Annotated in this window: 57 protein-coding genes (1 of these 57 cut by a window edge); 52 read left to right on the top strand and 5 right to left on the bottom strand. The window is 40.9% G+C overall.

What is annotated here, in order from left to right; translation table 11 throughout:
• Window positions 1-845 precede the first annotated feature (845 nt).
• From FNK51_RS12855 to FNK51_RS12720, 28 genes are all read left to right on the top strand, one after another.
• The gene (locus FNK51_RS12855) at window positions 846-2,951 is read left to right on the top strand and encodes a sigma 54-interacting transcriptional regulator (RefSeq protein ID WP_286178690.1); all 2,106 of its coding nucleotides are present in this window, start codon (window positions 846-848) and stop codon (window positions 2,949-2,951) included.
• 303 nt (window positions 2,952-3,254) lie between these two features.
• Window positions 3,255-4,628 carry a putrescine aminotransferase gene (locus tag FNK51_RS12850; protein ID WP_098370785.1) on the top strand — a complete coding sequence of 458 codons (1,374 nt, stop codon included), beginning with the start codon at window positions 3,255-3,257 and terminating at the stop codon, window positions 4,626-4,628.
• A 221-nt stretch (window positions 4,629-4,849) separates the two neighbouring features.
• On the top strand, window positions 4,850-5,047 hold the full coding sequence (locus FNK51_RS12845; RefSeq protein WP_048681698.1) for a DUF2768 domain-containing protein: 198 nt from the start codon (window positions 4,850-4,852) through the stop codon (window positions 5,045-5,047).
• Window positions 5,048-5,060: 13 nt separating this feature from the next.
• Window positions 5,061-5,786, top strand: a complete 726-nt coding sequence (locus FNK51_RS12840) for a hypothetical protein (protein WP_377397449.1) — start codon at window positions 5,061-5,063, stop codon at window positions 5,784-5,786.
• Window positions 5,787-6,018: 232 nt separating this feature from the next.
• A complete protein-coding gene (spoIVA, locus tag FNK51_RS12835) occupies window positions 6,019-7,497 on the top strand; it encodes a stage IV sporulation protein A (protein WP_098370783.1) in 1,479 nt (492 codons plus the stop codon).
• 505 nt (window positions 7,498-8,002) lie between these two features.
• Entirely contained in the window at window positions 8,003-8,275 is a 273-nt protein-coding gene (locus FNK51_RS12830) for an HU family DNA-binding protein (RefSeq protein ID WP_034308023.1), read from the top strand.
• A gap of 305 nt (window positions 8,276-8,580) precedes the next feature.
• Window positions 8,581-9,147, top strand: coding sequence for a GTP cyclohydrolase I FolE (folE, locus tag FNK51_RS12825; protein WP_076365641.1), 567 nt, complete (start codon window positions 8,581-8,583; stop codon window positions 9,145-9,147).
• A 20-nt stretch (window positions 9,148-9,167) separates the two neighbouring features.
• A complete protein-coding gene (gene mtrB, locus FNK51_RS12820) occupies window positions 9,168-9,416 on the top strand; it encodes a trp RNA-binding attenuation protein MtrB (protein ID WP_076365643.1) in 249 nt (82 codons plus the stop codon).
• 248 nt (window positions 9,417-9,664) lie between these two features.
• Window positions 9,665-10,489, top strand: coding sequence for a heptaprenyl diphosphate synthase component 1 (locus FNK51_RS12815; RefSeq protein WP_141993570.1), 825 nt, complete (start codon window positions 9,665-9,667; stop codon window positions 10,487-10,489).
• Window positions 10,490-10,492: 3 nt separating this feature from the next.
• The gene (locus FNK51_RS12810; RefSeq protein ID WP_098370781.1) at window positions 10,493-11,203 is read left to right on the top strand and encodes a demethylmenaquinone methyltransferase; all 711 of its coding nucleotides are present in this window, start codon (window positions 10,493-10,495) and stop codon (window positions 11,201-11,203) included.
• A 34-nt stretch (window positions 11,204-11,237) separates the two neighbouring features.
• Window positions 11,238-12,200 carry a heptaprenyl diphosphate synthase component II gene (gene hepT, locus FNK51_RS12805; protein WP_141993569.1) on the top strand — a complete coding sequence of 321 codons (963 nt, stop codon included), beginning with the start codon at window positions 11,238-11,240 and terminating at the stop codon, window positions 12,198-12,200.
• 96 nt (window positions 12,201-12,296) lie between these two features.
• Window positions 12,297-12,743: a nucleoside-diphosphate kinase gene (ndk, locus tag FNK51_RS12800; protein WP_076365651.1), complete on the top strand. Its 447-nt coding sequence runs from the start codon at window positions 12,297-12,299 to the stop codon at window positions 12,741-12,743.
• A 174-nt stretch (window positions 12,744-12,917) separates the two neighbouring features.
• Window positions 12,918-13,691: a CheR family methyltransferase gene (locus FNK51_RS12795; RefSeq protein WP_141993568.1), complete on the top strand. Its 774-nt coding sequence runs from the start codon at window positions 12,918-12,920 to the stop codon at window positions 13,689-13,691.
• 255 nt (window positions 13,692-13,946) lie between these two features.
• The gene (gene aroC / locus FNK51_RS12790; protein WP_098370778.1) at window positions 13,947-15,119 is read left to right on the top strand and encodes a chorismate synthase; all 1,173 of its coding nucleotides are present in this window, start codon (window positions 13,947-13,949) and stop codon (window positions 15,117-15,119) included.
• A gap of 3 nt (window positions 15,120-15,122) precedes the next feature.
• Entirely contained in the window at window positions 15,123-16,202 is a 1,080-nt protein-coding gene (gene aroB / locus FNK51_RS12785) for a 3-dehydroquinate synthase (protein WP_141993567.1), read from the top strand.
• Between the two features lie 24 nt (window positions 16,203-16,226).
• Entirely contained in the window at window positions 16,227-16,595 is a 369-nt protein-coding gene (gene aroH, locus FNK51_RS12780; protein WP_076365659.1) for a chorismate mutase, read from the top strand.
• An 83-nt stretch (window positions 16,596-16,678) separates the two neighbouring features.
• On the top strand, window positions 16,679-17,791 hold the full coding sequence (gene hisC, locus FNK51_RS12775; RefSeq protein ID WP_098370776.1) for a histidinol-phosphate transaminase: 1,113 nt from the start codon (window positions 16,679-16,681) through the stop codon (window positions 17,789-17,791).
• A 47-nt stretch (window positions 17,792-17,838) separates the two neighbouring features.
• Window positions 17,839-18,942, top strand: coding sequence for a prephenate dehydrogenase (locus FNK51_RS12770; protein ID WP_141993566.1), 1,104 nt, complete (start codon window positions 17,839-17,841; stop codon window positions 18,940-18,942).
• Between the two features lie 23 nt (window positions 18,943-18,965).
• Window positions 18,966-20,252, top strand: a complete 1,287-nt coding sequence (aroA, locus tag FNK51_RS12765; RefSeq protein WP_141993565.1) for a 3-phosphoshikimate 1-carboxyvinyltransferase — start codon at window positions 18,966-18,968, stop codon at window positions 20,250-20,252.
• A 367-nt stretch (window positions 20,253-20,619) separates the two neighbouring features.
• Window positions 20,620-21,891, top strand: a complete 1,272-nt coding sequence (locus FNK51_RS12760) for a tetratricopeptide repeat protein (RefSeq protein WP_141993564.1) — start codon at window positions 20,620-20,622, stop codon at window positions 21,889-21,891.
• Between the two features lie 41 nt (window positions 21,892-21,932).
• Window positions 21,933-22,484, top strand: a complete 552-nt coding sequence (locus FNK51_RS12755) for a ReoY family proteolytic degradation factor (RefSeq protein ID WP_063233222.1) — start codon at window positions 21,933-21,935, stop codon at window positions 22,482-22,484.
• 160 nt (window positions 22,485-22,644) lie between these two features.
• A complete protein-coding gene (locus tag FNK51_RS12750; RefSeq protein WP_141993563.1) occupies window positions 22,645-23,106 on the top strand; it encodes a YpiF family protein in 462 nt (153 codons plus the stop codon).
• A gap of 160 nt (window positions 23,107-23,266) precedes the next feature.
• Window positions 23,267-23,773 (top strand): QcrA and Rieske domain-containing protein, encoded by a 507-nt coding sequence (locus FNK51_RS12745; RefSeq protein WP_098370771.1) that lies wholly within the window; start codon window positions 23,267-23,269, stop codon window positions 23,771-23,773.
• A 3-nt stretch (window positions 23,774-23,776) separates the two neighbouring features.
• Window positions 23,777-24,451 (top strand): menaquinol-cytochrome c reductase cytochrome b subunit, encoded by a 675-nt coding sequence (gene qcrB, locus FNK51_RS12740; protein WP_034307974.1) that lies wholly within the window; start codon window positions 23,777-23,779, stop codon window positions 24,449-24,451.
• Window positions 24,452-24,507: 56 nt separating this feature from the next.
• On the top strand, window positions 24,508-25,275 hold the full coding sequence (locus tag FNK51_RS12735; RefSeq protein WP_034307972.1) for a menaquinol-cytochrome c reductase cytochrome b/c subunit: 768 nt from the start codon (window positions 24,508-24,510) through the stop codon (window positions 25,273-25,275).
• A gap of 177 nt (window positions 25,276-25,452) precedes the next feature.
• The gene (gene lhaT, locus FNK51_RS12730; protein ID WP_141993562.1) at window positions 25,453-26,049 is read left to right on the top strand and encodes a lipoprotein heptaprenylglyceryl N-acetyltransferase LhaT; all 597 of its coding nucleotides are present in this window, start codon (window positions 25,453-25,455) and stop codon (window positions 26,047-26,049) included.
• A gap of 118 nt (window positions 26,050-26,167) precedes the next feature.
• A complete protein-coding gene (gene ypjB / locus FNK51_RS12725; protein ID WP_098370768.1) occupies window positions 26,168-26,953 on the top strand; it encodes a sporulation protein YpjB in 786 nt (261 codons plus the stop codon).
• An 85-nt stretch (window positions 26,954-27,038) separates the two neighbouring features.
• Window positions 27,039-27,713, top strand: coding sequence for a zinc metallopeptidase (locus FNK51_RS12720; RefSeq protein WP_141993561.1), 675 nt, complete (start codon window positions 27,039-27,041; stop codon window positions 27,711-27,713).
• A gap of 137 nt (window positions 27,714-27,850) precedes the next feature.
• On the opposite strand, the gene FNK51_RS12715 is transcribed toward FNK51_RS12720, so the two are convergent.
• A complete protein-coding gene (locus FNK51_RS12715; RefSeq protein ID WP_098370766.1) occupies window positions 27,851-28,723 on the bottom strand; it encodes a YitT family protein in 873 nt (290 codons plus the stop codon).
• 167 nt (window positions 28,724-28,890) lie between these two features.
• On the opposite strand from FNK51_RS12715, the gene FNK51_RS12710 reads away from it, so the two are divergent.
• From FNK51_RS12710 to FNK51_RS12610, 21 genes are all read left to right on the top strand, one after another.
• The gene (locus FNK51_RS12710; protein ID WP_141993560.1) at window positions 28,891-29,250 is read left to right on the top strand and encodes a nucleotide pyrophosphohydrolase; all 360 of its coding nucleotides are present in this window, start codon (window positions 28,891-28,893) and stop codon (window positions 29,248-29,250) included.
• Window positions 29,243-30,043: a 4-hydroxy-tetrahydrodipicolinate reductase gene (gene dapB / locus FNK51_RS12705; RefSeq protein WP_098370765.1), complete on the top strand. Its 801-nt coding sequence runs from the start codon at window positions 29,243-29,245 to the stop codon at window positions 30,041-30,043. The genes FNK51_RS12710 and dapB overlap by 8 nt, the downstream gene beginning before the upstream one ends.
• Before the next feature lie 18 nt (window positions 30,044-30,061).
• Window positions 30,062-30,487, top strand: coding sequence for a methylglyoxal synthase (locus FNK51_RS12700; RefSeq protein WP_141993559.1), 426 nt, complete (start codon window positions 30,062-30,064; stop codon window positions 30,485-30,487).
• Entirely contained in the window at window positions 30,471-31,184 is a 714-nt protein-coding gene (gene bshB1 / locus FNK51_RS12695; RefSeq protein ID WP_141993558.1) for a bacillithiol biosynthesis deacetylase BshB1, read from the top strand. Before FNK51_RS12700 ends, bshB1 begins: the two co-directional genes overlap by 17 nt.
• Window positions 31,185-31,188: 4 nt before the next feature.
• Window positions 31,189-32,328 (top strand): N-acetyl-alpha-D-glucosaminyl L-malate synthase BshA, encoded by a 1,140-nt coding sequence (bshA, locus tag FNK51_RS12690; RefSeq protein WP_141993557.1) that lies wholly within the window; start codon window positions 31,189-31,191, stop codon window positions 32,326-32,328.
• A gap of 13 nt (window positions 32,329-32,341) precedes the next feature.
• Window positions 32,342-33,523, top strand: coding sequence for a CCA tRNA nucleotidyltransferase (locus tag FNK51_RS12685; RefSeq protein ID WP_141993556.1), 1,182 nt, complete (start codon window positions 32,342-32,344; stop codon window positions 33,521-33,523).
• Entirely contained in the window at window positions 33,508-34,488 is a 981-nt protein-coding gene (locus FNK51_RS12680; RefSeq protein WP_098370760.1) for a biotin--[acetyl-CoA-carboxylase] ligase, read from the top strand. The genes FNK51_RS12685 and FNK51_RS12680 overlap by 16 nt, the downstream gene beginning before the upstream one ends.
• A gap of 331 nt (window positions 34,489-34,819) precedes the next feature.
• Window positions 34,820-35,656, top strand: a complete 837-nt coding sequence (panB, locus tag FNK51_RS12675; RefSeq protein WP_098370759.1) for a 3-methyl-2-oxobutanoate hydroxymethyltransferase — start codon at window positions 34,820-34,822, stop codon at window positions 35,654-35,656.
• Window positions 35,653-36,501, top strand: a complete 849-nt coding sequence (gene panC, locus FNK51_RS12670; protein WP_098370758.1) for a pantoate--beta-alanine ligase — start codon at window positions 35,653-35,655, stop codon at window positions 36,499-36,501. Before panB ends, panC begins: the two co-directional genes overlap by 4 nt.
• 25 nt (window positions 36,502-36,526) lie before the next feature.
• Window positions 36,527-36,910, top strand: a complete 384-nt coding sequence (panD, locus tag FNK51_RS12665) for an aspartate 1-decarboxylase (protein ID WP_098370757.1) — start codon at window positions 36,527-36,529, stop codon at window positions 36,908-36,910.
• A gap of 160 nt (window positions 36,911-37,070) precedes the next feature.
• Window positions 37,071-39,851, top strand: a complete 2,781-nt coding sequence (gene dinG / locus FNK51_RS12660) for an ATP-dependent DNA helicase DinG (RefSeq protein ID WP_141993555.1) — start codon at window positions 37,071-37,073, stop codon at window positions 39,849-39,851.
• 155 nt (window positions 39,852-40,006) lie between these two features.
• Window positions 40,007-40,177 carry a YpmA family protein gene (locus FNK51_RS12655; RefSeq protein ID WP_065310840.1) on the top strand — a complete coding sequence of 57 codons (171 nt, stop codon included), beginning with the start codon at window positions 40,007-40,009 and terminating at the stop codon, window positions 40,175-40,177.
• Between the two features lie 18 nt (window positions 40,178-40,195).
• Window positions 40,196-40,672, top strand: a complete 477-nt coding sequence (locus FNK51_RS12650; RefSeq protein ID WP_141993554.1) for a cell wall elongation regulator TseB-like domain-containing protein — start codon at window positions 40,196-40,198, stop codon at window positions 40,670-40,672.
• A 19-nt stretch (window positions 40,673-40,691) separates the two neighbouring features.
• The gene (locus tag FNK51_RS12645; RefSeq protein WP_141993553.1) at window positions 40,692-41,876 is read left to right on the top strand and encodes a pyridoxal phosphate-dependent aminotransferase; all 1,185 of its coding nucleotides are present in this window, start codon (window positions 40,692-40,694) and stop codon (window positions 41,874-41,876) included.
• A gap of 236 nt (window positions 41,877-42,112) precedes the next feature.
• Complete coding sequence (locus FNK51_RS12640) at window positions 42,113-42,790, top strand: GntR family transcriptional regulator (RefSeq protein ID WP_098370753.1); 678 nt, start codon at window positions 42,113-42,115, stop codon at window positions 42,788-42,790.
• A 109-nt stretch (window positions 42,791-42,899) separates the two neighbouring features.
• Window positions 42,900-43,817, top strand: a complete 918-nt coding sequence (gene hpaI / locus FNK51_RS12635) for a 2,4-dihydroxyhept-2-ene-1,7-dioic acid aldolase (RefSeq protein WP_098370752.1) — start codon at window positions 42,900-42,902, stop codon at window positions 43,815-43,817.
• 79 nt (window positions 43,818-43,896) lie between these two features.
• On the top strand, window positions 43,897-45,411 hold the full coding sequence (gene hpaE / locus FNK51_RS12630) for a 5-carboxymethyl-2-hydroxymuconate semialdehyde dehydrogenase (protein WP_141993552.1): 1,515 nt from the start codon (window positions 43,897-43,899) through the stop codon (window positions 45,409-45,411).
• 31 nt (window positions 45,412-45,442) lie between these two features.
• Window positions 45,443-46,426: a 3,4-dihydroxyphenylacetate 2,3-dioxygenase gene (hpaD, locus tag FNK51_RS12625; RefSeq protein WP_141993551.1), complete on the top strand. Its 984-nt coding sequence runs from the start codon at window positions 45,443-45,445 to the stop codon at window positions 46,424-46,426.
• Between the two features lie 209 nt (window positions 46,427-46,635).
• Complete coding sequence (locus tag FNK51_RS12620; RefSeq protein ID WP_141993550.1) at window positions 46,636-47,517, top strand: FAD synthetase family protein; 882 nt, start codon at window positions 46,636-46,638, stop codon at window positions 47,515-47,517.
• Between the two features lie 247 nt (window positions 47,518-47,764).
• Window positions 47,765-48,103, top strand: a complete 339-nt coding sequence (locus FNK51_RS12615; protein WP_052137282.1) for a DUF485 domain-containing protein — start codon at window positions 47,765-47,767, stop codon at window positions 48,101-48,103.
• A 3-nt stretch (window positions 48,104-48,106) separates the two neighbouring features.
• Window positions 48,107-49,672: a solute symporter family protein gene (locus FNK51_RS12610; protein WP_098370748.1), complete on the top strand. Its 1,566-nt coding sequence runs from the start codon at window positions 48,107-48,109 to the stop codon at window positions 49,670-49,672.
• Between the two features lie 186 nt (window positions 49,673-49,858).
• Here FNK51_RS12610 and FNK51_RS12605 read toward each other — a convergent pair whose 3' ends face one another.
• The gene (locus FNK51_RS12605; protein ID WP_181762249.1) at window positions 49,859-50,728 is read right to left on the bottom strand and encodes a LysR family transcriptional regulator; all 870 of its coding nucleotides are present in this window, start codon (window positions 50,726-50,728) and stop codon (window positions 49,859-49,861) included.
• A gap of 165 nt (window positions 50,729-50,893) precedes the next feature.
• Between FNK51_RS12605 and hpaB the strand changes: the two genes are divergently transcribed.
• On the top strand, window positions 50,894-52,366 hold the full coding sequence (gene hpaB / locus FNK51_RS12600) for a 4-hydroxyphenylacetate 3-monooxygenase, oxygenase component (protein ID WP_098370747.1): 1,473 nt from the start codon (window positions 50,894-50,896) through the stop codon (window positions 52,364-52,366).
• 81 nt (window positions 52,367-52,447) lie between these two features.
• Here hpaB and FNK51_RS12595 read toward each other — a convergent pair whose 3' ends face one another.
• The 3 genes from FNK51_RS12595 to FNK51_RS12585 are packed head-to-tail and all read right to left on the bottom strand — an operon-like array spanning window position 52,448 to window position 54,422.
• Entirely contained in the window at window positions 52,448-52,831 is a 384-nt protein-coding gene (locus FNK51_RS12595; RefSeq protein WP_141993549.1) for a 5-carboxymethyl-2-hydroxymuconate Delta-isomerase, read from the bottom strand.
• Window positions 52,832-52,848: 17 nt separating this feature from the next.
• Entirely contained in the window at window positions 52,849-53,637 is a 789-nt protein-coding gene (locus FNK51_RS12590) for a fumarylacetoacetate hydrolase family protein (protein ID WP_098370745.1), read from the bottom strand.
• Window positions 53,634-54,422 (bottom strand): fumarylacetoacetate hydrolase family protein, encoded by a 789-nt coding sequence (locus tag FNK51_RS12585; protein WP_141993548.1) that lies wholly within the window; start codon window positions 54,420-54,422, stop codon window positions 53,634-53,636. Before FNK51_RS12585 ends, FNK51_RS12590 begins: the two co-directional genes overlap by 4 nt.
• A gap of 205 nt (window positions 54,423-54,627) precedes the next feature.
• Here FNK51_RS12585 and FNK51_RS12580 point away from each other — a divergent pair, with 205 nt between their 5' ends.
• Together FNK51_RS12580 and FNK51_RS12575 are read left to right on the top strand one after the other, a co-directional pair.
• Window positions 54,628-56,160, top strand: coding sequence for a 4-hydroxyphenylacetate 3-hydroxylase family protein (locus tag FNK51_RS12580; RefSeq protein ID WP_141993547.1), 1,533 nt, complete (start codon window positions 54,628-54,630; stop codon window positions 56,158-56,160).
• 150 nt (window positions 56,161-56,310) lie between these two features.
• Window positions 56,311-57,671: the 5' portion of a XylR N-terminal domain-containing protein gene (locus FNK51_RS12575; RefSeq protein ID WP_141993546.1), read on the top strand. Its footprint extends 499 nt past the window's final position; 1,361 of the gene's 1,860 nt are visible here — the first part of the coding sequence; the start codon lies at window positions 56,311-56,313; its stop codon lies off the right edge, out of view.

Raw genomic sequence — 57,671 nt, 5'->3', positions numbered from 1 at the left:
CGTTAATGCCCATGCCTGTTGTTCTAATTTCGTTCATGGCGTCAGCGACTTGTGTTCAGCATTTATGAGCAAGAATATGTCACTTGGTATGGTTCGGGGAGCCTGCTGGCTCGCTTTTATGGTGATGCTTTTCACAGCGTACAGTTATGGAAAAATCATTCCTTCGGCAGGTTTGGTATATGCGTACATCTGCCGGTTTTCTTGTAGGTAAGTCGATACTGATGGATTAATCATTCATTCGAATGGTCAATTAATTGTTGTTCCGCATTTTCTTTACAGGATTACTTCCGTACCGGCTTATGCATGGGTGTTGAATTTACTGATTATTGTGACGTTTATCAATCTCATGGGGATGAAAATGGCTACGAAAGCAATTGCTATACTAACGATAGTCGCCTTGCTATTCATGGTCATATTCATCGTTTAATCCATCTGTGATATTACATATGGGGAACAAGGAAAAGTGTCGCTAGCAGAAGTTTTGAAAGCAAATACCATTAAGTTCTTATAGTGTTTTTAAAACTTTGCAAACAGGTATGGAACCGTAATGACGGTATTGTGGAAGCTGCCCTATCTTTATAAAAAGCCTAGGGCGAGGACGACCATCCTCGAATCATAACAAGCAGGGGTTTGAAAAAGGCTAAGAAAAGGTGAGCGGTCCTTTATAAAATAAGTCTAAGGTGCATACCATATTTTTAGGTCAAAAGGGTCCGTTAAAGGACCCTTTTGCTGTGAAAAGAATAAAGGTAAATGATGGATATTGAGTAATGGTGCATGTTATTTTTTATCTTACAATTCAGAATTGTGATAAAATGTAGGTTAGGTTACAAAAGGAGAGTGAAAATGTGTTATCTATTCCGGATGATAAAATAAGACCATTCATAACTATAACAATTGATCAGCCTACATTTTCAGACCAAAAAATTCATGAGATACAAGAACCTTTCTTCTTTCTTATGAAGGAAAATCAAGTGTTTGCGTATATCCGCATGGATGACCTCCCGTTAAATGAAAAAATAACGACAGTCGATCAGCTTTTACAGTATGCTTTTTCGATTGATAATGTCTGTAAATTGCACCCTAACATATCCTTGCCGCTTCTGTTTCAAATTATCGGTGAACCTATCGTGCTGATTAAAACGGATGAAGGCCTGCTAACCGGTTATGTAAAAAGGGAAGATGTATTAGCTGAATTATTCAAGCAGGACAGCAAACAAAATTTAGACCTGCTAAATGTGATTTTAACCTCCATTCCTATGGGGATTTTTGTGGCTGATAAAGAAAAAAATATCGTGAACTTTAATGAATCAGGCTTGAAGATGATAAAAAAGCCTTCTGATCAAGTCCTTAATGAACCTGCTGCGAACATCTTCAATAAGCAGCATATACATAGCGTGTTTGCCAGCGGGAGCAGTATTCTGAATCAGCTGGAGATTACTGATGTCATGAGTGTGCTTGTCGACTATAGCCCAATTCTGAACCATGAAAAGGAAGTCGAAGGCCTGATCATCATCGTTCAGGATTTACCGATGGTTGAGGAAATGGCCATGGAAATAGAATTGATAAAAAGCTCGAATAAAGACTTGAATGCCATTTTGGCGAATATCTATGATGAAATACTTGTAGTCAATCAAAAAGGAGAGCTGCTGCGCTATAGTGACAGCATCATCTCAGGATTCTGGGGGAAGAACTTAAAAGATTATATTGGGAAGAATCTCTTGCAATTAGAAGATGAAGGGATTTTTAATCCTTCGGTCACCCGGTTAGTCCTTGACCAAAAAAAGAAAGTATCGATTGTCCAGGATACGAAAATGAATAAGAAAGTCCTATCCGTGGGCACCCCTGTGTTCAATGAAAAAGGCGATATAGATCGAATAGTCATTGCATCAAGGGATATAACGGAAACGACCCAATTGAAATCGGAATTAAATGAAATGAGGAAAGAACTGGACTCTTTCAAAAAACAAGATCAATTTTATAAAGAGTTGGTTTTTGCAAGTCCTAAAATGGAGCAGATAATCAGCCAAGTCAAGAAAATCGCTCATTTTTCATCTACTGTATTAATCAATGGGGAGTCGGGAGTAGGTAAAGAAGTGATAGCCGAAGCCATCCATAAAATGGGCAGGCGATCTAAACAGCCTTTCCTGAAGATAAATTGCGGGGCGATTCCGGAAAACCTCCTCGAAAGTGAATTGTTTGGTTATACGAAGGGTTCCTTTACAGGAGCGGATAAAAATGGGAAGGTAGGATACTTTCAACAGGCCAATAAAGGTGTTTTATTCCTTGATGAAGTGGGTGACATGCCAATACATCTGCAAGTCAAACTGCTGCGGGTCCTCCAGGAACAGGAAGTGATTCCGATTGGCAGCACTACGCCCATTTCCATTGATGTTCAAATTGTTGCAGCCACGAATAAGAGTCTGGAAAAAATGGTCGAGAAGGGCACGTTCAGAGAAGATTTATTCTATCGATTGAACGTCATACCCATACATGTGCCCCCTTTAAGGGAGAGGCCGGAGGATATACCACCGCTAGCCTTTCATTTCCTACAAAAACTGAATGAAAGGTATCAGCGGAATTACCACTTTTCCCCCGATGCATTAAATATACTGGAAGTCTATACCTGGCCGGGGAACATTCGTGAGTTGCAGAACATGATAGAAAGATTGGTTGTTTCTGCAGATGAAGAGATGATCGATGCTGACTTCATTCAAAGGTTCATACCTGTAGGCAGTGACTTTAAACAAACGAAACCCATCATTACGAGAATTCTTCCATTGCAGGAAGCACAGGATCATGTCGAAGAACAATTGATCATGCTTGCCATGAAACAGTATAAAACCACGACCAAAGCGGCTAAAGCGCTCGGGATAAGTCAATCGTCAGTGAGCAGGAAGTATCAAAAAGTGTTAGCTGAACAGAGTAAGAAAATCGAAAACAATGCATTTTGAATAAAAGCCGTTGCCGAGTGATGAAAATCACTTGGCAACGGCTTTTATTTTTATTGACGGCATTAGGGAAGCTATTAATGATTTTTCAAGATGATTATGCAAAGTGAAATAACACTATGCATATTTGCATAGTATCGGAGTGATTTATCAAAAAGAAATGCGATTTTATTGGTTAATTAACTTGGCATGGTTCTTGCTTGATTAATAAGTATAAGAAAAAAGGGAGGTAAGCATCAAAGTTTCATAAAGAAGCAATCTTAATTAACCATCCACTAAAGTTATAAAAAAAAGGAGATTAAAAAAATGTCAATTAACGTAGAAAGTAAAAACACTCAAGCTAACCAATCAGCAACCCAAGATTATATTAAAAAAGTGCTTCAATTAATCGAACAAAAAGAAATTTCAAAAGAAGATGCACAGTGGGTAACGAAAGAAACGGTCGAGAATTTCCGTGACCATGTAAACCCAGGGTTTTTGGAATACCGCAAGACGGTCACTAAAGACACACAATTCGCTTCGGTTGAGTGGTCTGATCAAGATTCCTGTTTTACGGATGTAAATGGAAAAAATTATATTGATTGTTTAGGTGGATTTGGTATTTATAATGTAGGCCACCGTAACCCTAAAGTTGTAAAGGCTGTAACCGATCAATTGCAAAGACAAGCCCTTCATAGCCAGGACTTACTTGATCCATTACGTGCAATGCTTGCCAAGATCCTTGCCGAAATCACGCCGGGAGATTTAAAATACTCGTTCTTTACGAATAGCGGTACCGAGAGCGTGGAGGCTGCGCTTAAGCTGGCCAAAATGTACAGTGACCGACACACGATCATTTCCACGACAAAATCATTTCATGGGAAGAGCCTTGGTTCACTATCGGCAACGGCAAAGGGCATGTTCAGAAAACCGTTCATTCCATTGATCCCAGGTGTGCGTCATGTACCTTTTGGTGATGTGGATATGATGAGAAAAACGTTTGAAAGTTGTGCGTTGGTCGGTGAAGATGTTGCTGCTGTACTATTGGAGCCAATCCAAGGTGAAGGTGGGGTCATCCTTCCTCCGCAAGGTTATTTAAAGCAGGTTCGGGCATTATGTGACGAATATGATGCGTTATTAATATTGGATGAAGTGCAAACTGGAATGGGCCGTACAGGTAAAATGTTCGCTTCCGAGCTATATGATGTTGTTCCGGACATTATTTGTTTAGCGAAAGCATTTGGCGGCGGAGTAATGCCTGCAGGGGCTGTTGTAGCCAATGAGAAAGTGTTTAAAAGCTGGTTCGACAATCCATTCATGCACACTACGACATTTGGCGGAAATCCACTAGCTTGTGCTGCGGCCATTGCTACGATCGACGTACTTTTGGAAGAAAACTTACCGCAGCGTGCTGCAGAAGTTGGTGAATACTTCTTAAATGGGTTAAGGGAAGTGGCTGATGAGCACAAAGATAAGGTTTTGGAGATCCGCGGCCAAGGTTTGATGATTGGTATTGAGTTCCATAAAGATGAAGTGGGTTATGAATTCTCAAAAGCCCTCTTTGATAAAGGCATCTTGGTAGCAGGTACGCTCATAAATTCCAAAACAATAAGGATTGAGCCGTCATTGACTATTAAGTTGGATGAAGTCGATACAGTCATTAAAGCGTTTAAAGAGGTCTTGCCGACGCTTCAATCTTAATTTAAGTAAGAAGAAAAACAGCCTTTGGGCTGTTTTTTTTTGATTGGAGAGGGGGTGTCGGGATTACTTACATATTTTTCGTTTTAGTACTGCACCTCAGAAATTTTTTTTCATGAAAATGAGTCATGAAAACGGGAATTACACAGATTGGACAAGGATTTAATTCCTTTAACGTAATTTGGTATGTTATAATAATTTCTGGAAAAAGGAGTGATGAAGATATGACACCTGCTCTGCAAAAAATGTGGATATCCTTTATAGCTATGGGCTTTATGGTTATCTCTATATTTCTAATCTACTTAAGCCGTTATAAATTAAAAGGTTTTTGGAGAGTCTTGACAGCAATTATCGCATACATACTTATGATTCTAGCCGGCTTGATCATCCTTATCGTTGTTCTTAGCGGGCCAACCACTTGATAGGTGAGGAGAAATGATGAGAAATTTTTTCAAAATATTATGTTTATTATGCATCTCTGTATCATTATCTGGCTGCTTATATCCGGAGAAGCAAAAAATGCAAAACCAACTGCCTTATAAAGAGCAAATACAATCAGTCCAAAGTGCAGTGGATCAATTTCAGAAAGATGAAGGCGGCATACTGCCCATCGTTACAAAAGATGCTGAAACACCGATTTATCAAAAATATGTCATAAAATTTTCTAAGATTTCACCGAGGTATATGGCTGAACCGCCAGACAATGCCTTTGAATCGGGAGGCGTCTTTCAATACATCCTTGTAAATGTTGAAAAGAATCCGACTGTAAAGCTGTTGGATGTCAGGATGGCGCAGAAAATTCAGGATGTTTCCTTGAGATTGACTGCTTATCAGCAAAGCAACGGATACCCGCCATTTAAGGAAAGGTTATCCGATAATGTCTTCACTCTTGATTATGAGAAAATGGGCCTGAAGGAAGCTCCGACGGTCACGAGCCCATTTTCACAAAAAGACTTATATCTTGTAGTCGATGGTCAAGGCAGTATTTTTGTGGATTATACCCCGGATTTACTTGAGGCATTAAAGAAGCATGAGGGGGAAATTAAGCCAGGTGAAGATATCCGGGAACTGCTGGTTCAGAGTTCGGAGTTCGTCCCTGCCTATTCATTGCCATATACAATTGATGGAAAAACAAATAATCCAATATTTCTTACAAAATAGGCATAACCCTTCTTCTGCAAAATATATTGTAGGGGAAGGGTTATTTCTTTTATCTTTATTTCATCTTACTTTTAAAATAACAACCCTTATATAAAATTTCTGGTGGAGGAAGGGATTGAACCAGGGAAATAATTGGAATAAATTTTTAGGACAACATCATAGATATATAATGTCCTAAATAAATGCAAATGGATAAACGAAATCCCAAAACTCTAATTCGGGAGGGGATACCTTGGAAAAGGTAGATATTTTTAAAGATATAGCTGAACGGACCGGTGGCGATATATACTTGGGGGTGGTCGGTGCCGTCAGGACTGGGAAATCCACATTTATTAAAAAATTCATGGAGCTAGTTGTCATTCCGAATATTCCGTCAGAGGCGGACCGTGCCAGGGCACAGGATGAATTGCCTCAAAGTGCAGCCGGAAAGACAATCATGACGACGGAACCAAAATTCGTACCGAACCAGGCAGCATCGATTCAAGTAGCTGAAGGCCTCGACGTGAACATCCGTTTAGTCGATTGTGTCGGTTATACAATTCCCGGGGCTAAAGGATATGAAGATGAAAATGGTCCCCGCATGATTCACACGCCTTGGTATGAAGAACCGATTCCGTTCAATGAAGCGGCTGAGATCGGTACTCGCAAAGTAATTCAGGATCATTCCACATTAGGCGTAGTCGTTACGACAGATGGATCGATAGGAGAAATTCCGCGAAGTGATTATTTAGAGGCCGAGGAAAGGGTTGTCGAAGAATTGAAGGAGGTTGGCAAGCCATTTATCATGATTGTCAATTCCGTTCAGCCCCACCACCCGAATACGGTAGCACTGAAGGAATCCCTGCAGGAAAAGTATGATATCCCTGTATTGGCCATGAGTGTCGAAGGAATGCGGGAATCGGATGTTTATAGTGTACTGCGCGAGGCCCTGTACGAATTTCCTGTTCTTGAGGTCAATGTTAATCTCCCGAGCTGGGTAATGGTTCTGCGCGAGGATCATTGGTTGAGGGAAAGTTACCAGGACGCGGTCAAAGAGACCGTCAAGGACATTAAACGCCTGAGGGATGTAGATCGTGTAGTCGGTCATTTCAATGAATTCGAGTTCATTGACCGTGCCGCGCTTGCAGGCATTGAGATGGGGCAGGGTGTTGCAGAAATAGACCTATACGCCCCTGATGAACTCTATGATGATATCCTGAAGGAAATTGTCGGTGTAGAGATCCGGGGCAAGGATCATCTGTTATCATTGATGCAGGACTTTGCGTACGCTAAAGCAGAATATGATCAGGTGGCCGATGCATTAAGAATGGTCAAACAAACTGGATATGGTGTTGCAGCCCCATCCCTTAATGATATGAGTCTTGATGAACCGGAAATCATCCGTCAGGGAGCCAGGTTCGGGGTTAGGTTAAAAGCCGTAGCTCCTTCCATCCATATGATCAAGGTCGATGTCGAATCCGAATTCTCGCCAATCATCGGTACGGAAAAGCAAAGTGAGGAATTAGTCCGGTATCTGATGCAGGATTTCGAAGACAATCCACTTTCCATTTGGAACTCCGATATTTTTGGCAGAAGCCTAAGTTCCTACGTAAGGGAAGGCATACAAGTGAAATTAGCGATGATGCCAGACAATGCGCGCTATAAATTGAAAGAAACACTGGAGAGGATTATTAATGAGGGCAGTGGGGGATTGATTGCCATCATATTATAGAAAACGTTTAAAAGCTGGACCAACTCCATTTATGGATTGGTCTTTTTGCATGGGATGAACGGCAGGATCGCAGGGAAAATATCATTTATGAATGCTAATATTTGAAATGATCTGCTGTTTTTTAGTATAATCTTGAAAAAACCCTGTGGTTAAGCGATTTTCAGCAATATAATAAGTTTAATTTCTATAAAAAAGGGAAATGATGAATAGCGAAAGACAAAATTTATAATATATACAATTATTAATGAAAAGATTCCCATTATTTTTTGAATTCCCTTGCTAAGCTAATAGGATTTGTGATAATCTACATACAGAAAACGCGTTATAACAGCGATTTCAACCTATTTATAAATTTCCGGATGAATTATTTGGAAATTAATCGGGCTTGGTAATCCATGATTGTCAGGGAATGAAAATTTTTTGACCGAAACTAATATCAAATCACTATTATAGTGTTGTAATAATGATTTTTTATAAAGATCCCTTTTGGGAGGAGGTGAATGGCATGAACAAAACAGAATTAATTAATGAAGTTGTTACAGCAACTGAAATTTCTAAGAAAGACGCTACAAAAGCTGTTGATGCTGTTTTTGATACAATCTTAGAAGCTCTAAAAAACGGTGATAAAGTCCAATTGATAGGTTTTGGTAACTTTGAAGTTCGTGAACGTGCGGCTCGTAAAGGCCGTAACCCACAAACTGGTGACGAAATCGAAATTGCAGCTAGCAAAGTGCCAGCTTTCAAACCCGGTAAAGCGCTGAAAGATGCAGTGAAGTAATTCTACCATTACATACGGGTGCTTAACCGAAAAGGGCCGCGTGAAAACGCGGTCCTTTTTTTGCTTCTTAATTTCCATCTGTGATAATATAAAAGACAGTGAATATTTTCGAAACGCTGCAGATGGTAAATCCGTCACAAGGAAATGACCATCCGAATACCGCTTCCGGCGAAACTGCCTTTAAATGGCGCCAATGTATGGGGGAAGAGTCGCTTTAATAATTGCAATTATGGATATCCGGGTGCAACGCCTTGGATTTTTTATCTGAATACATAATATTATTGATTTTTTAGGAGGTACAAAAAATGGCTAATGTTGATCATGCCAAATTAGAAGAAGCAGTTAAAATGCTTCTTGAGGCTGTAGGGGAAGACCCAACGAGGGAAGGACTGCTGGATACTCCTAGCCGTGTAGCCAGAATGTATGAAGAAATTTTTTCTGGACTTAATCAAGATCCAAAGGAATATTTCGATACTGTTTTTGGGGAGGACCATGAAGAACTCGTACTTGTAAAGGATATTCCGTTTTACTCAGTATGTGAACATCATTTAGTCCCTTTTTACGGGAAAGCCCATGTAGCATATATACCGAAAAACGGAAAAGTGACTGGCTTAAGTAAATTGGCACGGGCGGTTGAGGCTGTATCGAAGCGTCCGCAACTTCAAGAGCGCATCACTTCTACAGTTGCTGACTCGATAATGGAAAAGCTCGAGCCTCATGGTGTAATGGTTGTAGTAGAGGCTGAACATATGTGCATGACCATGCGCGGTGTAAAAAAACCCGGATCTAAAACAGTGACTTCAGCTGTAAGGGGAACGTTTGCGAAGGATCACCGTACTAGAGCTGAAGTGCTGGCATTCATTAAAGACTAAGGACATGGGGGCAGGAAAAAATGAATGAAAAAAAGATTCTGAATGATTTTGTCGTAATCAAAGCCATTGAGGATAGTGTGAATGTCATCGGGTTGACAAGGGGAACGGACACCAAGTTTCATCACTCCGAAAAACTTGACTCAGGAGAGGTGATGATTGCACAATTCACGGAACATACCTCGGCAATTAAAATCAGGGGCCATGCAAAGGTCTATACTCCATTCGGAGAGATAGAAAGTGATTCCAAAAAGAATTCTCCTGACAAATGATAGCTTCTCATTGCTTGGTTAATTAGTAAATCAATCATCTGATTATCGGGTTTAACAAGCTGTAAATTTCCCGCATCCATTTTTTGAAGGGCAAAAGACGATGGTTTCCTTATTTTTGGAAGTTTCATTTTATAAACGTTGACCATTTCATCTGATTGTTTTTATGGTATAATAATGTGTATTTTACACAGACAGAAACCAATATGTATAAAAAAAATTATCTTTCGGGGATGCAAGGGTGATCTCAATTGTTAAACATTACGGACGACATAAGGCAATTAAAACGATTAATAGAAACGAAAGCTCAACATCCATATTTATTGAAGTATATACAAAAGCCAAGCTTGGACGAAGATAAACTGATATTGCTTTGGGGATTGTTTAACGATTTGGACGTTACAAGCGAAAAACGGAATCAATATATCAGTTCAACCATGTTAGTGCAAATAGCTCTGGATACCCATGAAATCGTCTCGAATTCGGGTGAAGGAATCGAGTCGCCCGAGGTATTGAAAAATCGTCAATTACAAGTGCTTGCCGGAGATTACTATAGCGGCTTATATTATCAAGGGCTTGCCAGTGTAGGTAATGTTGATATGATCCGTATACTTTCAAGCGCGATAAAAAAAATAAATGATAATAAAATCATCCTTTACCAACAAGGGTCCATTAATGATGTACCAACGCTTTTAATGACGATAAAAGCGATCGAGGCTTCGCTGATTCATAAACTGGGGGATTATTATAGTGAGCCTGCCTGGATGGAACTATCGGAAGATCTGTTGCTTTTAAAACGGTTGCATGCCGAGAAGTGCAGTTATATGAAGTCGGGTCAATCGATAGTTTTTGATGTCCTAAGGGAAATGACTTTTGATGACTCGATTGGTGGGGAAGTTTCCATAAAAGAAGAACAGGTACGCACCCAATTCGACAAGTGCCTGTGGGATGCAAGGCAATCCGTAGAGCGCTCGATGCGGAAGCTTGCAAAGTTGGATGATGAGCTACTGGAAAGAGTGAAGGCCATCTTGGAACAAACAGAGAGTATAGCAAATTCATATGTGAAAGAAGGGTGAATCATGGAGCAGTCTAAAGAGCAAAAAGTTCATCATGTCTTTGAAAAGATCTACGGAAATTATGACAAGATGAATTCCCTCATCAGCTTTAAACAGCATCTTAAATGGCGGAAGGCTACAATGGCCATCATGAATGTCCCAAAAGGCGCCCATGCACTGGATGTATGCTGTGGAACAGCGGACTGGACCATTGCCCTTGCTAATGAAGTAGGACCAGAAGGAAAGGTTGTTGGTCTGGATTTTAGTAAGAACATGCTGAAAATCGGCGAACAAAAGGTGAATGAACTCAATCTAGATCAAGTTTCCCTAATGCATGGGAATGCAATGGAACTTCCTTTTGAGGATAATAGCTTTGACTATGTCACGATCGGTTTCGGGCTGCGGAATGTCCCTGATTACATGAAAGTGCTTAAAGAGTTAAACCGTGTAGCCAAGCCGGGTGGAATGGTCGTTTGCCTGGATACATCACAGCCAACGATGCTAGGCTTTAAACAGGGCTATTATTTTTATTTCCGTTTCATTATGCCCATGTTCGGCAAATTATTCGCAAAAAGCTATAGTGAATACTCATGGCTGCAGGAATCAGCCCGGGATTTCCCAGGCATGAAAAAGCTTGAAAACATGTTTAAGCAGGCAGGAATGGAAAATGTCAGTTATAAGGCCCATTTCGGTGGGGTAGCAGCAACACATTTCGGGTACAAGCCTTCAAAATAAGCAGAATAGCAATGGACAAAGCTGGGTGGAATGTATGAAATTTAAAATGATGTATTCATTTTTGAATGCAGATTTGCAATTAATAGAAAAAGAACTGGAAGCCGCAATTGAAGCGGATTCCTCGGTTTTAAGGGAAGCTTCCCTGCATTTACTGCAATCCGGTGGAAAACGGATCCGTCCGGTATTCGTCCTATTGGGTGCGAAGTTTGGCAACTATGATATTCATGTCGTAAAGCATGTCGCAGCGACTTTGGAACTCATCCATACGGCCTCCCTTGTACATGATGATGTTGTGGATGATGCGGATTTACGCAGGGGATCGGCTACCATTAAGTCAAAATGGGATAATCGTGTCGCCATGTACACAGGCGACTTCATTTTTGCTCGTGCACTGGAAATGATGGCGGTTATCGAGTCTCCGCTTGCGCATCAAATTCTCGCAGATACTATGGTTGAACTATGTCTTGGGGAAATTGAACAAATAAAAGATAAGTACAATTTCGAACAGAATTGGCGGATTTACTTTAGAAGGATCAAACGGAAAACGGCATTGCTCATTGCATCCAGCTGCCAGTTGGGAGCCATTTCAGCAGGTGTTGAAGAACTGGTTCATCAAAAGCTATTTAAATTCGGATATTATGTCGGTATGTCCTATCAAATCACCGATGATATATTGGATTTTACGGCTTCGGAAGAAGAGCTTGGGAAACCAGCCGGCAGTGATTTGATTCAAGGTAATATCACTTTGCCCGTTTTGATTGCTATGGAAGATCCCAAGTTAAAAAAGCTTATCGAAACAGTTCGGGAAGATACGCCAAAAGACGAAATGTCCCATATAATCAATGCGATAAAAACTTCCGGTGCCATTGAACAGGCAGCGAGGATCAGTGATATGTATTTAGAAAAGGCTTTTACTGAATTGAAAGGCCTTCCTGCCATTAAAGCTAGAAAAACTTTATCGGACATCGCGAAAAATATCGGAAAAAGAAAGTTTTGATAATGGGAGTTGCGAAACTCATCAAACAATGGTAATATTCTAAAAGTATTGCCTTATATAGGCAAATAACAATGATACATATTAGGAGTGACATTCATGGAAAGAACATTTTTAATGGTTAAGCCTGACGGCGTTCAACGCAATCTAATCGGTGAAATCGTTTCCCGTTTTGAAAAGAAAGGCTTCCTTCTTGCAGGAGCAAAATTAATGGTAATTTCTCAAGAATTGGCCGAGCAACATTATGGTGAGCACAAAGAACGTCCTTTCTTTGGCGAATTAGTGGACTTCATTACTTCAGGTCCTGTCTTCGCAATGGTTTGGGAAGGTGAAAACGTAATCGCTACTGCACGTCAAATGATGGGTGCGACTAACCCTAAAGATGCAGCAGCAGCAACAATTCGTGGCGATTTTGCCGTAACTGTCGGCAAAAACATCATTCACGGATCTGATTCAGCTGAAAGCGCTGTACGTGAAATCGGTTTATTCTTCAAAGAAGAAGAAATTGTTGAGTATTCTAAACTTGTAAGCGAGTGGGTTTATTAATTAATACGATCACTCTATAAAAAGCGGGTTCCATCGTCATTATGCGATGGAGCCCGCTTTTTTTGTATTGCTTATTTAGTTTCCCGGCAAGGTTAGTTTAAAGAAAATATGGCACTCTCCGATATATAAAGGGAAGGACCACTTAAAATAATTATGTGCAGGGGAGTCGTAGGAATGCCTCAAGAATATGAAGAGTTTATTCGTAATATCAAAATGTTGACAGGCATTGATTTGGCATTATATAAGGAAGGGCAAATGAAAAGGCGACTAACAACTCTATATGAAAAAAGAGGGTATCATTCATTTCGTGAATACTATAAAGACATTCAAACCAATCCCGGAGTTTTAAATGAATTTTTGGATAGAATGACAATCAATGTTTCCGAATTTTATAGAAATGCGAAAAGATGGGAAGTGTTGGAGCGGAAAATCCTTCCTGGATTATTAGCAAGCAAAAAAAAGTTGAAAATTTGGAGTGCAGCCTGTTCAACTGGCGAGGAACCATATACGATTGCAATGATATTATCCAATCTGGTTCCACTTAGCCAGATAGAGATATTGGCGACGGATCTGGATGAAAATGTATTGGCGCGAGCAAAATTGGGGATGTATCCTGAACGTTCCTTAAATGAAGTACCTGAAGAAATCAAAAGGAAATACTTTGAAAAAAAGGCGGAGTTTTATCGTGTCGATGATGAAATCAAGAGTAGGGTGACATTTAAAAAGCAAAACCTTCTCGATGACCGGTTCGAACTGGGATTCGATTTAATCATTTGCCGCAATGTTTTAATTTATTTCACTGAAGAAGCCAAAAATTTATTATATGAAAAATTCAGTGCATCACTAAAAAGCGGCGGGGTCTTTTTTGTAGGAAGTACAGAGCAAATATTCACCCCAGGAAAATATCAATTTGAAACGGTCGACACATTTTTTTATAAGAAAAAGTAAATACTTTGGATAAAAAGGGACTGATTCTGTACATGAGCATTCAGTCCCTTTTCGTTTGTCGTGTAATAGCAAATCCAGTAGAACTCAAATTTGAAAGATTAAACTATATCGAAAATGTTTAAGTACTTGTAAAATAGAGAGAAAAGTGATTAAATTCAAACAATATGGTTTTTACGTTTTACATATACCCACATTTCATAAAATTGTGGTATATTGATACATATACACTTTAAAGTGCTAAAAGGGGGCTGGAAGATGAGATATTTAACAGCGGGAGAATCACATGGTCCGCAACTGACTACTATCATTGAAGGATTACCGGCAGGAATGCCGATTTCGAATGAGGATATTAATCAAGAATTAGGGCGCCGGCAAAAAGGGCATGGACGTGGAAGAAGGATGCAGATCGAGAAAGATCAGGCATTTATTTCTTCGGGAATCCGACATGGCTACACACTCGGTTCACCGGTTGCTTTGGTGGTTGAGAACGATGACTGGAAGCATTGGACAAAGATTATGGGAAGTGAAGGGCTTTCAGAAGAGGAAGCTGAAGAAATTAAACGTAAAATCACCCGGCCTCGTCCTGGTCATGCCGACTTGAACGGCGGGATTAAATATGGGCACCGCGATTTGAGAAATGTTCTGGAACGCTCTTCAGCCCGTGAAACGACAGTAAGGGTGGCAGCAGGTGCTGTCGCTAAAAAGCTATTGTCATTATTGGGGATAGAAGTGGCATCGCATGTTTTGGAAATTGGCGGAGTGAAGGCAGAACCGCCAAAATACGAAACGATTCAGCAATTGCAACAAGTAACGGAAGAATCTTCTGTTAGATGTTTTGACAAAAACGTAGAGCAGCAAATGAAGGATGCAATTGATGAAGCGAAACAAAAAGGAGATTCCATTGGCGGAATCGTTGAAGTCATTGTAGAAGGAATGCCGGTGGGTGTGGGAAGTTATGTGCATTATGACCGTAAGCTTGATGCAAAACTAGCCGCAGCGATAATGAGCATCAATGCATTTAAAGGTGTGGAAATAGGTCTTGGCTTTGAAGCGGCCCATCTATTCGGCAGTGATGTCCATGATGAAATCGCATGGGACGAAGGTCAGGGTTATTACCGTAAAACCAATCGCCTTGGCGGTTTTGAAGGCGGTATGACAACTGGAATGCCGATAGTTGTACGCGGTGTGATGAAGCCGATCCCGACTTTATATAAACCTTTGAAAAGTGTTGATATTGATACGAAGGAAGTGTTTGAAGCAAGTGTCGAACGTTCCGATAGTTGTGCGGTTCCTGCAGCAGCAGTAGTTGCTGAGGCGGTAGTGGCATGGGAGCTGGCGGCTGCCATCGTTGATCAATTCCCTTCAGATCGGTATGAGCAATTAGCAGAATACATGAGATCATATCGGGAAGAAGTAAAGGGGTTTTAAATCATGGAATCCATCCAAATAAAAACGGCTTCCAAGCAATATCCGGTTTTAATTGGCAAGAAGGCAATAAATGAATTGCCAGAATTAATAACACATGAATTAAATCACCTAAACAAGATTCTGATCATAACTGATGAGAAAGTGGCGGCACTTCATTTGGAGACTGTGAAAAACGCCCTGATCAAGACCGGAAAACCGGTCCTGCATCATGTAGTGCCAGAAGGGGAGCATGCTAAAACTTTCGATGTGTTTTATGAATGCCAAAGCTTCTGCTTATCCCATCAGATTAATCGCAAGTCATTGATTATCGCCCTTGGCGGTGGTGCAGTCGGTGACTTGGCTGGATTCGTCGCGGCCACTTTTATGAGAGGGATTCCATTTATACAGGTTCCGACGACTTTGCTCGCCCATGATAGTGCAGTGGGCGGTAAAGTTGCCATCAATCACCCGCTAGGGAAAAATATGATTGGGGCCTTTCATCAGCCTGAAGCGGTCATTTATGATCTTGAATTTCTTAAAACTCTGCCTCTTAAAGAATTAAGGTCAGGTTTTGCGGAAGTCATTAAACATTCCTTGATAGCAGATAATGAATTTTATCTATGGTTAAAGTCGAATATTATTGATTTGAATAATATAACGGATGAGCAATTCCTGACAATGATTACAAAAGGAATTGGCATTAAAGCTAAAATTGTCGAAGAGGATGAGAAGGAAAATGGCATTCGTGCCTTTTTGAATTTTGGTCATACGCTTGGACATGCAGTGGAAAGTTCAATGGGATACGGAAACTTTACGCACGGGGAATCAATTTTAATCGGGATGGTATATGCTCTTAAATTAAGCAGAAAGAAAGTGGGTCTCGATTTTAAGCTAGATGAGTTTATTGGCTGGGTTTCTTCTTTAGGTTATCAAATAACCATTCCAACCCGACTTGAACATGCAATGCTGCTTGATTTAATGAAAACAGACAAAAAATCGGTCAATGATGCAGCTACCTTTGTTCTGCTAAACGAAGTGGGGTCACCGCTATTAATGGATATAGCCGACTCTGAGCTGATAGAGGAAATGGCTGATATGATATAGAGTTCTGAAGAAGGGGGACTATGTGTGATAAGAGGAATAAGGGGTGCCACTACAGTAGAGAGAGACACAGAAATGGAAGTGATTTCAGCTGCCGAAAAGTTGATGGCAGAGATCATTCAGGTTAACGAGATTGATCCCGATATGGTAGCTTCTGTATTTTTTTCTGCGACGGAAGAGATTCGTTCTGTCTTCCCTGCCAAAGCCTTGAGGAAATTCGAAGGCTGGACTTATGTACCGGTTACATGCATGAAAGAAATACCGGTGAGCAATTCCTTGCCATTTTGCATCCGGGTCATGATCCACGTAAATACGACGAAATCTCAAAAAGAGATACATCATGTATACCAGGCAGGGGCTACGGTATTACGGCCAGATTTGACAAAGCAGATATAAGATGATTTTAAATCTATGAATATGATATACTATTCTCGCACTTTCTTACTTTAAAGTGATAAAAATATATAGAGGTGATTGACATGAAATGGAATGAAGCGGTCCTTTCCTTGAAGTCTTATCAACCGGGAAAATCCACTGATGAAGTGAAAAAATTATACGGGCTGGAAAAAATCACGAAATTAGCTTCAAATGAAAATCCTTTTGGCTGTTCGGAAAAGGTCAAGGAATCCGTTAGGAATTCAACCCATTCGTTTGCCATCTATCCGGATGGATATGCAACGATGCTTAGGGAAGCTGTTGCAAAACATACAGGTGTGAAAGAAACTCAGCTTATTTTTGGAAATGGATCTGATGAGAACATTCAAATCATCTCCAGGAGTCTATTGGGAGCTGGAAAGAATACGGTCATGGCAACAGGCACTTTTTCGCAGTATCGCCATAATGCCACGTTAGAAGGTGCGGAAATCAGGGAAGTTCCTCATATTGACGGTGCTCATGATCTAGAAGGAATGCTTAAAGTAATAGATGAAAAAACGGCGGTAGTCTGGCTTTGTACACCAAATAATCCAACTGGTAAATACATTTCGGAACATGACTTAGTATCGTTCATCGAAAAAGTGCCGGAAGATGTTCTTATCGTTTTGGATGAAGCTTATTGTGAATATGCAACGGCTGAGGATTACCCGAGAACGAATCAATGGATTAATAAATATAAAAATTTGATCATACTCCGGACATTCTCAAAAATTTATGGACTTGCCAGTTTTAGGGTAGGGTACGGTTTGGCGGATGAGGATATTATTCAGAAACTAGATCCATCCCGGGAACCATTCAATGTGAACACATTCGCACAGAATATTGCTATCGTCGCTTTGGAGGATCAAGCCTTCATTGAAAAATGCAAGGAAGAAAATCAAAAAGGGCTCAAGCGGTACTATGAATTTTGCAATAAGGAAAATTTAGCTTATTACCCGTCACAAGGTAATTTCATCTTTATCCATTTTAAACAGGATGCCGATGTGGTGTTTCAATATTTGCTTGAGCGCGGGTACATCGCGAGGTCGGGGAAATCTTTCGGTTTTCCTAACAGCCTGAGGGTAACGATTGGTTCCACTGAAGAAAATGAAGGAATGATTAATGCTATTAAGACTTTTTTGAATGAAGTTGAGGCACCTTCTGATTCGCTGCTTTAACGTTTCATCAAACCTAGAGGAGCATAAAAGATGCGGGGGAGAGAAGAGTGAAGGGTAAGGTTTTTGTAATAGGTCTAGGTCTAATTGGCGGATCACTGGCCATGGCTGTACGCCATGCACATCCTGAAGCTGTGATTGTTGGTACGGACCTAAGTGAAAAGAATATTCAACTTTCGATGCTATTGGGAATCATTGATGATTCTGTATCATCTTTGGAAGCGGGAGCACGTGAAGCTGATTTAATTCTACTTGCTGTGCCTGTCAATGAAACCGTGAAGATTTTAGCTCAATTGGCCGATATGGAGTTAAAAAGTGATGTCCTCATATCGGATGCAGGAAGTACGAAGGATACAGTCGTTAAGGCAGCAAAACCATTGATAGATAAAGGGGTGGCCTTCATCGGGGGGCACCCTATGGCTGGTTCCCATAAAAGCGGCGCTGGGGCAGCCAAATTGCATTTATTCGAACATGCATTTTATTTGCTTACTCCCGGAGATTCCATTGAAGAAGAAAAAGTTGAGCAGCTGAAAGGGTGGCTGCAAGGGACAAGAGCTAACTTTCTGGTTGTGAGTCCTGCCATGCATGATAAGCTGACTGGGGTCATTAGTCATTTTCCGCATATTGTCGCATCGGGGCTCGTTAAACAGGCAGAAAATTACAGTAAGGAAAACAAGTTGATTTCAAGGCTTGCAGCAGGCGGATTCCGAGATATTACAAGAATTGCTTCAAGCAGTCCGGAAATGTGGCGTGACATTTTGTTACATAACCGGGATGTGCTACTTGAATTAATGAATGATTGGCTGAATGAAATGGAGCATATAAAAGGTCTGGTTGCGAATGAAGATAGTGAAGAAATCCTTCGATTCTTTACCGATGCCAAGATTTTCAGGGATGATTTGCCAACACATGCAAAAGGCGCCATACCAGCGTTCTATGATTTATATATCGATATACCGGATTATGCCGGAATAATTTCTGAGATTACCGGATATTTGGCTCAAGAAGGTATCAGCATTACAAACATAAGGATCATTGAAACCAGGGAAGAGATATACGGTGTGCTGGTCATCAGCTTTCAAACGGACGTTGATCGCATAAAAGCTGCGGAGTGTATTTCTAGACATACAGATTATGAAACGATCCTGGCATAATATTGATAGGAAAGGATGGTTTTATGAATACAAAAAAATTACAAACGAACATCCAGACATTACGTGGTTCGATTGCCATACCTGGAGATAAGTCGATCTCCCATCGTTCGATAATGTTCGGAGCACTAGCCGAAGGGGAAACGACAGTCACTAATTTTCTTCCAGGAGCCGATTGTTTAAGTACGATTTCCTGTTTTAAGCAGCTTGGAGTCCATATTGAACAAGATGGCCAGAACGTTAAAATTGAAGGCAAAGGTTTTAATGGATTGAAGGAACCTGAATCTGTACTGGATGTCGGAAATTCTGGTACGACGATCAGGTTAATGATGGGCATTTTGGCAGGACAGCAATTTTCGGCCGTTTTGGCAGGTGATGAATCGATAGCCAAACGTCCAATGACCCGGGTAGTCAACCCTCTTCGTCAGATGGGAGCAGTCATTGATGGCCGAAAAGGAGCCGAATACACCCCGCTCTTCATAAGAGGTGGCAAATTAAAAGGGTTTCGCTATGAATTGCCTGTAGCAAGTGCGCAGGTAAAATCAGCGATAATCTTGGCTGCTTTACAGGCAGAAGGTGAAACGATCATTATCGAACCGGAAGAGACCCGTGATCATACAGAACGAATGATCCAAGAGTTTGGCGGGAAAATCGAAAAGGACGGTCAAACGATTAAAGTAAGCGGAAACCAAGTCTTCAAAGGGACCGCCATCCATGTGCCGGGTGATATTTCTTCGGCGGCTTTCTTCATGGTGGCTGCAGCGATTACGGAAAATAGTGAAGTGGTGTTAAAGAATGTGGGCCTTAATTCGACAAGGACTGGAATCATCGAAGTCATGAAATCGATGGGGGCGGATATTACGATAGAGAAGAAGACGAGCGAGGGTGAACCTGCAGGAGACATCACTGTCAGAAGCTCCCGACTAAAAGGGACGACCATCAGCGGTGACCTAATTCCCCGCCTCATCGATGAAATACCGGTAATTGCACTTCTGGCAACACAGGCTGAAGGGATAACGACAATCAAGGATGCAGCAGAACTTAAAGTGAAAGAGACGAATCGAATTGATACTGTTGCAAATGAGCTCTCCATCCTTGGGGCAGATATAACCCCGACAACAGACGGATTGATCATCAAAGGACGTAAAGCCCTTAATGGAGGTATGGTTACAAGCCATGGAGATCATCGTATCGGGATGATGCTCGCTGTAGCGGCTTTGATAACGGATGGGGAAGTGGAACTTGCTGACCCTGATGCCATAGATGTATCATATCCACAATTTTTTGGGCATTTGAGCCAATTGATAAAGTAAATATAAAAAAAGTTTACATACCTTATTTGGTCTGTAAACTTTTTTTAAATGCTTAAAAGTGTTGAAAGCGCTAACATCCGGGCTTTTTTTACCTGTATGGTCATGAAAATAATGAAAAAGGGGTTCATGATCAAAAAGGAGATTTACCGTAGCGTGGAGAATTAACTAGTAACCTTTTTTTAATGAGAATGGGAGGGGACTTCATCAATGGAATACAGGGCTACAGTATGGTAAACTAATGAATACTGTTTACTATGCATCTCGCGATTACATGGTATTTTGTTCTTAATGGAAGAATATGTTACATTATGGCGTGAGTGTGTATGACTAGGGACCAAGTCTATCATGCAAAAGGAAGGATTCAACAATGAATACAGTGGAACAAGTTATACAGCATTTAAAAAAAGGGGAATTAACAGAAGCTCTTAAACATATAAATCGAATTAAATCATCAGAGTCAGCAGAGGACATATTGTTGCTGGCCGAAGAAATGCTCCAGCTTGGTTTTGCGGAGGAGGCAAAGGATCTTTTTGAACATCTGCTGCAACTCTATCCCAATGAAGGAGAATTGATTGTTTCGTTGGCGGAAATCCTTATTGATATGGACCAGGAAGATGAAGCGATGCTGATGCTTGAAAAAGTAAGTGCAGATGATGAAGTATATCCAAGTGCTTTGCTTTTGGAAGCAGACCTTTATCAATTACAGGGGATGGATGAGGTCAGCGAACGGAAATTACAGCAAGCCAAGGAAATGCTTCCAGATGAGATCATCATTGATTTTGCACTAGCTGAACTGTTCTTTCATCAAGGAAGGGATCAGGAAGCCATTGCAAATTACATAAAGGTTTTGGAACATGAACAAGAAATCGCTGGTGTTAATGTCAATCAGAGGCTTGCTGAAGCATTAAGCAGTTCAGGGAAGTTCGAGGAGGCCCTTCCGCACTTTGAAAAGGCCTTACAGGATGGACTTGAAATCAACACCCTATTTGAATATGCATTTACAGCTTTTCAGGCAGGCCTTTATGAGACAGCCGTACGAAAGTTTATTGAACTGAAAGAATTAGATCATGAATACCATTCTCTATATTTGTACCTGGCAAAGAGTTATGAACATCTTGAAGATCTGGAAAATGCCTTGAAAACGGTCAAAGAAGGAATCAAGGCTGATGAATTCAATAAGGAACTTTACTTCTTCGGTGGAAAAATAGCCTTGAAAAGCGGGCTTGATGAAGAGGCGGAAAATCTATTTAAAGAAGCACTTGCCATTGATCCGGGATACCTGGAAGCTGCACTCACCCTATTGAAACTGTATATGCACCACGAAAGGTATGAAGATGTATTGGAGTGTATTGGTGAAGTAAGGCGATATGGAGAGGATGATCCGCAGTTTGAATGGATAGCTGCTGTATCTTATCAGCAAACCGAACAATTTAAAGAGTCATTAACCAGCTATCATAAAGCATATAATTCATTCAAGAACAATCAAGATTTCCTTGAAGATTATGGTTTCTTTTTAATTGAAGAAGGAGACAGAGCCACATCTAGAGAAGTATTTAATAAGCTGCTTGAGATGAACCCGGCGAATGATGAGTATGCAATGATTTTGGAGCGGCTAGGTGAAAGCACGGATGAAATGTAGATAAGTGAAACAAAACTAAATCAAGACAGAGGAGGGAATTCATGGTGGCTGCCCCTGTTTCTGTGAATGAGAAGAAGGATTTTATTCGGTGGTTTTTAAATCATTATCAATTGAAACGAAGAGAATGCGTATGGATATTGAATTACTTAATGAGTCATGATCAACTAATGAAAAAGGTTCATTTTGTAGAAAATGCACAATATTGCCCACGTGGACTAATCATGTCGACACATTGTGTGGATGAAGTCCCTTTCAGGTTCTATAAGTCCAATATCATGACGACCGATGCAGAGAAATCTTTTCATGATATCCGTTTAAATCGAGATGAAGACATTTATATTCAGCTCAATTTTAAATCGTCTTACTCTTCCTATCAATATGCAGCGGTACTCGAGCACAATCCCTTCATGCCGAAATCAACTGCATCGAATGAAAAAGATCAGCTGCTGGCTGAACAATTTTTAGAAAGAAGCATGTTGTATTTTCAAAGGGACCGACTGCTTAAGGAAATCGATGAAGCACTTGATAAGCATGATGAACAAGCATTTAAGAACTTAACAGAACAATTGAATCAATTAAAAGTACTTGGATAAAATAAATTGACCTTTCCGTAATCAGGAAAGGTTTTTATTTTTTATAAAACATTGATAAAATCCACATTTCTGTAAAGACTATGGGTATATGGTAAATATGTTATAAAAATAATGGTAAAATGAAAAGGAGTTGATTCAAAAAATCGGGAGTGAAGTAGACATGAAGTGGACAGCAAAAGATCTTGACATGTATATGCAGTCAAAAGAGTATGTGGATACCGTTTTGATTCCTTTGGTTCCCCTATCTTTTAAAGGTCAAATGAAGCAATCGGGCTCAATGAATGAATTTCTTACCATTTTAAGCTTGGAAATTGAAAAGCAGATGAAAGGAAGAATTCTTTTATTGCCAACATTTCATTATATAAGTGATGAAATGGATAAGGTTGAGCGGTTAAAGCGTTGGGCCAATGAAGTGAAAGAAAATGATTTCGAGCATGTTTTTTTTCTTACATCGGATTTTGAGTGGAAAAAGGAAGAGCGGGAATTAGAAAATAATTTAGTATGGATTCCTGCCATCCCCCTCGATGGGCTTGAAATTGAACAAGCTAGGGAAATGATTAACCAGCAAGTTCTCCAAATCCTTGATATTTTCTCTTATAATTGGAAAAATGAAAAAAAGTAGGATTTTTCGCAATATTTGACACATTGTTGCCACCTTTTGGGTTTTACAAATATTGACCTTGGTAAATTATTGAGATATCATGGAAATGTCCTAGTTTTATAGTGTCGCTATTTATTGGTCCTTTGGGCTCTCAGTATAGTAATAGAGGGGGGGAAAACGCATGAGCAAGCATAATGTTTCACGACGTCAATTCCTTAATTACACACTTACTGGCGTTGGTGGATTTATGGCGGCCGGTATGTTGATGCCTATGGTTAGGTTTGCAATTGATCCTGTATTATCAGCTGATAAAGGCGGGGATTACGTTGCAACTAAACAGAAGGTAAGTGAACTGACTACCGAACCAACCCGTGTCGACTTTAGTTTTAAACAGGTCGATGGGTGGTATGAGTCTGAAGAAACAAATACAGCATGGGTTTACAAAACGGATGATGGTAAGATCGTTGCTTTATCTCCAATCTGTAAACATTTAGGCTGTACGGTAGGTTGGAATACGGATAAGACTAATCCGAATCAATTTTTCTGTCCTTGCCATTATGGCAGGTATACGAAAGATGGGATGAATGTGAAAGGGACACCGCCGGTTTCACCATTGGATGTCTTTGACACGAAAGAAAAAGACGGAATACTTTATTTGGGTCAACTAAAACCGCATGGGGAGGCGTAAACATTGCTAACAAAGTTATATGACTGGGTGGACGAGCGTTTAGATATTACGCCATTATGGCGGGATATTGCTGACCATGAGGTTCCTGAACATGTTAACCCCGCACATCATTTTTCTGCATTCGTATATTGTTTTGGTGGGTTAACTTTCTTTATTACGGTCATCCAAATCTTGTCAGGCATGTTCTTGACGATGTACTATGTCCCGGACATTAAAAACGCTTGGGAATCTGTTTATTATTTGCAAAATGAAGTTGCCTTCGGTCAAATTGTCCGTGGTATGCATCACTGGGGAGCAAGTCTAGTTATCGTTATGATGTTTTTACATACTCTTCGTGTCTTCTTCCAGGGAGCTTACAAAAAACCGCGTGAATTGAACTGGATGGTCGGCGTATTGATTTTCTTCATCATGCTGGCATTAGGCTTGACTGGTTATTTATTGCCATGGGATATGAAAGCGCTATTCGCAACGAAGGTTACTTTGACAATTGTCGAATCGGTACCATTGATGGGACCGGCACTCAAGACATTGATAGCAGGAGATCCAACCATCGTTGGAGCACAGACATTGACACGATTCTTTGCAATTCATGTATTCTTCCTGCCAGCAGCATTATTTGCTTTACTAGCGGCTCATTTCCTGATGATCCGAAAACAAGGTATTTCAGGTCCACTATAAAAGAATGGTGAACCAAAAACCAAAAAAACCTTTTCATAAAGGAGGGGAATTGTTCAATGCATCGTGGGAAAGGTATGAAATTCGTAGGTGACTCGCGTATCTCCGCGGACCGTAAACCGAATATTCCGAAAGATTATTCAGAATATCCTGGGAAAACTGAAGCATTTTGGCCTAATTTCCTTTTAAAAGAATGGATGGTAGGAGCTGTATTTCTTGTAGGTTATCTTTGCCTGACAATCGCACATCCGTCACCATTGGAAAGGATAGCAGATCCAACAGATACAGGGTACATTCCGCTGCCGGACTGGTATTTCCTATTCCTTTACCAATTACTTAAGTATACTTATGCTTCAGGTCCTTATAATGCAATCGGGTCCATGGTAATACCTGGTTTGGCTTTCGGGGCATTGCTCTTGGCACCTTTTCTAGATCGTGGTCCAGAGCGGAGCCCGGCGAAACGTCCTTTTGCTGTAGGCTTCATGTTATTGGCAATGGCCGGCGTTTTCTATTTAACATGGGAGTCCGCAGCCCATCACGATTGGGAAGCTTCCAAGAAGCAAGGAGCAATCGTTGAAGGTGCAGACATTGATAAAGAGAGCGATGGGTATAAATTGATGGATTCTAATGGCTGTATCAGCTGTCATGGAGCAGAATTAACTGGTGGAGCAGGAGCACCAAGCTTAATTGACACTGGTTTAAAACCAGAAGAAATCTCTAAGATCGCAGTCAAAGGCCAGGGTGCCATGCCAGCTGGCATGTTCAAAGGTACAGATGAAGAATTGAAAACATTAGCTGAATTTGTATCAGGTTTATCGACAAAATAATATAGCCATCAACAGATTTTCTTTCATATGCTGCAAAAAGAAGCTGACGACCACGGTTGTCGGCTTTTTTATTGGTAAATTGAAGCGTTAATGAGAAGAAATTGAAATGAATACTTGGTTTTCTGGTTGATGGCCTGTAAAATGAGTATACATAAGAATGTAAGTGAGGGTAAAAGAATGAATGTTATTTACAGTTGGCTTGCAAATCGGCAAATGCTCGCTTTGTTATTATTAATAAATATATTCGGAACTGCCTATGGATATTATTGGTACGGTAGTCAATTGGAAAACACTCCGGCGATTTTTTTGGCATTTGTACCGGATAGCCCGACTGCCAGTCTGTTTTTTGTATTTGTTTTAGTTGGGTTCCTATTAAAAAGGAATTTCGGACTTATGGAAGCATTGGCGATAATGACACTATTCAAATATGGCATATGGGCAGTTGTAATGAATTTGATGACCTTGGTGACAACAGGTTCATTGCCATGGGAAGGTTATATGTTAATGGCTTCTCATTTGGGGATGGCGATTCAAGGTGTATTATATGCACCATTTTATCGAATAAAACCTTGGCATATGATAGTGGCAGGGATTTGGACCATACATAATGACATTATCGATTATGTTTTTGAAATGATGCCAATATACCGTGATTTATTGGTATATATGAATTCGATAGGCTATTTCACTTTTTGGCTCAGCATACTTTCCATTTTTGTCGGCTGGTACTTTGGATATAGAAATAAGCGAATCACCCTATCCTTCATCCCTTAAAAGTTAACTCTAAATACAGCTTTGTAAAAGCAGGGTTAACTTTTTTATGTTGAACGAGGTCTACTCATGTTTTTTCTTTCATATCGTTTTAGTAGAGATATGAGGAGGGACGAGTAGCATGTTGAAAAAATTCATATTAACCATTGCTGTTTTATTTGTCGTCTTACATTTCCCTGTCTATGCAGCATCCTCTTCAAGTTTGGAGCAATTAGATGACATTTCCGATAGAGCCTTGGAAATGACCAAGTTGAAGCGATATGGAGATTCGGAAAAGATGCTGACGTTTTTTTCTGACCGGTTTTTAAAAGAGACAGCGAAAGAGCAGATCCTTGACATGGACGAACTTCGAATTATCACTGTAGCTCATAATGAGGCGTTGATGACAATAAAGGATATGAACAAGGGAGATTCCGAAAAGGTTAATTCTGTTACAAAGTTCCGGCTTGTTGTTGATGCGGTCAAGTCTACCCATCAGCCCCTTTGGACAGAGATGGAGGATCAAATGATGAATTCCTTCCAGCAAACAAAGAACGCCGCGATCAATCAAGACACAATTACATTCAATAGCCAATTGAACTTATTCCTATCACAATATGAAATGATATATCCAAGCTTGAAAGTCGACCTTTCTAAAGAAACGATGCAGCAACTGGACACGAGGATCCAATACATCAACCAATACCGTCCTGAGGTAATCAGTGATGGAGAAAGTCAAAAGGAACTGGATGCGCTGCAAAACGAACTAAGCACCATTTTTGATGAAATGGGGGAAGATGATACAGATCCTTCCCTTTGGTGGGTCATCATATCGACAGGCTCAATCATTATCATGACGCTTTCATATGTAGGCTGGAGAAAATATAAAGGTGATAGGGAAAAACCAAGGAAAGAGCATAATGATTAAAAAGACACGGGAAGAGAACACTATATTTGACATGGTTGCCTTCAATCCATAGAATTAAGAGTAATAATAGTTATAGGAGGATACCATGTATTTCATTTATTTGGCGATTATCATTTTAATCCCGATTTATGCACAAATGAAAGTGAAAAGCACGTATAAAAAATATTCAAAGGTATCGGCCTCTTCTGGTATGAATGGTGCTGAGACGGCGCGGGCCATCTTGGATCAAAATGGACTGTTCAATGTCAGGGTCGAAGAGACACCTGGAATGCTTTCAGACCATTATGACCCAAGGGATAAAACGGTGCGTTTATCATCTAATAACTATCACGGCCATTCAGTTGCCGGTGTAGCGGTTGCAGCCCATGAAGTTGGACATGCGATTCAAGATAAAGAAGCATATGCATTCTTGCGTTTCCGCCATGCATTAGTACCGGTAGCTAATTTTGGCTCTAACATATCTTGGATTTTGATTTTAATCGGGATGTTAGCTTCAATTCCTGGGTTGCTATTGGCGGGTATCGTATTTATGGCAGCCGCTGTATTGTTCCAAGTGATAACCCTGCCTGTTGAATTCAATGCTTCTTCTCGGGCGATGGATCAACTCGTTTCCGTTGGGGTCATCCGGAATGATGAAGAACGGGAAACGAAAAAAGTATTAAATGCCGCTGCGATGACTTATGTTGCTGCTGCTCTTGTAGCCGTTCTGGAATTAGTTCGTCTTCTGCTTATGTATACAGGAATGAGGGAAGAGGATTAATTTGAAAAAGGACACCATCTTGGGATGGGGTCCTTTTTTATTTTTAAAAGTATTTGCTTCACATTGCTAATAAAATTCAGTTAGTAGGGCAACATTCATAAGGATTGCATTCCATTGGTATGCCACAAATAAAAGGATTACCTTTCAATGGGATTCTTGTTTTCATCAAGGGTAAAGCCCTCACCCAATACATCATGCACTTCACTTACAGATACAAATGCATGAGGGTCCACCGATGTTATGGCAGTCTTTAAGCGGACTAGTTCATTTTTACCAACAACACAGTAGAGTACTTCCCGGTCATTGCGTGTAAAGGACCCATATCCCCTTAATACGGTTACGCCCCGCTCCATATCATTCATGATTTTTTCAGCAATTTGCTTGTTTTTATCACTAATGATCATTGCACCTCTAGCAGCATAGGCCCCTTCTTGCATAAAGTCGATTACTCTGGCACCTATAAATACGGCAACGAGGGTATACATCGCTTGCCGGTAATCAAGGTAGGTTAGGATGGACAGGCCAATGACGACGGCATCAAAGATGAACATGGTCCGTCCCATGCCCATCCCCAAGTAACGATGGGCAAAACGGGCGATGATATCCACTCCGCCTGTTGTCCCGCCGTAGCGAAAGATGATGCCCAGCCCGATACCAACAGAAACCCCGGCAAACAATGCCACCAGCATCAAATCGTTTCCGAGATCGATTTCAATTTCGTATCTCTCGAATATCCAAAGCCAAACGGAGAGGCCGACCGTGCCGATAATCGTATAAAAGAAAGATGTGCGCCCTAAATATTTCCACCCAATTAAAAATAAGGGAATATTCAAAATCAAATTAGAATAAGAAGGATTTATCCCGATAAGTTGATATATAATCAAGGTGAGACCGGTGAATCCGCCTTCGGCCAAGTTGTTCTGCATGTTAAAATGCACGAGGCCAAAGGCGAATATTCCAGCCCCAAAAAGGATGAATATAATATTTTTCAATTTTAAGCCCAAAAGCATGTCCCATACCTCCAAAGGTTTGCATATCATCAATTTACTTATTATAACTAATTAACCAACTATGGGCAATTTTGATTCGCGAACGTATCTGTTGTCTTCTGTTTCACTTTTAGCTAACATGGAGAAGGTATGATGTTTGAAAACGAAAATCAAGAATGGGTGACGATATGGAAAAGCATAAGACGATCCAACAAATGCAAGCGGAAGTCGACCAATACATAGGACAATTTAAAGAAGGATATTTCAGCCCTCTAGCCATGCTCGCCCGCTTGTCTGAAGAACTTGGTGAATTGGCTAGGGAAGTCAATCATTACCATGGTGAAAAACCAAAGAAGGCAACAGAGGAAGAGAATTCGATTGAAGCGGAATTAGGGGACATGCTTTTTGTGTTGATTTGTTTTGCCAATTCTTTAGGGATTGACCTTCATAACTCGCATGATTTGGTCATGGAAAAGTTTACAACCCGCGATAAAGATAGATGGACAAGAAAAGAAGAGAAAATGGAGGAGGAAGGTAAAGATGAGTAAAGTGAAAGTGATTGTAGCTGGTCCACGTGGCAGAATGGGAAATGAAGCGGTGAAGCTTGTACATAGGACAGAAGGGTTTGAATTGGCAGCTGTCATAGATCGCAAGCATAACGGGGAAAGCATCTCCGCGATAGAAGGTTTTCACGGTATTGAAGCGCCGGTTTTTTCGGATATAAATGAATGTTTTTCTTCTATAAAGGCGGACGTATTGATCGATTTGACCACACCGGAAGTGGGGATGTTCCATACCGAAACGGCACTTAATCATGGTATCCGCCCTGTAGTGGGAACGACTGGTTTTACTAAGGAAGATTTAGCGAAACTGGATTCATTAACAAAAGAAAAGGGCATTGGTTGCATCATCGCGCCAAACTTTGCAATTGGAGCCATTTTGATGATGAAGTTCTCCCAAATGGCTGCAAAGTATTTCCCTGATGTAGAAATCATAGAAATGCACCATGATCAAAAACTGGATGCACCTTCTGGCACTGCTTCCAAAACGGCAGACATGATTGCAGCGGTACGTGAAACAAAACAACAGGGGCACCCTAATGAAAAAGAAACCATCCAGGGGGCAAGAGGTGCAAATGTAGATGGCATGCATATCCACAGTGTACGGCTACCGGGACTGGTTGCCCATCAACAGGTGCTTTTCGGAAGTGATGGAGAGCTATTGACGGTTCGGCATGATTCCTTTAATCGAGCGTCCTTCATGTCAGGAGTCAAACTTGCTGTCGATACCGTCATGAAATTGGATGTTCTTGTATACGGCCTGGAAAATATTATCGAATAGGGATCAGGAGGATTTACGATGAAAATTGCCTTAATTGCCCATGATAAGAAAAAAGAAGATATCATTCAATTTGTAACAGCCTATAAAGCTGTATTTGAGCAGCATGAATTATTTGCAACAGGTACGACCGGGAAAAGAATCATGGAAGAAGTATCACTGCCTGTCCATCGTTTTCATTCAGGACCTCTTGGCGGGGATCAGGAAATTGGTGCAATGATTGCACGCGGAGAAATGGACATGGTCCTATTTTTCCGCGATCCTTTGACATCACAGCCGCATGAACCTGATGTATCGGCGCTTATACGACTATCAGATGTATATGAAATTCCCTTGGCGACAAATATGGGCACAGCAGAAGTGCTTATACAAGGATTGAAACATGGGTATATGGACTGGCTAAAACTACGGCAAAAACAAGGTGAGATAAATGAAAAACAAAAGTAACATAGATATCCTGGCTTTTGGCGCACATGCGGATGATGTTGAAATCGGTATGGGCGGCACAATCGCTAAATATGTGCAACAAGGCAGGAAAATTGTCATTTGTGATTTGACAAAAGCTGAAATGTCATCCAATGGAACCGTTCCATTGCGGCAAGAGGAAGCGCATAAGGCTGCTGAAATCCTTGGGGTGACGAGGATTTCCCTTGATTTACCCGACCGGGGACTATACATGAAAGCGGAATACATAAATCAAATCATTACGGTCATTCGGCAATATAAACCTGCCCTTGTATTTGCCCCATTTTTGGAGGATCGCCATCCGGATCATGGTAACTGTGCCAAATTAGTGGAGGAAGCAGTTTTTTCGGCAGGAGTAAGAAAGTATATGGAAGAAGAAGGCCTGGATTCTCATCGTGTCCAAAATATGTACTATTATATGATCAATGGGTTTCACAAACCGGACTTCGTCGTGGACATCACTTCTACAATATCGAAAAAGCTGGATAGCCTTAGGGCATATGGCAGCCAATTCGAAAAAAGTCAAATATCTGTAGAAACACCGCTAGTTAATGGATATATCGAGACTGTAGAGTCACGGGAGCGGATGTTCGGTAAAGAAGTGGGTGTCGCCTATGCGGAGGGATTCATGACAAAAAAACCGTTACTGATCGATGCCGACTTGTTAGGAGAAAAATAAGCTTATGAAATTAAAAATTGGAATTACCTGTTACCCTACAGTTGGGGGTTCTGGTGTCGTAGCAACTGAATTAGGTAAGATGCTTGCAGAAAAAGGACATGAAATACATTTCATTTCTTCAAGCCTCCCTTTTCGCTTGAATAAGATGTACTGTAATATTTTTTATCACCAGGTTGAAGTGAACTCGTATTCAGTTTTTCAATATCCACCATATGACCTGGCTCTTGCTAGCAAGATAGCGGATGTCGTAAAACGGGAGAAATTAGATATCCTTCACGTTCATTATGCAATTCCACATGCTGTTTGTGCGATCCTTGCAAAGCAGATGTCAGGTAATGAAGTAAAGATCGTAACCACACTGCATGGTACGGACATAACCGTATTAGGCCATGATCCCTCATTGACCAATTTAATAAAATTCGGGATAGAGCAATCAGATGTCGTTACAGGAGTATCTAATTCCCTTGTTCAGCAAACGCACGAATTAATCGCGCCGGAAAAGGAAATCAAAACCGTCTATAATTTTATTGATGAGAGAGATTACCATAAATCTAATTCCGATTACCTTAAGGATGAATACGGAATCAGTGAAGATGAAAAAGTGATCATCCATGTTTCGAATTTCCGTTCGGTCAAGCGAGTGAAAGACGTTATCCAGGCGTTTTATTTAACTCAAAAGAAAATGCCTGCAAAGCTTCTACTTGTAGGAGACGGGCCAGAAGTGACAACCGTATTGAAATTGGCTAAAGATCTTGGAATCGATGATTCGGTCTTGTTTCTTGGTAAGCAGGATAACCTTGCCGAATTATATTCAATCAGTGATTTGATATTCCTGTTATCGGAAAAAGAGAGTTTCGGACTTGTGTTGCTTGAGGCGATGGCATGTGGAGTTCCTTGTATCGGGACGAATATCGGAGGAATTCCTGAAGTCATCGTTGATGGGGAGACTGGCTATATTTGTGAATTGGGAGATGTCAATATGGTTGCTGAAAAAGCGGTTGGACTTTTAAGCGACCCGATTTTACATAAACGCTTTTCTGAAGCTGCGCTGGAAAGGGCCAATACTGATTTTCACTCCGATACGATCATGTCAGAGTATGAAGCCATCTACATTCAAGCACTTGAAGGTAAATCCATGGAATAGGGAGGGGATGCTGATGGATCGGTTATTCTTAAAATCAGTACCCATTCTTGAAGTGATTGAAGAAGCTGGATACGAGGCTTATTTCGTTGGCGGCTCTGTAAGGGATTATATCCTTGGCAGGCCCATAAACGATGTGGACATTGCCACTTCCGCAACACCCCAGGAAATCAAAAGGATTTTTCCTAATACGGCTGATATTGGAATCGACCACGGAACAGTGCTTGTCATTACGGATACAGGTACATACGAAATTACGACGTTTAGAACGGAAAGCGGGTATTCGGACTTTCGCAGACCCGATTCTGTACAATTTGTCCGTTCTTTGACTGAGGATTTGCAAAGAAGAGATTTTACGATGAATGCAATGGCAATGGACAAGACCGGAAAGATCATCGATCCATTTAATGGTAAGCGTGATTTGACAGAAAAAAGGATTATCACGGTTGGCAACCCGCATGAAAGGTTTCATGAGGATGCATTGAGAATGATGCGTGCTTTAAGGTTCGTCAGTCAACTTGATTTTGACCTGGATCAAGAAACCTTTGATTCCCTTAAAGAGAACGCCCAGATCATCAGTGAAATCGCTGTCGAAAGAATCCTGGTTGAATTTGAGAAGCTAGTGGCCGGCTCCAATAAGATAAGGGCTTTCTCACTCTTGCTGGAAAGCGGATTATATCAATACCTGCCTCTATTCTCCAGTAAAAAAGATCATTTAATGGACTTACTGAACCTGCCTCTTCATCAGCTAAAAGCGGCAGAAATATGGTCTATAATCATGGTTCACACAAAGGATCAGGAACTGGAAAAGGCTTTGAGGTCATGGAAGCTGCCACTGAAAACGATAAGAAACATTCAACGTACGATACAGCTAGTGAAGAAAGAACCATCAGCCATCGATGTATTTCAGGCAGGTCATGGCGTAACTGTACAAGCTGCTAAAGTCAAGGCGGCCCTGACTGGCGGTAATGTATCGGATGCGGAGGAGAATGCACATCGGCGCTACAATGAACTTATTATTAAACAAATGTCGGATCTTGCCGTTACGGGGACGGATTTATTGAATTGGAATCAAGAAAAGCCAGGTCCATGGGTCAAAGAATACTTGGAAAAAATATTGAAAGCGGTCTTGAATGAAGAATTAAGAAATGATAAAGAAGAAATTAAGAGGTGGCTGGTGAAATGCAATCTGAGTTAAGAACAAAGCTGATGGAAGCCCTCTCGAAAGCGGATGGTGCGTTCATATCCGGTCAGGAAATTGCTGAATACATTGGCTGTTCGCGCACAGCTGTCTGGAAGCATATAGAAGACCTGCGCAGTGAAGGCTATAACGTGGAAGCCGTTAGGAAAAAAGGCTACCGGATCATATCAGCTCCGGAAAAAGTGTCAGAGAGCGAAATACAACTTGGCTTGGAAACAAAAACGATCGGCAAGATGATCCACTATCAGGAAACTGTAGAATCCACTCAAAAAATTGCGCATCAACTAGCAAATGAAGGCGTTCAGGAGGGAACCCTCGTCGTTGCCGAGGAGCAGTTATCCGGAAAAGGAAGGCTAATGAGATCTTGGCATTCCCCGAAATTCAGCGGCATATGGATGAGTCTGATCCTAAGACCGAAAATCCCGATTCATGAGGCTCCGCAACTTACATTATTGGCAGCAGTCGCTGTGGCTCAGGCTATAGAGGATACCACTGATTTGAAGCCACAAATAAAGTGGCCGAATGATATTTTGGTGAATCGCAAGAAAGTGGTGGGCATCCTGACGGAGATGCAGGCGGAGTCAGATAGAATCCATTCTGTCATTGTCGGAATTGGAATGAATATCAATCAGCAATTGGAGGATTTTCCTGAAGAACTGCAGGAAAAGGCTTCTTCCCTTCTCATAGAAAGTGGAGGGACGGTTTCAAGGTCCAAGGTCATTCAACGAGCATTGTTCCGTCTCGAAAATTTGTACGAACTCTATTTAGATCAAGGCTTCATGCCAATAAAGGATTTATGGGAAAGTTATGCGATCAGTCTTGGCCAGGTTATCAAAGCCAGTACCGTTAATGACACGATTGTCGGAAAAGCATTGGGCATAACGGATTCAGGCGTTTTACTTCTTGAAGACGGAAAAGGAACCGTACACTCGATATATTCTGCAGATATTGAAATTCAGTAGATTTTGTCAAATTCGTGAAAATTAAATAGAAATTTTTAATTTGGCTTGATATAATGCAAGTGGGCAGTATCTAATGTGAACTGCACCCCCATAAATACCAAATTATTTGAAAATCTGCCTTGATCCAGAGAACTGGACGGGGACGGAGGGATGAAACTTCTGATGAAACAAAGATTGACTAAAAGATAAGTCTGTGTCGATATTTGGCTTTTTAAGCCATTTTTCGTAGCGAAACAGATACTTTTTTAGTCAGTCTTTTTTTTGCGCATGAATGTATAGACACCAGTTTTCGCTGATGTTTTCATCTCCTCCATCAAAAGGAGGAAACGTAATGAAATTGTCCGGAGATTTTTTGAAAATGAAACAAAATCAAGAGAAAATTGTCATGCTGACGGCTTATGATTACCCGTCAGCAAAGTTAGCCGAACAATCAGGTGTGGACATGATTTTAGTCGGCGATTCTTTAGGAATGGTCGTATTGGGATATGAATCAACGATTCCAGTTACGGTGAATGACATGATCCATCATACAAAGGCAGTAAAACGCGGGGCACCAAATACATTTGTCGTGACGGACATGCCCTTTATGAGCTATCACCTATCTATGGATGAAACACTCAAGAATGCAGCCCGAATCATGCAGGAAGGTCATGCGGATGCCGTGAAGCTTGAGGGCGCGGATGATGTTGTTGAAAAAATATCAGCGTTGACGAAGGCGGGCATCCCTGTTGTAGCCCATCTTGGCTTGACTCCTCAATCAGTCGGCGTTCTGGGCGGATATAAAGTGCAAGGAAAAGATGCCGAAAGTGCAGCACAGCTCTTGGAAGATGCGAAAAAGTGTGAAGCGGCAGGGGCGATGGCAGTAGTATTTGAATGTGTTCCACATCAAGTGGGGGAACTCGTCACACGGAACCTGGAAATTCCAACCATTGGAATTGGGGCAGGCGCAGAAACGGATGGCCAAGTCCTCGTTTACCATGATGTCATCAAGTATGGGGTAGACCGGCTAGCGAAATTTGTAAAAGTTTATGGAGATGCAAATGAACTGATTGGTCAATCGATTACAAGCTTTGTGAATGAAGTGAAATCTAAAGATTTTCCGTCGGAAGAACATACTTTTACAATGAAGGAAGAGCAGCTTTCTGAACTTTATGGAGGGAAAAGATGAAAACTTTTACATCAGCTGCTGATTTGCAACTGGCACTCAGAGAGGAAAAAAACAATCACAAAAGCATTGGCTATGTAGCGACAATGGGGTTTTTACATGAGGGGCATGCAACCCTTTTGGAAAAGGCCCGCAAAGAAAATGATATTGTGGTATTGAGTATTTTTGTGAATCCGATGCAATTTGGACCTAATGAGGATTTTGAAACATATCCACGGGATTTGGAACGGGATGAAAATGTCGCAGCAAATGGCGGAGTGGATTATATCTTCTATCCAACAGTCCACGAAATGTACGGTGAAGAACCATCTGTGAAGGTTGTTGTCCAAAGCAGGACGGATGTTTTATGCGGGAGACAAAGGCCTGGACACTTTGATGGTGTAGCGACGGTCTTAACGAAATTCTTCAATATCATCCTTCCTGATAGAGCTTACTTTGGTAAGAAGGATGCACAGCAAGTCGCCGTGATAGATGGACTGATCAAAGACTTTAATTTCCCTATCCAGCTTGTTGCTGTAGATACCGTTCGCGAAGAAGATGGGTTAGCAAAGAGCTCGCGAAATGTTAACCTATCAGATCAAGAGCGCATGGAGGCTAAAGAGCTGTACCAAAGTTTATTAAAGGCCAAAGAGGCGGTTGAATCAGGTGAAAGAAATGCAGCAACCGTCACGGCCTTAGTAAGAGAACATATTGCTGCCCAAACAAGTGGAGTGATCGACTATATTGAAGTCTATCAATATCCGGAACTTAAACCACTTGAATCGCTTGCAGGAAACGTCATCATTGCATTGGCTGTAAAGTTCAAGCATGCAAGACTAATTGATAATATCACCTTATATGTAGAATAATTCATGAAAATCAGGGGGAATTGAGATGTTTCGAACGATGATGAATGGAAAAATTCACCGTGCACGGGTAACTGAAGCTAATTTGAATTATGTAGGCAGCATTACGATTGATGAAAACATAATTGATGCGGTGGGTATTCTGCCTAACGAAAAAGTCGCCATCGTGAATAATAATAATGGTGCACGACTTGAAACGTATGTGATTGCGGGTGAACGGGGTAGCGGTGTAGTGTGTTTGAATGGAGCGGCAGCTAGACTGGTGCAGCCGGATGATATCGTGATAATCATTTCTTATGTAATGGTTTCAGAGGATAAACTGGGAGAGCACAAACCAAAAGTTGCGATCATGGATGAAAACAACAAAATCATTGATTTGATTTCAAACGAACCTGCAGCTACAATCATGTAAGCGGGGGGCCGGCACATGTGCATGAATCATGCATACAGTTGCCGGCCCTTTTAGTCTTTTGATGAACGGCTTGTTTCCTTTATTACGATTATTATGGTATAAAAAAGATAAGAGAATTCCATCAGGAAGTGGAGAAAGCGAAGTTTGAGGTGTACAATTCATGATGCAACGATATGTAGTGGTTGATTTGGAAACAACAGGGAATTCTCCGAAAAAAGGAGATAGGATTATACAATTTGCTGGCGTGGTCATCGAAAACGACCAAATTGTGGATGAATACTCGACATTCATCCACCCTGGACAGGAAATTTCCTTGTTTATTGAAGAATTGACCGGAATAAGCAACGAGACGGTAAAAAATGCACCTGACTTTGAAGATGTTGCAGAAAATATTGCCCGGCTTATAGAAGGGGCTTGTTTTGTTGCCCATAATGTTTTATTTGATTTATCTTTTTTACAGGAAGAACTAGTACGATGCGGGTTTGAGCCGTTTTATGGTTCCACCCTTGATACAGTAGAGTTAGCGAAAATATTAAAACCAACATCCGATGGATATAAGCTGCACCAGCTGGCTAAAGAAGAAAACCTGGATCATTCCAGGCCCCATCAAGCGGATAGTGATGCATATGCCACCGCTTTATTATTGTTGGAATTGAAAAAAAAGCTGATGAACCTTCCAGTCATGACACTTAAACAGTTATATCGATTATCTTATTCCTTACAAAGTGAGGTTTCCGAATTAATAGATGCTTGCATTGCAAGCAAACTTGCTAAAGCAGAAGTCCATTCACCTGATCTTATTACTTATAGGGGCCTTGCATTTAAAAAGGCCGAAGACGAAGGTAATCATAAAGCCACGGAATCGAAATTCCCGCTCGATGATGAGGAAAAAATAGCCATGCTTCAAAGTGCATTCCCTGCCTTTGAAGCAAGAAGCGGACAACTTGATATGATGAACATGATTCACCATTCCTTCGAATCCAGCCAGGATGCAATCATTGAAGCTGGGACAGGTATTGGAAAATCCATAGGCTATTTGCTTCCGGCTGTTTATTTTGCAAAAAAACATCATAAACCTGTTGTCGTTTCGACGTATACGCTTCAGCTACAGGATCAACTTCTTCAAAACGAGGTTCCTAAGCTTAAGAAAATCCTTCCCTTTACATTTCAAGCTGTTTTACTTAAGGGGAGAAGTAATTATTTGAGCTTGGCAAAGTTCGAAAGGGCATTGCGTGAAAAGGAAGATAATTATGAAACGGCATTAACAAAAATGCAGATATTGGTTTGGCTCACTGAAACCGTAACAGGCGATAAAGATGAATTGAATCTCACTAGCGGCGGTCAGTTATTTTGGAATAGGCTTCAAAGTGATGGTCTTACATACGCCGGTTTAAAACAGCCCTGGCTTGAATTGGATTTTTTTGAACGGGCAAAAAGAACAGCCGCCAAGGCGGATATCATCATTACTAACCATTCGTTTTTAATGACGGATCTGCTTACAGAAGACGCCTTGATTCCAAAAAAAGGGTATTTGATTCTCGATGAAGCACACCATTTGGAACAGGCTGCATCTAAACAGCTTGGGAGCAGGCTTAATTACATTTCGGTGAAGACGGTTTTGAACAGACTAGGGACATCAGATCAAAAGCAATTATTATATAAATTGGACAGGATGCTCTTAAATAATGGACTGACGGATGGGAAGTCTACGCATGAATTAGATCAAAAGCTTAGTGATTTTTCGTATGAATTCGAACAGCTTTTTTATTATATCTCCAATCAGGCGGAAAAACTTTCACGTTCCATGAGTCCGAAACGGCTTTCATTCAAAATAGATGATGGAAGATGGGGTAAAGCGATTCTGGTCGCTGAGCGATTGGTGGATTTATTAGGATACATCATCACGCAGTTAGAGAAAAGATTGGCCCTTTTATTGAATAATCAGTCCCCCTTAGGAAAAAATTCATTATTTCACTTGAATGATATCGAGGTGCTGCTTGGAAATTTACAGGATACCAGGGAATCCTTGCATGAATTTTTCATCAAGCCGCATGAAGAAAATATTTATTGGCTTGATTATACGAATGCAGCACCCCAGCATGGGGTGACTTTGACGGTTCAGCCGATTGCAGGAAGTAAACGGCTATGGGATTCCTATTTCGGGCGCCAAAAGAGTGTGGTCATGACATCGGCAACCCTCGTGGTGAAGGATTCTTTTAAGTATTTTAAAGAACAACTCGGTTTAGAGAATGAGCCAATGCAGACAGCAAGTTTACCTTCACCCTTTCCATATAAGGAACTCGTAAAGGTACTGGTTCCAAATGATCTACCAGATATCAATTGCTTATCGGTGGAGGAATTCTCCGAAACAGCGGCAAATCATATTATTGCTGCCGCTCAGGCAGCGAAAGGGAGAATGATGGTATTATTCACCTCGCATGAAATGCTGCGGGCAACCTATCATTCCATCAAAGACAGTGGCGTACTGGATGAGTTCACGCTGTTTGCCCAGGGGATTTCTGGCGGAAGCCGGATGAGGCTGCTCAGGAATTTCCAAAACTTCGAGAAAGCCGTCCTGTTTGGGACAACCAGCCTATGGGAAGGCGTCGATATCCCCGGCGAGGATTTATCTTGTTTAATCATTGTCAGGCTTCCTTTTTCGCCACCGGATGAACCAGTGACAGCTGCAAAATGCCAACTTCTCGAGAAGCAAGGGCGCAATCCTTTCTCTGCGTATTCATTACCTGAAGCCCTATTAAGGTTCCGGCAAGGTTTCGGCAGGCTTATACGCACTCCAAAAGATAAAGGGATTTTGGTAATTCTTGATCGCCGCATCATCACTGCCAAATATGGAACTGAATTTCAAAAGGCCATTCCGGAAGTGGACTGGCACCAAGCCTCAATAACAGAAATGGCTGAAATGATAGAAGAGTGGATTTAAAGAATCTTTAAATCATTCTTAATCTAAAATGAATTTTTAAGAATTTATAAAGAAAAATAATCTTTGAGCTGGTATAATGTGATAGGTGGTAAAGCCTTCAAATCCTATTCATACCAGTGGTTGTTGACAAATTATTAAAATGGAGGGGCGTTTTCATGGAAAGTAAAATCGAAGTAATTTCAACAGTCAGGTTGCAACATTCTCCTGATCTGTATAAAATTGTGGATTCTTTGAATCGAACATTGAAAAAAGATGACTTAATGTTCGGCCTGGCACTGGATTCCCAAGATCAAGAAAAAGCGATATTTACAATTTATCGTACATAGAAAGAAGGAAAAGCAGCTTTGAAAAAATGGTTGATTATTGCTTCTATCCTGGTCCTTTGTTTTATCGGATTTGTCAGCGGGGCATATATTAAAGCGTTGCAGCCTAAAAAAGAGGCTGGTAATGAAGCTTTCAAAAAGGCAAAGGAAGAGGGCGGCCTTGTGACCATGGAAGAATTTTACCTTTATAATGGGCAGGATTCATACTCTGTAATCATTGGTAAGGGAGAAAAAGGGACTAAAAAAATAGTCTGGCTTCCTGAGGACAAGAAGAAAGAAATAGTAGTGGAAAACTATAAAGATGGTAAATCAAAACAAGAAATCTTAAACATTGTCAAAGAAAACCTTAATCCCCAAAAAATCATTTCGGTTAAGCTAGGCATGGAAAAGAACGTTCCGCTTTGGGAAGTAACGTATCTTGATGAATCCGAGCGTTTTAACTATGACTATTATGATTTTAAAACTGGGGAATGGTTGAAGTATTATCGAAGCATTTAGAATGGAGGATTAATTTAAAATGAAATTAGCGAACCGCGTTCAGTCATTAACGCCATCAACAACATTGGCCATCACGGCAAAAGCAAAGGAACTTAAGGCCCAAGGTCTAGATATAATTGGTTTGGGTGCTGGTGAACCAGACTATAATACGCCCAAACATATCATAGATGCAGCACTGCTTTCCATGAATGAAGGTCAAACTAAATACACGCCATCCGCTGGTCTGCCGAAGCTAAAAGAAGCAATTGCGGCTAAATTGAAGCGTGATCAAGGCTTGGATTACAAACCGTCTGAAATTGTAGTTGGCTCAGGTGCAAAGCACGCGCTTTACACATTGTTTCAAGCTATCCTGGATGAAGAAGATGAAGTCATTGTTCCGATACCATATTGGGTTAGCTATCCTGAGCAAATCAAGCTTGCTGACGGTATACCAGTTTATGTAGTCGGTACGGAAGAAAATCAATATAAAATCACTAAAGAACAATTAGAACAAGCAATTACCGAAAAAACGAAAGCGGTTATCATCAACTCTCCAAGCAATCCAACGGGCATGCTTTATTCCAAGGAAGAATTGGCAGCTATCGGGGAAGTTTGCCTGGCTCATGATATCTTGATCGTTTCCGACGAAATTTACGAAAAATTGGTTTATGGAAATGCTAAACATACATCCATTGCAGAGATTTCACCTGAATTGAAAAAGCAAACGATCATCATCAATGGTGTTTCTAAATCGCATTCGATGACTGGCTGGAGAATTGGTTATGCAGCCGGTGATGAGTCCATCATTAAAGCAATGACGAACCTTGCAAGCCATAGCACATCCAATCCTACCACAACTGCTCAATATGGTGCGATTGCCGCTTATGAAGGCACACAGGAGCCTGTTGAAGAAATGCGTCAGTCATTTGAAGGCCGTTTGAATAAGATATATGATAAATTGGTTGAAATTCCAGGGATCAGCTGCATTAAACCACAAGGGGCATTTTATTTATTCCCGAACGTTAAACGTGCAGTTGAATTAACAGGGTACAGCAATGTCGAGGAATTTACGACTGCGTTGCTGGAAGAAGCTCAAGTGGCTGTAATTCCAGGTTCAGGGTTTGGTGCACCCGATAACATCAGACTCTCTTATGCAACTTCATTGGAGCTGCTGGAAGCAGCAGTTGAAAGAATACATTCATTCGTTAAATCAAAAATGGCATAATTTTTTAATAACCTGCAGACCACCTGGCTACATCAGGGTCTGCAGGTTTTTTTGTTTGTATTTCGATATAGCACTTTCGGGAAGAAGACATGATAAGCGTTTTAGCTCACTTCACTATGGCAAAGGAAAAGGTCATTATTTATGGCAAAACAAGCTTGTAAAGAAAAGTAAAAATCATATATGATTTCTAATAAAAATCGATTGCAATCATATATGATTTCATATATGATGAAAATATGGAAGAGAAAAACAAAAACCCCAGCAAAAAGCAAATAGCTTATGAGCACCTTCGTAAATTAATTTTGGATGGAACATATGGTTCTGGACAGCGGATCATTATCGATCAAACGGCAAAAGAACTTAGTTTAAGTCCGATTCCTGTCAGGGAAGCGATCAGACAACTGGAATCTGATGGCCTTATTCAATATAAGCCTTATAGTGGAGCGGTGGTTACAAGCATTAATGAGAGCGAATACATTGAAACTCTTTCTGTTTTATCTTTGCTTGAAGGATATGCTGCTGCCTTAAGTTCTTTAACTATGAATGATCATGATTTTGAAAATCTAATTAATTTAAACAAAGAAATGGAAAAAGCCCTCCATAACTTTGAATTAGAGCTGTTTGGTAAGTTAAACGAATGTTTCCATGCGGAAATTTATGAAAAGTGCGGAAATTCCTTTTTAAAGGAAGAAATTAAACAGGCGCAACAAAGAATGAATAGGGTCAGAAAGTCCATGTTCACCATGGTTCCGCAACGCGCAGTCCAATCGATTCGCGAACATGAAAGCATCATAAAGCTTCTAAAGGAAAAAGCATCTTTTGAAGAAATTGAATCATTGGTGAGAAAGCATAAACTGAATGCCATCAGCACATTCAAGCAGAGGGCGGAAACTAAACACGATCAGGCACTTTGATGACCTAGGCTTTGTTTTATAATAGTCGATCGATTATTCATAAAAGCAAAGCCGATTTTTTCACTTGAATTATTCCGAATATTCCAATAATTAAAAGGTGGTAGAAAAAATGTACGAGGAAATCAAAAGTCGTTTAAGAGGATCCATCGCTCCCGTTATCACTCCGTTTGATGAAAAGATGGAAGTTGATGTAAAGGCAATTGAAAATCTAGTAAACTGGCACATTGAAAGCGGTTCCCATGGAATCTCGGTATGCGGTACTACCGGCGAGCCGAGTTCACTTACGATTGAGGAACGGGAATTAGTGATGGAAACGGCTATTAAAGCAGCAAAAGCCCGTGTTCCAGTTGCACCAGGTACTGGATCTGCCAATCAGAAAGAAACGTTGCATTTGACAAAAAGGGCACAGGAAATGGGCGCGGATGCTGCTTTAGTCATCGTTCCTTATTACAATAAACCGAATCAACAGGCACTTTACAATCATTTTAAAACGGTAGCCGATTCTGTTGATATCCCGCTTATCGTTTATAACATTCCCGGAAGAACGGCGACGAATTTAGAAGTGAAGACATTGGCACGTCTTGCTGAAGATTGTAAAAATATTATTGGTGTAAAGGAATCTAATAAAGATTTCGAACATGTGAACCGTGTCTTATTGAATTGCGGAAGGGATTTTCTCTTATATTCGGGCATCGAATTATTATGCTATCCAATGTTGGCTATTGGAGGGGCAGGACATATAAGTGCTACTGCAAATATCACTCCTAAAGAAGTTGCGGAAATTTATAACCTTTGGGTGGAGGGTGATGTGGATAAGGCACTTGACCTCCATTACAAATTAATGCCATTGAATGATGTCTTGTTTAAAGAAACCAATCCAGGACCATTAAAAGCTGCGATGGGGATGATGGGGAAAATCAATCCTGCATTAAGGCCGCCTATGGGACCGCCTTCGGAACCATTGGAAAAAGAACTGCGTGAAACCCTTCAATCATACGGGTTGATTGACCAAATAATCCAGTCATAATTGCTAGATTGGGAAGATTGCACAAATCTAATCGATTATTGTCATCTTCCCAAAATTATTTTTTAAAGGAGGATTTATCATGCAAACTTTTCCCGTGCAAGATGTCAAGCATTACATCAATGGTCAATTTGTCGATGGTATCTCAGGAAAAACATTTGAAAATCTAAGCCCTTTTAATAATCAAGCAATCAATAATGTGGCAGAAGGGTTTAAAGAGGATATTGATCAAGCGGTAGCTGCCGCAAGAGCTGCATTCGATAATGGCCCATGGAGAACGATGAAAGTGGAAGAAAGATTGAAGTACATTAATAGGATTGCTGATTTAATTGAAGAAAATGCAGAAGAAATTTCCTTTTTGGAATCCCTTGATACAGGGTTGCCGATTAGCCAGACAAAAAAACAGGCGGCAAGGGGAGCGGAGAATTTCCGTTTTTATTCTGAGATGGTGAAAAGCAGGCTAATAGGAGAGTCGTATCAAGTGGATGACACTTTCATCAATTATACGATCCATAAACCGATAGGAGTGGCAGGATTAATCACTCCTTGGAATGCGCCATTCATGTTAGAAACCTGGAAGATCGCCCCGGCCCTGGCTACAGGTAATACATGTGTCCTTAAACCGGCGGAGTGGTCCCCACTGACTGCCAATAAATTGGCACAAATCATTGACCAATCCGGTCTGCCGAAAGGCGTATTCAATATCGTTCACGGTTTTGGGGAAACAGCAGGGGCGTCCTTGGTTGCCCATCCTGAAGTCCAATTGATATCCTTTACCGGAGAAACGACGACTGGCGCTGAAATCATTAAAAATGGTGCGGATACAATGAAACGTTTTTCCATGGAACTCGGAGGTAAATCGCCAGCGGTCATTTTTGAAGATGCCGATCTAGAAAAAGCCCTGGATTCTGTGGTTTGGGGAATTTATTCATTTAATGGGGAGCGCTGCACAGCCAATTCCAGATTATTTGTCCATGAATCGATAATAGACCAGTTCGTTGCAGAGTTGAAGGAACGTGTTCACAATATCAAAATTGGAAACCCAATGGAGCCAGAAACGGAAATCGGACCGCTGATCCATCGTAACCATTTTAATAATGTCTCCCGTTATCTGGATATAGCAAAAGATGAAGGGGCGGAAATCGTAAGCGGTGCCATACCGAGTGCGTTCAAGGAAGGGAATTATATTGCCCCGACGCTTCTCTTGAACTGTACAAATGAGATGACGGTAGCACAAGAAGAGATTTTTGGGCCTGTCATGGCAGTCATTCCTTTCAAGACTGAAGAGGAAGTACTGAGAATGGCTAACGATGTAAAGTATGGTCTCGCTGCTTATGTATGGACCAATGATATGAAACGTGGACATAGATTTGCACAGGCTGTAGATAGCGGGATGGTCTGGGTGAATTCCCAAAACGTAAGGGATCTGCGGATACCATTTGGAGGATCGAAATATAGTGGGGTAGGACGTGAAGGTGGCCATTATAGCTTTGAATTCTATACGGAAACACAAGTTATCCACGTAGCAATTGGCGAACATCACATTCCAAAATTTGGAGACGTGAAACGGAATGCCGTTTCTTCTGCTGAAAAATAATCCGTGTTTCATTAAAGAAGGGGAGAATACTATGAATTTTTCTATTATTCGTGTTGCGAGAACGATACTTAATGTAACAGATTTAGATAAATCAAGAGCCTTTTATGTGGATGCTTTAGGTTTCATTGAAACGGAAAGAACGAATGATCACATATATTTACGTGGTTTAGAGGAAGCGCATCATCACTCGCTTATCTTGCAAAAGGCAGAAAAGCCAAGCGTTGAAGCAATAGGATACAAGGTTGAAAAAGAGGAAGACCTTGAAGAATTGGAATCTTTTTTCCTGTCCAAGGGAATGAAAATGAAGTGGATGCAGGAAGGAACACAGCATGCACTAGGCAAGTCGCTACGAGTTCAGGATATTTCAGGATTGCCAGTGGAGTTTTTCAGCAAAATGGATAAAGCCGAGAGATTGCTTCAACGATTCGATATGCATAGGGGTTCAAGGGTCCAAAGAATCGATCATGTGAATTGTTGTGTACCAAATGTGCAAAAAGCCCATGATTTTTATGTGAAAGAATTAGGTTTTGCCTGCTCGGAAGACACAGTGGATGAATCGGGCAAATTATGGGCAACGTGGCTACATAGAAAGCAAACGGTCCATGACCAGGCATTCATGAACGGAATCGGTCCAAGACTTCATCATGTAGGCTTCTTTCTGCCTGACCCCCTTGCACTTATCCATGCCTGTGATGTACTGGCATCACTGGGATATGCCGAGTCCATCGAACGCGGACCAGGAAGGCACGGCCTATCCAATGCATTCTTCCTATATTTAAGAGACCCGGACGGTCACAGGATCGAATTATACAATGGGGATTACTTAACAGCTGACCCGGATACCGAACCAATTCATTGGGATTTGAATGACCCAAGACGCCAAACATTCTGGGGAGCCAAAGCGCCGGATTCATGGTTTGATGAGGCATCTGCCGTACTTGATATAATATCAGGTGAAGAAGTTCCTCTTAAAGAACCGATTCTGGCAAAAAGCAAGCCTGAATTCATCATATAGAAGCGGGATTTAGGATGAATGATCGAACGTTCTTAAAAACATACATTGACTCCCCTGGTCATTAGGATATGGCGCTAGTGCATATTCCAAGACCAATTGTCACCATTTAAGGGAACAGAACGGGTGAATGGTTGATGGAAACTGCTGGATTATGGAAGGTCCGTTTACAGAGTTTATAATGTAACCTTTCAAGAAGCAAAGGAAGGAAGATGGATTTGGATATCATTCATGTTCAGCACCCACTTTCCAGTATATATACAGCAGTAGCAGAACCGTGTGTGCTGGCTCTTGGATTTTTCGACGGAGTTCATCTTGGCCATCAAGAATTGATAAATCTAGCCAAAAGGATTGCCATACAGCAAGATTTGAAATTGGCAGTCATGACATTTTTTCCGCATCCAAAGCAAATCATAGGAAACGCTCAACCCCAAACATATATTACTCCTTTAGAGCAAAAAGCAAAAATCATGCAAGATTTAGGTGTAGAAACCTTGATAGTCGTGAACTTCGATTCCGCATTTGCCCATCTTTCACCTACTGGTTTTATCGAGGATTATCTATGTGGATTTAAATGCAAACATGCCGTGGCTGGATTCGATTTCCGCTATGGACATAAAGGGGAAGGGAATATGGAAACGCTGAAAATCGAAGGTAAGCGATTTTTTGAAGTGACGGAAATGAAGAAGTTTGAAATTGATCATGAAAAAGTAAGTTCCACTAAGCTTAGAAACTTGATTGCAGAAGGTCGGTTCGCAGATATCCCGTCATTCCTTGGCACATACTTTGAAAGTCAAGGAACATTCCATTCCAAGGAAAATCAACACGTCATCGTTACATTATCGGAAGCATTCCTGAAACCCCCGCCAGGAGTTTATTTAATCGAAATCCAGAACGAAGGAAATGTTTATGAGGGAATTGCCTATCAAACAATGGACGGATCATTTCATGAGAGTTGGCACTTACATTTCAATGATTCTCTTCCCTTGGAAGGAAAAAAGATTCATATCAAATGGAAAAGTGAAAGGATAATGAAGTCGAAACAGATGACGGATATGCGAGCCAAGTCTATTACGAAAGTGCAAGCCTTCTAAAAAAGATATGGTCTGGGACAGGGCAGCAGTGGGAACTTACTGCTGCCCTACCTGTGAGCGTCACGGTTAGACAAAAGGAGTACGGAAAGCTTAGGGAATGGGCTTTAGACCTCTTTGTGCAGATGAGTTTGTTTGGATTTTGGGATGGAGGGGATATGTGCCATTGAAGAAAGCGGCTGACATTGGAGAGACTCAACACTACTAGTACCGTCCTTGCAAAAATAAAAATCAGAAGAGGTGTGTAGAAATGGTTCGGTTGGAAAAAAACCTTGATGAATCGGAACAAACTAATCTAGTGGATTATGAAAAGATTGTTGCCTCCAAAGAGTTTCAGAATATGCTTTCCGATAAAAAGAAATTCGTTATCCCTTTTACGATTTTCTTTATGGGATATTCCCTGCTTTTGCCCTTCTTAGTTTTTTACACAGATATCCTGGATCACCCTTTCATAGGAGACATAACCTGGGCGTGGGTGTACGGTGTCTCCATTACGGTTATGTCTGTATGGGTTTGCAGCATATATGTAAGGAAATCAGAAAGAATCGATGAACAAATAAAAGAAATCATCGAGAAAGAAGGGCTTTGAATCATGAATTGGACAGTTATTATTCTCTTTGCGCTAATGTCGATAGGTACCCTTTTCATCACGTATTTCGCTTCCAAAAAAACTAAAACGGCAGGCTCTTTTTATACGGCCGGGGGAGGGTTGACCGCTAGGCAAAATGGACTTGCATTGGCCGGGGATTTTATGTCGGCCTCCACGTTTTTAGGGTTGATTGGGGCATTTTCCTTAACGGGGTATGATGGATTTTTCCTGATGTATGGAGCACTTGTTTCATTTCTTGTCGTGTTATTCCTAGTGGCTGAACCTTTAAGGAACTTGGGGAAATACACATTGGCTGATATGGTGACTACAAGGTTTAAATATAAACAGGTCCGGGGAGTGACCGCATTTAATACCTTGGTGATATCAGTCATGTACATGCTGGGGCAACTTGTTGCGGCAGGTGCTTTATTTAAATTGCTTTTAGACATCCCGTATAATATTTCTGTCATCATCGTAGGTATTGTCATGTTGGTATTTGTTCTATTTGGGGGGATGACGGCGACGAGCTGGGTGCAGATCATTAAAGCTATCCTGCTGATAGGCGGAGTGTTTATATTATTCATGATCGTCATGTGGAAATTGAATTTTAGTTTCATCGGAATTTTCACTGATATGAAAACGGCGACACCCATGGGTGCAGATTACCTGAAAGCAGGTATTAAATATGCCAGTGGGTGGGATGCAGCTTCCTTATCACTGGGACTAATTCTGGGAACGGCAGGTCTACCTCACATTTTAATACGTTTTTTGACTGTCCCGAATGCACGAGTGGCAAGAAAGTCTGTTGTTTGGGTGATGTGGATTATGGGTGCTTTTCATATCATGGTCATTTTTCTCGGATTCGGTGCTGCGAAGTTGGTTGGAACATCGAATATCATGGCCGCTAATCCAGCGGGTAACATGGCTGCACCTTTATTGGCAAAACTTGTGGGCGGGGACATCTTATTCGCATTTATTGCGGCCGTTTCCTTTGCAACGATACTCGCAGTTGTTGCGGGAATCGTTTTAACGGGTGCTACGGCTTTTTCACATGATTTTTATAATGAAATATTAAAAGATGGAAAGGCGACGGAAAAACAGCAAATGACGATGGCTAGATGGGCATCAGTTGGTGTTACTGCACTTGCGATCGTTTTATCATTAGGTCTGCAGGAATTCAATGTAGCGTTTCTGGCATCGATTGCCTTTACACTGGCGGCTAGTTCGAATTTGCCGGTAATCCTTCTTACGATCTATTGGAAAAAATTCAATAAAACCGGAGCGATAGTCGGTATGATGACAGGTCTTATTGGTACGCTTTTGCTCGTGGCTCTAAGTCCAAATGTCTGGAACCCGGCCCCCGGAGCCACCATTATGACAGGTGACCCGATTTTTCCTTTGAATTCACCAGGAATCGTTTCCATTCCGCTTGGGTTCCTCGCATGCTATTTAGGTGCCCTGTTCGGTAACCGCAGGACAGCGTTGAAAACGGTTACAGAAGACAATTATAATGAAATCCTCGTAAAGTCCAACACCGGTCATGATGTTAAGGGGGTTTTGCGACATTGAATGATGTGAAAGCATGCCTATAAATAAAGCGCAGTTCATCGCACTTATGAATGGATTTGAAAAAGCAGCCATCAAATGATAGGTTGCTTTTTTCTTTTCATTGGATAAAGAAATTCAAACAAACACTAAAGATTAGAAAGAGGTACAGATGAACTAATATACTAATATTCAAGGATAACTGGCCATTCATTCAGAAAATGTTTCTAGAAATTTGACGGCGCCTTTGGAAAGATAGCGTTCTTCGAGCCAAATAAGGGCGGCTTCCGATTGTACTTCACAATCTATCAATTCGATTATTTTAATACCTTGGGTTGAAAACGATTTGGATGTGGTTCGTGGCATGATGGTAGCGCCTATTCCTTCCTTCACCAAAGATAAAATCATTGCAGCATCAGGACATTCACATACAATCGTCGGTTCAAACCCATGTCTGAAGCACTCATCCACTATAAGTTCATAAGTTCCCTGTCCGCTTACCCTATGCAGCAATAGGAGGGGATAATCCTTAATTTGTTTAAATTCGATGGAGTCTGGGATATCCCAATCTTTTGGGGTGACAAGCACAAAATCTTCCGGCGGAAGGTTAATCGCTGAGAATTGCTTACCGTTAATTGGAAGCCGTACAATGGCCAACTCGATTTCCCTGTTTATTAAGCCTTCTGTCAAACGGAACGTATCACCTTCCATTAACTTGAAGCGTATGTCAGGGTATTTTACTCTAAAGGCCCTCATCCTTTGCGGAATGTAAGAAAAGCAAGTTTTTACTGACCCTATGGAAAGAGTGCCCTGTACCCCTTTACTGACTTCCTTAACTTCCAGTAGTGATTCTTCAAACTGGTTTAATAGAGCTTCGGCCTTTTTATATAGGACCTTGCCAGTTTCAGTGAGTTCAAGTTTCTTTCCATTCCGATCGAAAAGTTTTTCACCGATTTCCATTTCCATTAATTTAAGTTGCTGGCTAAGGGGGGGTTGAGCCATATGTAATTTTTTTGCGGCTTTGGTTACTTGTTCTTCCTGAACGATCGTCACAAAATACTTTAACTGCCGGATGTCCATTATATACACCTCATACATATGATTTACATATACATATTGAATTTTTTAAGTATTATATATATATCATAACATATGGTATATTTTGTTATAGGAATTAATTGAATTTTTGGAATTTATTTAATTGTAAGCGCTTCATTTAGATTGATACTAAAGGGGGATGTAAGCATGCCAGCTAAAACAGGTAAAGAATATATCGATAGGGTAGATAAAGCAAAGGCGAATGTATGGATCAATGGAGAGCAAGTAAAAGATAAGATCAGTCAACATCCAGCTTTTAAAGGGGTCATGAAATCACAGGCCGAATTATATGATTTGCAGCATGATTCCGCGAAAACTGACATCATGACTTATATTTCACCAACTTCAAACGAAAGAGTAGGGACTTCATTCATGCAGCCGCGGACTAAGGAAGACCTTGAAAAAAGGAGGAAAATGATTCAAGAATGGGCAAGGCATAATAATGGAATGATGGGACGTTCCCCTGACTATATCAACAGTGGGATGATGGCGTACGGTACTGCAGCTGATATGTTCGGCACTCAGGATTCGGCATTTGCTAAAAATATGAAAGATTATTATGAGCTCTGCAGGGAAAAGGATTTGTCGTTGACACATACCTTGATTCAACCCCAGGTTAATAGGGGAGTTAGTGCCGCAAAGCTTCCGGACCCTTACATCGCTGCACGGATTGCTGGCAAGAATTCAGAAGGGCTTATTATAAAGGGAGCCAGATTATTAGCTACACAAGGAGGAATAACGGATGAAATCATGGTTTTCCCTTCAACATTGCTTAAACAATCGGAAGAAGAAAATCCTTATGCATTCGCATTCTCCATACCAAATAATACACCAGGGTTGAAATTCATCTGTCGTGAATCATTCGACTATGGCAAATCACATTTTGACCATCCTCTTGGTTCAAGGTTTGAGGAAATGGATACGATTATCGTTTTTGATGATGTAGTCGTTCCTTGGAATCGGGTATTTGCATATGGGGATGTCGGCATTTGCAACCAGGCTTATAATGAAAGCAATGCAGTTGTTCATATGACCCATCAGGTGGTAGCGAAGAATATCGCCAAAACCGAGTTCATTCTGGGGATTTTGCAACTAATGGCGGAAACCATCAATATCGGGCAATACCAGCATGTTCAGGAAAAAATCTCGGAAGTCATCATAGCGCTTGAAACGGTAAAGGCTTTCATTACAGCTTCGGAGGCAAACGCGAAAGTGGATAAGTGGGGAATGATGACACCCGATTTCACACCGTTAAACATAGCCCGTAATTATTATCCGAAGATTTACCCTAGATTCAGTGAAATAATGCAGCTTCTTGGAGCTAGTGGCTTAATGGCGATACCAAATGAAGCCGATTTCAATTCGGAGCTTCGACCGGATTTGGATAAATATCTTCAAGCCGCGAATGGTGGAGCCTATGACAGGGTTAAATTGTATCGTCTCGCATGGGATGTATGCATGAGTTCATTTGGATCCAGGCAAACGCTGTACGAAAGATTCTTTTTTGGGGATCCGGTCCGTATGGCGAGCGCTTTATATAACGGCTATGATAAACAGGAATATGTGGACCGTGTCAAGGAGTTCTTGAACCGTACTGAAAACCTTGCAGAAATCAACTGAGCCCTGTAGCATTGGCAAAACATATTAATTTAAAGGCCTTCCCGATAATGAGGAAGGCCTTTAAATTTGAAATATTGTTCATTAATTATATCGATCATGGATATTATTCTTTTTATATGTGCCAAAATCACTGAATTCAATAAGTTCCATGGAGAGGGCTAGATATCTTTTTGAAAAGAGGGATGCCAAATGGGATTCAATCGTTTCGAAAAGTTGGTCACATACTTTGGTTTTATCACTGTCTTTGCGTCCAGCGCCAATTTTTAGTATGGCATGAACAAAGGCATCATCCTCTGTACCATCGGCAACACGATAATGCTTCAATTCAATGGCCCGGGATCGAATGCCGCCAATCGGAAAGATGGAAGGATAGGATATCAGTACATCATTCACCTTCCTTAATAAGCCGTCAATCTGGATTTCATCTTTGATATTATCCGTATATTCAATAATGATATGAGGCATGTGATCAGTCCCTTCCGTTAATTATGGATTTTTAGATGCGGCCGATCCCCGCCTTCAGTAAATATATCGTCACCGACTATTGTGTTAACGAGTTTCCCGATACCTTCAATTTCAGTGATGATTTCATCGCCTACTGCAGTATCCGCCAATCCTTCAGGTGTGCCTGTCAATATGATATCCCCTGGGCTCAATGTCATGAAGCTGCTAAAATATTCAATTAAATCAGCAATGCCGAAAATCATGTCTTTCGTGTTGCCTTGCTGAGTCAATTTTCCGTTGACGTAAGTTTTTATGGCTAGATTCGAAGGATCTGGAATATCCTCGGCATCGACAAGCCAAGGCCCAATTGGGGTGCAGGTATCGCGATTTTTGACCTTCAGGTTAGGTCGGTAGTAATTCTCCAGATAATCCCGTATTGCATAATCATTTGCAATCGTATATCCACTTACATACTTAAAGGCTTCTTCCTTTTTTATGTTCTTCGCCTTTTTACCTACGACGACTGCAAGTTCACATTCATAATGCATATAAGCTGCATCAGCAGGCCGTCTTGTCTGTCCCCGGTGGCCGATAAAGGTATTGGGACCTTTTAAGAACGCAAGGGGTTCTTCCGGGGCTTTAAAAGCAAGCTCTTTCGCATGGTCTGCATAATTCAAGCCAAGCGCGAAGACAGTTCGTGGTTCCACAGGGGGAAGCCAGACAACATCCTGCTCATTGACAATCCTGCCATCCGCCAATTGGAGCTGGCCATAATATTCACTTGCTGAATGTATGGCACCTGCATAGGCTACACGTGCTCTCTTCATAAAATCCCCTCCAGTGATAGTTTTTTCTCGGAAATGATGGTATTTTCCAAATATCCGATTTCGTCTATTTCTATTCTGACATGATCATTGGCTTTTGCCAGCGGTGCATTCTCTGGAACACCAACTAGAAGGACGTCACCCGTACTCAAAGTCATGAAGTCAGTTACATCCTCAATAAGGCGGGATATGGAGCGAATTAGATTTGAAGTTGAATTTTCCTGTCTTAACTCTCCATTTATATATACACGAATTCCTAAAGAATCGGGGTTGGAGATGGATTCCTTGGATACGACCCATGGACCGATCGGGCAAAATCCATCACGGGCTTTATGGCGGATAGCAGGACGGAAAACGCTCTCATGCGGAATGCTAATATCATTGGCGATCGTAAAACCTTCTATATAATCCAATGCATGTTCTTTCTTGACTCTTGTGGCCGTTTTACTGATTACTATTCCAAGTGCGGCCCCGATTTCCAATTCATGTATGCCGTTTGGAAGGGGAACCGGATTTGAAAAAGACGAAAACGTGTTTCTAGGTTTAATATAAAGGATCGGCCCTTTAGGAGGTTCATTATAAGGAGGATGGTAGACCTTTTCCTTCAATGCTTCCAATGATCCTTTATAGTTTAATAATGTTCCATATACGGTTCCTGAAATAGGGTTATCCAACTTGATTTGTGATACCTCATACTTATCACCGTTCATTAATATATAGCGGTTCGACAGTATTTCCATTTCTTCTGAATAATCTGACTTTTGGAGTTTCACTCTTGCTTTTGCCATGGACACTCACCCCTTGTTTTTATTATTAATCATATATGATATCGTATATGATTTATTGTTTAAGTTCAACATATTTAGATTATTCAGTATAATTAGACAAAAAATGTTAGAAAAAAGATGGGTTTCAACAGATAAATGCCTTGAACATTTAGTTAGTATGAAGCTAGGAATTCAAATTGAAAGATTGTGAATGGGGGATGTTCCGATGATGAATGGTAAAGAGTATTTAGAAAGTTTACGAGATGGAAGAACGGTATTCTTGAACGGAGATAAAGTAGATGATGTGACGACACACCCAGCATACCGCAATTCTGCCAGGTCAATTGCCCAACTATATGATGCTCTCCATGATCCGGTTACTGCACGGATTTTAACGGCCAAGACAGATGAAGGTCATACTACCCATAAGTTCTTCAAGGCCTCAAAGAACGCAACAGAGCTGCTTGAAGCAAGGGATGCGATAGCACAATGGTCAAAATTGAGCTATGGTTTCATGGGTCGTACCCCTGACTACAAAGCTGCTTTTACAGGATCATTGGGACCGTATAGCGATTTTTATAAGGGATTTGAAGATAATGCGAAAAGATGGTATGAAAAAACCACAAGGGACGTTCCCTTCTGTAACCATACAATTATAAATCCGGCAATGGACAGGAATAAACCGCTACATGAAAATAAAGAGGTATTTGTGCGTACGGTGGAAGAGCGGGATGATGGGATAATCGTAAGCGGAGCCAAAATGGTTGGAACTTCTGCAGCACTGACGAATTATAATTTTGTCGCGAATTATTCTCCTGTCGATCTTGGGGAAGGAGATAGAAGCCATGCATTGATTTTCTTTGTGCCGATGAATGCGCCGGGATTAAAAATGATCAGCAGACAGTCTTTTGAAGAAACGGCTGCCAAGTCAGGCACTCCTTTCGATTACCCGCTTTCCAGTCGGTTCGACGAAAATGACGCAGTCATCGTCCTTGATCATGTATTCGTCCCATGGGAGAATGTATTCGCCTATAATAATGTGGAAATTGCAAATGGGTTTAGATCCAAGACTGGGTGGATGAATCGATATACATTTCATGGCTGCACACGCTATGCGGTGAAATTGGACTTTATGGCTGGGCTTCTGATGAAAGCTACGGAAATGGCAGGAACGAATCAATTTAGGGGAGTTCAAGCCAATATAGGGGAAGTGCTTGCTTACAGGAATATGTTTTGGGCTATCTCGACAGCGATGGCTACGGATCCGATGGAAGGGCCGAATGGCACTGTTCTACCCAATAGCACATATGCAACTGCATATAGGGTGTTCGCACCAATGGTTTGGCCAAAGGTGAAACAGATATTTGAACAAGTTGTAGCAGGTAATCTCATTCAACTCCCATCAAGCTCCAAGGATTTTTTAAACCCTGAGGTCCGTCCGTATCTCGATAAATATTATAAGGGTACAGGCGGGGTTTCGGCAGTGGAAAGGGTAAAACTGATGAAACTTATATGGGATTCCATCGGCACGGAATTTGGTGGCAGGAATGAATTATATGAAATCAATTATGCAGGTAACCATGAAAATATTAGGCTTGAAACCATGAAAATGGCAGATTTAAATGGACAATCGGATAAATTCAAAGCGTTTGTGGACTTGGCAATGGACGATTATGACCTCCATGGCTGGACAAATGATAAGTGGATAAATGCATATGAAGGCATTAATGCTGATTTGATCCAGCTCCGAATGAATTAATCTGATTAAGAAAACGTGAAAAAAAATGGTTTGTATTGGACTCCCACCGGTTTTTCCGCCACTGCATGATATGAATGCGTTTACATTTATCTTGAAAGGAAAGGTATGGAAAAAGTATAATATTATGTAAAAGGAAAGCCGGAGGGAATCATGACGAATCTTTTGAATCTTAAGAATGATGATGGTGAAATTCATTTAAATGATGAGAGGATGATCCTGACTTCCTCTTCGATTTTCGGTACTTTAAGAAAGGACTTGATCGAGAATATTGGATTTGAAAGAATGAAGTCTTTTTTAATACGTTATGGCTGGAATATCGGAGTCAATGATGCTAAAAAGGCACTAAAAGGGAATATGTCAACGGTTAAGGAGATACTGAGGCAAGGCCCCATTTTACATATGCTGCAAGGTTATACAAAAGTTAATACTATGAATCTGGAATTATCGATGGATAGTCAAGCGGAAGTGCACTCTGTAAAGGTGGAAGGGGTTTGGGTGAATTCCTATGAAGCAGAGGAACATATCACCCAGACAGGCATCGCGGAAGAGCCAGTCTGTTATACATTGACGGGATATGCAAGTGGATTTTATTCAACGGTCTGCGGTCATGAAGTGATTTTCAAGGAAAGTGCCTGTAAGGGAGCAGGGCAATCAGAGTGTAGATACGAAGGGAAATCGATACATTTATGGGGCATGGAGATTCAGGATGAGTTGAAATATTATAAAACCGAACCGATTGTACAAGAGCTTGCCGTAACATATGAAAAGCTGCTGGAGGAACGCAATAGTTTGTCAAAAGTGATGGATATTCATAATTTGCTGACAGAAGAGTTAATTAACGGGAGAAGCCTTCAATCCATAGTGAGGATGGTTTATCAGAAAACAAAAATACCTTTGTTGATGGAGAATTTCAATGGCAATCAGGTTTATCATGCTGGCTTTCAGAAAGGGAAGGTGAGGGAAGTCAGGAATCAGCTTAAATTAATGAGGGAAAATGGCCCTGTCACTTTGGAGACCGGAAGAATCGTAAAAGATGGGATGGAGCTGCTTTATACTCCCATAACGTTACAAAATAAAACTTATGGCTATTGTGCCTTTGTGCAGTCTGATCGAGTCGAAGGAAAAACGAACCTGGAAATCAATCGAATGATTCTTGAGAGGGTTTCCATGACTGGTTCCTTATTCCTCTTAAATGAGAAAAGCAGTTTTGAAGCCCTTGAAAGGGTAAAAGGTTTATTTCTTGAACAAATATTAAATAGAGAATTTGCTTCTAGAGAAGAAATAATCAAAAAAAGCATGTATTTAGACGCTTCATTGGATCATCCTTTCACCATTGCGGTGCTGGGCTATCATTTTTCCTCCGATCGGGGGACAGAGAATGACTATTTCATTCAGCAGAAAATCATCGAAGAGATATATAGTTTCTTTAAGAAGCGGAATCAAGTCGTCTTAACAGCATTAAGGGATGGTAATATCGTATTGCTTATACCATTGAGTCCTGGAAATGAATT

Source organism: Bacillus sp. B4EP4a, assembly GCF_006680105.1.
GTDB lineage: Bacteria > Bacillota > Bacilli > Bacillales > DSM-1321 > Peribacillus > Peribacillus simplex_E.
Note: the sequence above shows the minus strand (reverse complement) of the source record. Positions and strands in the feature narration are given on the sequence as shown.

Excerpts from the sequence above, each read along its gene's own strand:
- FNK51_RS12850 (WP_098370785.1), top strand. The coding sequence starts at position 3,255 with ATGTCAATTAACGTAGAAAGTAAAAACACTCAAGCTAACCAATCAGCA.
- FNK51_RS12845 (WP_048681698.1), top strand. The coding sequence starts at position 4,850 with ATGACACCTGCTCTGCAAAAAATGTGGATATCCTTTATAGCTATGGGC.
- FNK51_RS12840 (WP_377397449.1), top strand. The coding sequence starts at position 5,061 with ATGATGAGAAATTTTTTCAAAATATTATGTTTATTATGCATCTCTGTA.
- FNK51_RS12830 (WP_034308023.1), top strand. The coding sequence starts at position 8,003 with ATGAACAAAACAGAATTAATTAATGAAGTTGTTACAGCAACTGAAATT.
- folE (WP_076365641.1), top strand. The coding sequence starts at position 8,581 with ATGGCTAATGTTGATCATGCCAAATTAGAAGAAGCAGTTAAAATGCTT.
- mtrB (WP_076365643.1), top strand. The coding sequence starts at position 9,168 with ATGAATGAAAAAAAGATTCTGAATGATTTTGTCGTAATCAAAGCCATT.
- FNK51_RS12810 (WP_098370781.1), top strand. The coding sequence starts at position 10,493 with ATGGAGCAGTCTAAAGAGCAAAAAGTTCATCATGTCTTTGAAAAGATC.
- hepT (WP_141993569.1), top strand. The coding sequence starts at position 11,238 with ATGAAATTTAAAATGATGTATTCATTTTTGAATGCAGATTTGCAATTA.
- ndk (WP_076365651.1), top strand. The coding sequence starts at position 12,297 with ATGGAAAGAACATTTTTAATGGTTAAGCCTGACGGCGTTCAACGCAAT.
- FNK51_RS12795 (WP_141993568.1), top strand. The coding sequence starts at position 12,918 with ATGCCTCAAGAATATGAAGAGTTTATTCGTAATATCAAAATGTTGACA.
- aroC (WP_098370778.1), top strand. The coding sequence starts at position 13,947 with ATGAGATATTTAACAGCGGGAGAATCACATGGTCCGCAACTGACTACT.
- aroB (WP_141993567.1), top strand. The coding sequence starts at position 15,123 with ATGGAATCCATCCAAATAAAAACGGCTTCCAAGCAATATCCGGTTTTA.
- hisC (WP_098370776.1), top strand. The coding sequence starts at position 16,679 with ATGAAATGGAATGAAGCGGTCCTTTCCTTGAAGTCTTATCAACCGGGA.
- aroA (WP_141993565.1), top strand. The coding sequence starts at position 18,966 with ATGAATACAAAAAAATTACAAACGAACATCCAGACATTACGTGGTTCG.
- FNK51_RS12760 (WP_141993564.1), top strand. The coding sequence starts at position 20,620 with ATGAATACAGTGGAACAAGTTATACAGCATTTAAAAAAAGGGGAATTA.
- FNK51_RS12755 (WP_063233222.1), top strand. The coding sequence starts at position 21,933 with ATGGTGGCTGCCCCTGTTTCTGTGAATGAGAAGAAGGATTTTATTCGG.
- FNK51_RS12750 (WP_141993563.1), top strand. The coding sequence starts at position 22,645 with ATGAAGTGGACAGCAAAAGATCTTGACATGTATATGCAGTCAAAAGAG.
- FNK51_RS12745 (WP_098370771.1), top strand. The coding sequence starts at position 23,267 with ATGAGCAAGCATAATGTTTCACGACGTCAATTCCTTAATTACACACTT.
- FNK51_RS12735 (WP_034307972.1), top strand. The coding sequence starts at position 24,508 with ATGCATCGTGGGAAAGGTATGAAATTCGTAGGTGACTCGCGTATCTCC.
- lhaT (WP_141993562.1), top strand. The coding sequence starts at position 25,453 with ATGAATGTTATTTACAGTTGGCTTGCAAATCGGCAAATGCTCGCTTTG.
- ypjB (WP_098370768.1), top strand. The coding sequence starts at position 26,168 with ATGTTGAAAAAATTCATATTAACCATTGCTGTTTTATTTGTCGTCTTA.
- FNK51_RS12720 (WP_141993561.1), top strand. The coding sequence starts at position 27,039 with ATGTATTTCATTTATTTGGCGATTATCATTTTAATCCCGATTTATGCA.
- FNK51_RS12715 (WP_098370766.1), bottom strand. The coding sequence starts at position 28,723 with ATGCTTTTGGGCTTAAAATTGAAAAATATTATATTCATCCTTTTTGGG.
- FNK51_RS12710 (WP_141993560.1), top strand. The coding sequence starts at position 28,891 with ATGGAAAAGCATAAGACGATCCAACAAATGCAAGCGGAAGTCGACCAA.
- dapB (WP_098370765.1), top strand. The coding sequence starts at position 29,243 with ATGAGTAAAGTGAAAGTGATTGTAGCTGGTCCACGTGGCAGAATGGGA.
- FNK51_RS12700 (WP_141993559.1), top strand. The coding sequence starts at position 30,062 with ATGAAAATTGCCTTAATTGCCCATGATAAGAAAAAAGAAGATATCATT.
- bshB1 (WP_141993558.1), top strand. The coding sequence starts at position 30,471 with ATGAAAAACAAAAGTAACATAGATATCCTGGCTTTTGGCGCACATGCG.
- bshA (WP_141993557.1), top strand. The coding sequence starts at position 31,189 with ATGAAATTAAAAATTGGAATTACCTGTTACCCTACAGTTGGGGGTTCT.
- FNK51_RS12685 (WP_141993556.1), top strand. The coding sequence starts at position 32,342 with ATGGATCGGTTATTCTTAAAATCAGTACCCATTCTTGAAGTGATTGAA.
- FNK51_RS12680 (WP_098370760.1), top strand. The coding sequence starts at position 33,508 with ATGCAATCTGAGTTAAGAACAAAGCTGATGGAAGCCCTCTCGAAAGCG.
- panB (WP_098370759.1), top strand. The coding sequence starts at position 34,820 with ATGAAATTGTCCGGAGATTTTTTGAAAATGAAACAAAATCAAGAGAAA.
- panC (WP_098370758.1), top strand. The coding sequence starts at position 35,653 with ATGAAAACTTTTACATCAGCTGCTGATTTGCAACTGGCACTCAGAGAG.
- panD (WP_098370757.1), top strand. The coding sequence starts at position 36,527 with ATGTTTCGAACGATGATGAATGGAAAAATTCACCGTGCACGGGTAACT.
- dinG (WP_141993555.1), top strand. The coding sequence starts at position 37,071 with ATGATGCAACGATATGTAGTGGTTGATTTGGAAACAACAGGGAATTCT.
- FNK51_RS12655 (WP_065310840.1), top strand. The coding sequence starts at position 40,007 with ATGGAAAGTAAAATCGAAGTAATTTCAACAGTCAGGTTGCAACATTCT.
- FNK51_RS12645 (WP_141993553.1), top strand. The coding sequence starts at position 40,692 with ATGAAATTAGCGAACCGCGTTCAGTCATTAACGCCATCAACAACATTG.
- FNK51_RS12640 (WP_098370753.1), top strand. The coding sequence starts at position 42,113 with ATGGAAGAGAAAAACAAAAACCCCAGCAAAAAGCAAATAGCTTATGAG.
- hpaI (WP_098370752.1), top strand. The coding sequence starts at position 42,900 with ATGTACGAGGAAATCAAAAGTCGTTTAAGAGGATCCATCGCTCCCGTT.
- hpaE (WP_141993552.1), top strand. The coding sequence starts at position 43,897 with ATGCAAACTTTTCCCGTGCAAGATGTCAAGCATTACATCAATGGTCAA.
- hpaD (WP_141993551.1), top strand. The coding sequence starts at position 45,443 with ATGAATTTTTCTATTATTCGTGTTGCGAGAACGATACTTAATGTAACA.
- FNK51_RS12620 (WP_141993550.1), top strand. The coding sequence starts at position 46,636 with ATGGATTTGGATATCATTCATGTTCAGCACCCACTTTCCAGTATATAT.
- FNK51_RS12615 (WP_052137282.1), top strand. The coding sequence starts at position 47,765 with ATGGTTCGGTTGGAAAAAAACCTTGATGAATCGGAACAAACTAATCTA.
- FNK51_RS12610 (WP_098370748.1), top strand. The coding sequence starts at position 48,107 with ATGAATTGGACAGTTATTATTCTCTTTGCGCTAATGTCGATAGGTACC.
- FNK51_RS12605 (WP_181762249.1), bottom strand. The coding sequence starts at position 50,728 with ATGGACATCCGGCAGTTAAAGTATTTTGTGACGATCGTTCAGGAAGAA.
- hpaB (WP_098370747.1), top strand. The coding sequence starts at position 50,894 with ATGCCAGCTAAAACAGGTAAAGAATATATCGATAGGGTAGATAAAGCA.
- FNK51_RS12595 (WP_141993549.1), bottom strand. The coding sequence starts at position 52,831 with ATGCCTCATATCATTATTGAATATACGGATAATATCAAAGATGAAATC.
- FNK51_RS12590 (WP_098370745.1), bottom strand. The coding sequence starts at position 53,637 with ATGAAGAGAGCACGTGTAGCCTATGCAGGTGCCATACATTCAGCAAGT.
- FNK51_RS12585 (WP_141993548.1), bottom strand. The coding sequence starts at position 54,422 with ATGGCAAAAGCAAGAGTGAAACTCCAAAAGTCAGATTATTCAGAAGAA.
- FNK51_RS12580 (WP_141993547.1), top strand. The coding sequence starts at position 54,628 with ATGATGAATGGTAAAGAGTATTTAGAAAGTTTACGAGATGGAAGAACG.